Source organism: Faecalibacterium gallinarum (assembly GCF_022180365.1).
In the GTDB taxonomy this organism is placed as follows: domain Bacteria; phylum Bacillota; class Clostridia; order Oscillospirales; family Ruminococcaceae; genus Faecalibacterium; species Faecalibacterium gallinarum.
This window is the reverse complement of record NZ_BQKV01000011.1, coordinates 1-47,170: the sequence shown is the minus strand read 5'-3', so window position 1 is coordinate 47,170 and position 47,170 is coordinate 1. Positions and strand designations below refer to the sequence as shown.

General features: G+C 60.5%; 42 protein-coding genes, 2 tRNA genes and 1 pseudogene. 22 read left to right on the top strand and 23 right to left on the bottom strand.

Annotation, left to right across the window (positions count from 1 at the left end):
- Positions 1–562: pseudogene (locus JCM17207_RS01160) on the top strand (hypothetical protein); the annotation flags it as partial.
- Positions 563–658: 96 nt separating this feature from the next.
- Entirely contained in the window at positions 659–1,225 is a 567-nt protein-coding gene (locus JCM17207_RS01155) for a hypothetical protein (protein ID WP_238315618.1), read from the top strand.
- Between the two features lie 66 nt (positions 1,226–1,291).
- Here the strand turns inward: JCM17207_RS01155 and gluQRS are convergent, their stop codons facing one another.
- Positions 1,292–2,254, bottom strand: coding sequence for a tRNA glutamyl-Q(34) synthetase GluQRS (gene gluQRS, locus JCM17207_RS01150; RefSeq protein ID WP_238315617.1), 963 nt, complete (start codon positions 2,252–2,254; stop codon positions 1,292–1,294).
- The gene (locus JCM17207_RS01145) at positions 2,236–3,555 is read right to left on the bottom strand and encodes a M18 family aminopeptidase (RefSeq protein ID WP_238315616.1); all 1,320 of its coding nucleotides are present in this window, start codon (positions 3,553–3,555) and stop codon (positions 2,236–2,238) included. Before JCM17207_RS01145 ends, gluQRS begins: the two co-directional genes overlap by 19 nt.
- 249 nt (positions 3,556–3,804) lie before the next feature.
- Here JCM17207_RS01145 and JCM17207_RS01140 point away from each other — a divergent pair, with 249 nt between their 5' ends.
- A complete protein-coding gene (locus JCM17207_RS01140) occupies positions 3,805–4,404 on the top strand; it encodes a hypothetical protein (protein WP_238315615.1) in 600 nt (199 codons plus the stop codon).
- Between the two features lie 97 nt (positions 4,405–4,501).
- Here the strand turns inward: JCM17207_RS01140 and JCM17207_RS01135 are convergent, their stop codons facing one another.
- Positions 4,502–5,626, bottom strand: a complete 1,125-nt coding sequence (locus JCM17207_RS01135) for a DUF362 domain-containing protein (RefSeq protein WP_238315614.1) — start codon at positions 5,624–5,626, stop codon at positions 4,502–4,504.
- Between the two features lie 164 nt (positions 5,627–5,790).
- Complete coding sequence (locus tag JCM17207_RS01130) at positions 5,791–6,621, bottom strand: undecaprenyl-diphosphate phosphatase (RefSeq protein ID WP_238315613.1); 831 nt, start codon at positions 6,619–6,621, stop codon at positions 5,791–5,793.
- 281 nt (positions 6,622–6,902) lie between these two features.
- On the opposite strand from JCM17207_RS01130, the gene JCM17207_RS01125 reads away from it, so the two are divergent.
- The 5 genes from JCM17207_RS01125 to JCM17207_RS01105 are packed head-to-tail and all read left to right on the top strand — an operon-like array spanning position 6,903 to position 10,533.
- Positions 6,903–7,316 carry a potassium channel family protein gene (locus tag JCM17207_RS01125; RefSeq protein ID WP_238315612.1) on the top strand — a complete coding sequence of 138 codons (414 nt, stop codon included), beginning with the start codon at positions 6,903–6,905 and terminating at the stop codon, positions 7,314–7,316.
- A gap of 40 nt (positions 7,317–7,356) precedes the next feature.
- Positions 7,357–8,022 (top strand): potassium channel family protein, encoded by a 666-nt coding sequence (locus JCM17207_RS01120; protein WP_238315611.1) that lies wholly within the window; start codon positions 7,357–7,359, stop codon positions 8,020–8,022.
- Positions 8,019–8,471 carry a YdbT family protein gene (locus JCM17207_RS01115; protein WP_238315610.1) on the top strand — a complete coding sequence of 151 codons (453 nt, stop codon included), beginning with the start codon at positions 8,019–8,021 and terminating at the stop codon, positions 8,469–8,471. The genes JCM17207_RS01120 and JCM17207_RS01115 overlap by 4 nt, the downstream gene beginning before the upstream one ends.
- Positions 8,468–9,844 (top strand): YdbT family protein, encoded by a 1,377-nt coding sequence (locus JCM17207_RS01110; RefSeq protein WP_238315609.1) that lies wholly within the window; start codon positions 8,468–8,470, stop codon positions 9,842–9,844. The genes JCM17207_RS01115 and JCM17207_RS01110 overlap by 4 nt, the downstream gene beginning before the upstream one ends.
- A gap of 26 nt (positions 9,845–9,870) precedes the next feature.
- Positions 9,871–10,533 (top strand): HAD family hydrolase, encoded by a 663-nt coding sequence (locus JCM17207_RS01105; RefSeq protein WP_238315608.1) that lies wholly within the window; start codon positions 9,871–9,873, stop codon positions 10,531–10,533.
- An 86-nt stretch (positions 10,534–10,619) separates the two neighbouring features.
- Here JCM17207_RS01105 and JCM17207_RS01100 read toward each other — a convergent pair whose 3' ends face one another.
- The 15 genes from JCM17207_RS01100 to rpmH form a co-directional block, all read right to left on the bottom strand.
- Positions 10,620–11,078, bottom strand: a complete 459-nt coding sequence (locus JCM17207_RS01100) for a GNAT family N-acetyltransferase (protein ID WP_238315607.1) — start codon at positions 11,076–11,078, stop codon at positions 10,620–10,622.
- 98 nt (positions 11,079–11,176) lie between these two features.
- Positions 11,177–11,251, bottom strand: a tRNA-Glu gene (locus JCM17207_RS01095).
- A 91-nt stretch (positions 11,252–11,342) separates the two neighbouring features.
- A tRNA-Met gene (locus JCM17207_RS01090) sits at positions 11,343–11,419 on the bottom strand.
- Positions 11,420–11,853: 434 nt separating this feature from the next.
- Entirely contained in the window at positions 11,854–13,182 is a 1,329-nt protein-coding gene (serS, locus tag JCM17207_RS01085; protein WP_238315606.1) for a serine--tRNA ligase, read from the bottom strand.
- A gap of 121 nt (positions 13,183–13,303) precedes the next feature.
- On the bottom strand, positions 13,304–14,191 hold the full coding sequence (locus JCM17207_RS01080; protein WP_238315605.1) for a ParB/RepB/Spo0J family partition protein: 888 nt from the start codon (positions 14,189–14,191) through the stop codon (positions 13,304–13,306).
- A 36-nt stretch (positions 14,192–14,227) separates the two neighbouring features.
- Positions 14,228–15,037, bottom strand: a complete 810-nt coding sequence (locus tag JCM17207_RS01075; RefSeq protein WP_238315604.1) for a ParA family protein — start codon at positions 15,035–15,037, stop codon at positions 14,228–14,230.
- Positions 15,038–15,377: 340 nt separating this feature from the next.
- Complete coding sequence (locus tag JCM17207_RS01070; RefSeq protein ID WP_238315603.1) at positions 15,378–16,187, bottom strand: ParB/RepB/Spo0J family partition protein; 810 nt, start codon at positions 16,185–16,187, stop codon at positions 15,378–15,380.
- A 182-nt stretch (positions 16,188–16,369) separates the two neighbouring features.
- Positions 16,370–17,077: a 16S rRNA (guanine(527)-N(7))-methyltransferase RsmG gene (rsmG, locus tag JCM17207_RS01065; RefSeq protein WP_238315602.1), complete on the bottom strand. Its 708-nt coding sequence runs from the start codon at positions 17,075–17,077 to the stop codon at positions 16,370–16,372.
- Positions 17,070–18,974, bottom strand: coding sequence for a tRNA uridine-5-carboxymethylaminomethyl(34) synthesis enzyme MnmG (mnmG, locus tag JCM17207_RS01060; RefSeq protein WP_238315601.1), 1,905 nt, complete (start codon positions 18,972–18,974; stop codon positions 17,070–17,072). The genes rsmG and mnmG overlap by 8 nt, the downstream gene beginning before the upstream one ends.
- 221 nt (positions 18,975–19,195) lie before the next feature.
- Positions 19,196–20,566, bottom strand: coding sequence for a tRNA uridine-5-carboxymethylaminomethyl(34) synthesis GTPase MnmE (gene mnmE, locus JCM17207_RS01055; protein ID WP_238315600.1), 1,371 nt, complete (start codon positions 20,564–20,566; stop codon positions 19,196–19,198).
- Between the two features lie 289 nt (positions 20,567–20,855).
- A complete protein-coding gene (jag, locus tag JCM17207_RS01050; protein WP_238315599.1) occupies positions 20,856–22,001 on the bottom strand; it encodes an RNA-binding cell elongation regulator Jag/EloR in 1,146 nt (381 codons plus the stop codon).
- A 4-nt stretch (positions 22,002–22,005) separates the two neighbouring features.
- Positions 22,006–23,079: a YidC/Oxa1 family membrane protein insertase gene (locus tag JCM17207_RS01045; protein WP_238315598.1), complete on the bottom strand. Its 1,074-nt coding sequence runs from the start codon at positions 23,077–23,079 to the stop codon at positions 22,006–22,008.
- Between the two features lie 111 nt (positions 23,080–23,190).
- A complete protein-coding gene (yidD, locus tag JCM17207_RS01040) occupies positions 23,191–23,502 on the bottom strand; it encodes a membrane protein insertion efficiency factor YidD (protein ID WP_238315597.1) in 312 nt (103 codons plus the stop codon).
- Positions 23,499–23,897 carry a ribonuclease P protein component gene (gene rnpA / locus JCM17207_RS01035; RefSeq protein WP_238315596.1) on the bottom strand — a complete coding sequence of 133 codons (399 nt, stop codon included), beginning with the start codon at positions 23,895–23,897 and terminating at the stop codon, positions 23,499–23,501. The genes yidD and rnpA overlap by 4 nt, the downstream gene beginning before the upstream one ends.
- 193 nt (positions 23,898–24,090) lie before the next feature.
- Entirely contained in the window at positions 24,091–24,225 is a 135-nt protein-coding gene (gene rpmH / locus JCM17207_RS01030; RefSeq protein ID WP_238315595.1) for a 50S ribosomal protein L34, read from the bottom strand.
- Positions 24,226–24,592: 367 nt separating this feature from the next.
- Here rpmH and dnaA point away from each other — a divergent pair, with 367 nt between their 5' ends.
- The 7 genes from dnaA to gyrA all read left to right on the top strand — a co-directional run bounded on the left by dnaA (position 24,593) and on the right by gyrA (position 34,283).
- Positions 24,593–25,915, top strand: coding sequence for a chromosomal replication initiator protein DnaA (dnaA, locus tag JCM17207_RS01025; protein ID WP_238315594.1), 1,323 nt, complete (start codon positions 24,593–24,595; stop codon positions 25,913–25,915).
- A gap of 669 nt (positions 25,916–26,584) precedes the next feature.
- Complete coding sequence (gene dnaN / locus JCM17207_RS01020) at positions 26,585–27,691, top strand: DNA polymerase III subunit beta (protein WP_238315593.1); 1,107 nt, start codon at positions 26,585–26,587, stop codon at positions 27,689–27,691.
- A 14-nt stretch (positions 27,692–27,705) separates the two neighbouring features.
- Positions 27,706–27,921 (top strand): RNA-binding S4 domain-containing protein, encoded by a 216-nt coding sequence (locus JCM17207_RS01015; RefSeq protein WP_238315592.1) that lies wholly within the window; start codon positions 27,706–27,708, stop codon positions 27,919–27,921.
- 1 nt (position 27,922) lies between these two features.
- Entirely contained in the window at positions 27,923–29,026 is a 1,104-nt protein-coding gene (recF, locus tag JCM17207_RS01010) for a DNA replication/repair protein RecF (RefSeq protein WP_238315591.1), read from the top strand.
- A gap of 13 nt (positions 29,027–29,039) precedes the next feature.
- Positions 29,040–29,384 (top strand): extracellular matrix regulator RemB, encoded by a 345-nt coding sequence (gene remB, locus JCM17207_RS01005; RefSeq protein ID WP_238315590.1) that lies wholly within the window; start codon positions 29,040–29,042, stop codon positions 29,382–29,384.
- Positions 29,385–29,510: 126 nt separating this feature from the next.
- Positions 29,511–31,505 (top strand): DNA topoisomerase (ATP-hydrolyzing) subunit B, encoded by a 1,995-nt coding sequence (gene gyrB / locus JCM17207_RS01000; RefSeq protein ID WP_238315589.1) that lies wholly within the window; start codon positions 29,511–29,513, stop codon positions 31,503–31,505.
- 189 nt (positions 31,506–31,694) lie between these two features.
- Positions 31,695–34,283 carry a DNA gyrase subunit A gene (gyrA, locus tag JCM17207_RS00995; protein ID WP_238315588.1) on the top strand — a complete coding sequence of 863 codons (2,589 nt, stop codon included), beginning with the start codon at positions 31,695–31,697 and terminating at the stop codon, positions 34,281–34,283.
- Positions 34,284–34,369: 86 nt separating this feature from the next.
- On the opposite strand, the gene JCM17207_RS00990 is transcribed toward gyrA, so the two are convergent.
- Together JCM17207_RS00990 and JCM17207_RS00985 are read right to left on the bottom strand one after the other, a co-directional pair.
- Positions 34,370–34,948 carry a manganese efflux pump MntP gene (locus tag JCM17207_RS00990; protein ID WP_238315587.1) on the bottom strand — a complete coding sequence of 193 codons (579 nt, stop codon included), beginning with the start codon at positions 34,946–34,948 and terminating at the stop codon, positions 34,370–34,372.
- A 305-nt stretch (positions 34,949–35,253) separates the two neighbouring features.
- A complete protein-coding gene (locus JCM17207_RS00985) occupies positions 35,254–35,970 on the bottom strand; it encodes an RluA family pseudouridine synthase (RefSeq protein WP_238315586.1) in 717 nt (238 codons plus the stop codon).
- Positions 35,971–36,154: 184 nt separating this feature from the next.
- On the opposite strand from JCM17207_RS00985, the gene JCM17207_RS00980 reads away from it, so the two are divergent.
- On the top strand, positions 36,155–37,393 hold the full coding sequence (locus tag JCM17207_RS00980) for a leucine-rich repeat domain-containing protein (RefSeq protein ID WP_238315585.1): 1,239 nt from the start codon (positions 36,155–36,157) through the stop codon (positions 37,391–37,393).
- Between the two features lie 167 nt (positions 37,394–37,560).
- On the opposite strand, the gene JCM17207_RS00975 is transcribed toward JCM17207_RS00980, so the two are convergent.
- Positions 37,561–38,109, bottom strand: a complete 549-nt coding sequence (locus tag JCM17207_RS00975; protein WP_238315584.1) for an NUDIX domain-containing protein — start codon at positions 38,107–38,109, stop codon at positions 37,561–37,563.
- Positions 38,110–38,464: 355 nt separating this feature from the next.
- On the opposite strand from JCM17207_RS00975, the gene nifJ reads away from it, so the two are divergent.
- The 6 genes from nifJ to mgtE all read left to right on the top strand — a co-directional run bounded on the left by nifJ (position 38,465) and on the right by mgtE (position 46,567).
- Positions 38,465–42,010, top strand: a complete 3,546-nt coding sequence (nifJ, locus tag JCM17207_RS00970; RefSeq protein ID WP_238315583.1) for a pyruvate:ferredoxin (flavodoxin) oxidoreductase — start codon at positions 38,465–38,467, stop codon at positions 42,008–42,010.
- 445 nt (positions 42,011–42,455) lie between these two features.
- On the top strand, positions 42,456–43,265 hold the full coding sequence (locus JCM17207_RS00965) for a YhfC family intramembrane metalloprotease (protein WP_238315582.1): 810 nt from the start codon (positions 42,456–42,458) through the stop codon (positions 43,263–43,265).
- A 42-nt stretch (positions 43,266–43,307) separates the two neighbouring features.
- On the top strand, positions 43,308–43,961 hold the full coding sequence (locus JCM17207_RS00960) for a MerR family transcriptional regulator (RefSeq protein ID WP_238315581.1): 654 nt from the start codon (positions 43,308–43,310) through the stop codon (positions 43,959–43,961).
- Positions 43,945–44,199 carry a hypothetical protein gene (locus JCM17207_RS00955; protein ID WP_238315580.1) on the top strand — a complete coding sequence of 85 codons (255 nt, stop codon included), beginning with the start codon at positions 43,945–43,947 and terminating at the stop codon, positions 44,197–44,199. Before JCM17207_RS00960 ends, JCM17207_RS00955 begins: the two co-directional genes overlap by 17 nt.
- 65 nt (positions 44,200–44,264) lie before the next feature.
- The gene (locus JCM17207_RS00950) at positions 44,265–44,576 is read left to right on the top strand and encodes a YbjQ family protein (protein WP_238315579.1); all 312 of its coding nucleotides are present in this window, start codon (positions 44,265–44,267) and stop codon (positions 44,574–44,576) included.
- A 392-nt stretch (positions 44,577–44,968) separates the two neighbouring features.
- Entirely contained in the window at positions 44,969–46,567 is a 1,599-nt protein-coding gene (gene mgtE, locus JCM17207_RS00945) for a magnesium transporter (protein ID WP_238315578.1), read from the top strand.
- A 91-nt stretch (positions 46,568–46,658) separates the two neighbouring features.
- On the opposite strand, the gene JCM17207_RS00940 is transcribed toward mgtE, so the two are convergent.
- Entirely contained in the window at positions 46,659–47,162 is a 504-nt protein-coding gene (locus JCM17207_RS00940) for an IS3 family transposase (RefSeq protein ID WP_282449827.1), read from the bottom strand.
- Between the last annotated feature and the right edge of the window lie 8 nt (positions 47,163–47,170).

Genomic DNA, 47,170 nt, shown 5'->3' with positions numbered 1-47,170 from the left:
AAAAATGAAACGACTCGTTGCAGTCCTTCTGGCCGGTGTGATGGCGCTGACCATGCTGACTGCCTGCGGCGGCGGGAGTGGAAGCGGAGGCGGCAATGATTTTATTGACCGCAGCTCTAGCATTGAAGAAGCCCTGAATGCTCGGATGGCATCAAGCGGCACGCCTTTTAACAATGGCGATGTCAATGCGATTATTGAAGCCATTTCACAAAAAATTTCCGAGAAGCCCGGCGAGTACTACGAGTCGGCTTTAGCTTATAAGGATAACGAGTCTGCTCCCGCTGCTACATTGTTTATTAATTTGGTGGACGAGCTGGGCAAAAACTGTGAAACCGCTCTTAACAAATCCCTGGAAGAAAACCTGGGGGTCGTGCTATCTTTCATGGACGGTTCTATGACCGAGGAGCAGATAATTAGCTCTCTTAACAGCAGTAACACGACTTTCGGTGCTCCTTCCTCCACTCCTTATTATTGCGTCCGTGTTTATCACATCGCTAATCCGGCCAACGCCGATGATAATCTGTGGGCTATCTTTGGAGTCATTTACTACGAACTATCTTAATTCGTATTTTTCTCTGTAAAAAAGCCGCCGCAGCTTGTTTGCACCTGCGGCGGCAATTTTAAATCTTCTCTGCATCCATAAGACGGAGGAAATTTTATGAAAAAAATGAAACGACTGGTTGCCACTTTCCTGGCCGGCATGATGATGTTGGCTATGCTCACCGCCTGCGGCGGCGGGGGAGGCAGTGATAGCGGCCCCCTTCCTTATGAAAAGAACGAGGCTATCGCTTCTAGTGTCATCGAAATTTTAAACGATAACAATTTTACCCAAAGCCCGGATTTTGACTCTTTAAGCAAGATTGCGGAGAAATACGCTCAGAAGATTGCACTTTCTCCCACCTCTTATGATGACCTTAACAAACAAGCTCTTCAGTCCTTACAAACTGACTGGATAGACGACTGCAAAGGAGTTTTTTCTACAAGACGTCAAGGAAACAATTGGGGCATCTCGCCTCTTTCTGGCACCAATTCTGAAGAGTACGCAATTGAGTACTATACAGACCAAATCAACCGCGCCATCGATCGCTTTAATGATTACATTGAAAAAAACCAATTTACTGGAACCCCTCATTATTTTATTTATCCGATGTACATTACCAACCCCTCTGATCCTACGGAAAGCGTCTGGTCTTTCTTCATGATCTTGTATCTCATTCCCGACTAAATTAACAGCGCCGCCGCAGGCCAAACGGCCTGCGGCGGCGCACTTTTTTGTCTTTCTGAATCGTTTTTAGAATAGCCCCTCGGGGATGCAGATATCCGCTTTGGGCACCTTGGCCCAGTCGAACTCTGCCAGCAGGCTCTCGGGGGTGCGGGGGGCGGGCTCGGGCTGGATGCCATAGAGCCAGGCCAGTTTGCCCACGATCTCGGGGGCGGTGTATTTTCCCCGCAGGTTCTCAAGGCTCTGGTCCCCGTCCCGCTTGGAGAGCCGCCGCCCGTCCGCCGCCAAAAGCAGCGGGCAATGGGCAAAGGCCGGAGCTTTCAGCCCCAGCAGCCGGTAAAGATAGAGCTGCCGGGCGGTGGAGGAGAGCAGGTCTGCCCCCCGCACTACTTCCGTGACCCCCATCCGGGCGTCGTCCACGACCACCGCCAGCTGATAGGCGAACACCCCGTCCGCCCGCCGGAGGTAAAAGTCCCCGCAGTCGGTAAGCAAGTTCTCGGCGTGGGGGCCCATGCAGCCATCCTCGAAAGAGATCACCTCGTCCGGAACCTTGAGCCTCCAGGCCGGGGCTTTTACCTGGGCCTTGGCCGCTACCTCGGCGGGGGTTAAATCCCGGCAGGTGCCTGGGTAAACCACATTCCCATCCGAAGTGTGGGGGGCGCTGGCGGCGTGGAGCTGGGCCCGGGAGCAAAAGCACGGGTATACCAGATGCATTTTTTCCAGTTTTTTATAACTTTGAGTATAGATCTCGGAACATTCGCTCTGGTAGTATGGGCCGTGGGTGCCGCCCTGGGAGCCCCCTTCGTCCCAGACAAGGCCCAGCCAGGCCAGGTCTTCTTCCAGCTGGTCGGCGTAGACCCGGGGGCAGCGGGCCGCGTCCAGGTCCTCGATCCGCAGAACGATCTTCCCGCCCCGGCTCTTGGCCGAGAGCCAGGCCAGCAGGCTGCACCCCAGGTTCCCCAGGTGAAGCCGCCCGCTGGGGCTGGGGGCGAACCGCCCGACCGGCCCGCCGCTCACTGGCCCAGCTGCCATACCCCGTCTGCCGGCTGGAAGATGGGGGTGTTGTAGAATTCAGCGCAGACCCGGGCCATGTACTCGGCGTCGGCGCAGCTGGCGGTCTCCACGGCGGAGTGCATGGCCAACTGGCCCAGACCGGTATCCACCATGGGGATGGCGATCTGGTGGCCCAGCAGGTTGCCCAGGGTACGGCCGCCCGGCACATCCGCCCGGTTAGCGAAAGCCTGCACCGGCACATCCGCCCGGCGGCAGATCTCCTTGAAGGCCGCCGCGGTGAAGCCGCTGGTGGTGTAGTTCTGGTTGGCGTTGTACTTGAGCAGGACGCCGCCGCCCATCTGCACCGGGTTGCGGGGGTCGCTCTTCTCGGGGTGGTTGGGGTGGTTGGCGTGGCCGTTGTCGGCGCTCAGCAGCAGGCTGTTCGACCGGGCCCGGATGCTGGCCTCCCGGCTAACGGACAGAGCATCCTCAATCCGGGCCATGACGTCGGCCATCAGGGTGCCCTGGGCGCCCTGGCGGCTGGAGCTGCCCACTTCCTCGTTGTCGAACATGCACCAGACGTCGCAGCGGCCCGGCTCCTCGCCCCGGCCCTGGAGGAAGCCCCAGAGGGTGGTGTAGGCACACTCCAGATCGTCGATCCGGCCGGACATGAAGTACTCGCCCGAAAGGCCCACCCGCTCAGCCTTCTGGCGGACGCAGAGGAGCAGGTCGTGGGCCACAATGTCCTCCACGGCTACACCGGCCTCCTCGGCCAGGGTCTTGAGCAGGCTGCCGCCTGCTGCACCGCAGATGGGCTGGAGATCCACCTGGGGGTTATAAACATAGCCCTTGTTGGCCTCCCGGTTGAAGTGGATGCAGAGATTGGGGATGCAGACCAGGGCCCGGTTGGGGGCCACCAGCCGGGTCTCGATCCCCTTCTCGGTCCGGACCAGGAGGCGGCCCGCCACGCTCAGGGGACGATCCATCCAGGTGGGCATAATCATTCCGCCGTAGCCCTCGGTCTCGGCCTTGGCGTACATCTTGTCCTCCACATCGGGATTCTTGATCTGCCAGGAGGGAGAATCGCTGTGGCTGGCGGTGACGTGCCAGCCGGTCAGGCCGCCGGCAGCGGGCATCCGCCAGGCCAGCACCGCCGAGCCGTTGCGGGTGGTATAGTACTTGCCGCCGGGGGTCAGAGCCCAGGGCGCGCTCTCGGGGCAGTGCTGGAAACCCGCCTGTTCCAGAATCTCAGCGGCCGCTGCTGCTGCGTGGTAGGGGCTGACGCTCTTATCGAGGAAATCGAACAGACCGTCCAGGGAAAAAACTTCTTTTGTATTCATCTTCTAACGCCTCCGCGATGGGGGCGGCCCGGCGGGCCGCTCTCCCCTGTTTCTGTTGCCGTTGTCCGGTACTAAGTTTCATTATAGCGGTTTGGGCGGGCCGGGTCAACCGCCCCCCAAAAGCCCAGAATTGACAACCCCACCCCGGGACAGTATACTTGTGTCAGAAGCCAGACGCCCCAGCGGCGTTTTCCCATCCTGGATACATCACCACTCATCCGCGCCCTCGGGCGCAAAGGAGGTTTCTCAATGAAAAATATCCGTTTTGTTCCGCTCCTCGCCCTCTGCCTCTGCGGGGCTCTGCTCCTGGCGGGCTGCAAGAAGGACTCCTCTGCCTCCTCGGCCAGCGAGCCCTCCGCCCCCGCCTCTTCCAGCGTGGCGGCTATGGACCCCACCCTGCCCGATGACTCGGAGATCCCGGCCCCTTCGGTGGACGGGGATGAAAATAACATGCTGGGCGCTATCACCAGCCCCTCGGGTGCTCTGGGCTCCTGCCTGGGCTGGGGCCCCGGCACCGCGGGCAGCTCGCTGAAATCGGTTCAGGCGGCCGTGGAGCTGCTGAACTGGTCGGAGGAAAATTCCCTGGCCCGCCGGGACGGCGCCGCTGTGGTTTCCAGCTTCACCGATTGGTATGAAGCCCTGAGCACCGAAGAGCAGGAGAACTTCTCCGCCGTCTGGCCCATCGTCCGGGCCCAGGCCGACGCCATCCTCTCGGGCGAGGGGGACATGGAGCCCCTGCTGTCCGACGCCGGCATCGACACCAATTCCCTGCCCGACTACACCACCGCCGACTGGGAGACTCTGCGGGATGTAGTGGACGCCCGGGTGCCTCTGGGCGGCGAGGCCTAAGCTCCCCATAGTTACATCCAAACCAAACCAAAAGCGGCCTGCGCCTCCTTTGTGGGGAGTGCAGGCCGCTTTTTTATTTCGCGGGATATGAAAAATCTCAGATCTTCTTCAGGACATACTTGCGGGTGCCCAGGCCGATCTTCTCGGCCTGCTCCAGAGTAGCCTTCCACTCGATGTTGGGGTTGGAGTCCTTGAAGTTGTCGTGGTGGCAGTTCCAGCCGGGGCGGGCCAGGTTGTCGCTCAGCTGGCTATTGGGCAGCGGGGTGGCGGACAGGCAGGCGTCGGCGCAGGCCTGGTCCAGGGCCACCGGGTCAAAGGAAGCGAACATACCCACATCCGGCAGGATAGGCGCGTCGTTTTCCCCGTGGCAGTCGCAGTTGGGGCTGATATCCTGCACCAGGTTGATGTGGAAGCAGGGGCGCCCGTTGCAGACCGCAGCGGCGTACTCGGCCATCTTCCGGTCCAGCTCCTCGTTGGCGCTGCTGTTGGGGTTATAGATGGCGTCGTAGTTGCAGGCGCCGATGCAGCGGCCGCAGCCCTTGCACTTGTCCTCATCGATGAATGCCTTGTGGTCGGCGCCGTAGGTAATGGCGTCGGAACCGCATTCCTTGGCGCAGTGACGGCAGCCGCGGCAGAGTTCCTGCTGCACCACCGGCTTGCCGGAGGCGTGCTGCTCCATCTTGCCGGCCCGGCTGCCGCAGCCCATGCCGATGTTCTTGATGGCGCCGCCGAAACCGGTGGCCTCGTGGCCCTTGAAGTGGTTCAGGCTGATGAAGATATCGGCGTCCATGATGGCCCGGCCAATCTTGGCGGTCTTGCAGTACTCGCCATTGGGAACGGGGACCTCCACCTCATCGGTGCCCCGCAGGCCGTCGGCGATCAGCACCTGGCAGCCGGTGGTCATGGGCCAGAAGCCGTTGAGCTGGGCGCAGGTCAGGTGCTCCAGGGCGTTTTTCCGGCTGCCGGGATACAGGGTGTTGCAGTCGGTCAGGAAGGGCAGGCCCCCCTGCTCCTTGCACAGGTCGGCCACCACCTTGGCGTAGTTGGGCCGCAGGAAAGCCAGGTTGCCCAGCTCGCCGAAGTGCATCTTGATGGCGACGAACTTGCCGTCCATCTCAATGTTCTTGATACCGGCCACCAGGCAGAGCCGGCGGAGCTTCTCGGTAAGGCTGGTGCCCACCGGGCAGCGGAAGTCGGTAAAATAAACAGTCGATGCGTCCATTGTGTTTCCTCCCTTTTTGGGCAGTGTTCGGGCCGCCAAATCCCGCGGCCCCTACTCTCTTTGGGCCCATTATAGCACAAACCCGGCCCAACGCCAAACCTGTTTTGCACAGAGAAAGCCGCCCCCGGCCGGGAGCGGCTTTCTCTGAATTTTAAAAAAGTTTCTTAGCCCAGGGCCGTGGCCGCCGCCACTCCCAGGACCACCAGGCCCAGCACAATCCGGTAGATGCCGAAGAACCGGAAATCGTGGCGCTTGACGTAACCCATCAAAAAGCGGATCGCCGCCATACTGACGCCGAAGGCCACCAGGCACCCCACCGCCAGAATGGCGATCTCGGTGCCAGTCATCCCCACGCCGGAGAGGGCGAATTTGGCCACCTTAAGGGCCGAGGCCCCTGCCATCACCGGGATGGCCAGGTAGAAGGTGAACTCCGCCACGCAGGCCCGGGAGAGCCCCAGCAGAAGCCCACCTACAATGGTGGCGCCGCTGCGGGAGGTACCGGGGATGATGGCCAGGGTCTGCCACAGGCCGATGATAAAGGCTTCCCGCAGGGTGATCTGTTCCAGCCGGCTCACCCGGGTGCTGGCCCCCCGAGCCTCCACCAGGATAAACAGAACGCCGTAGAGGATCAGCATAGCCGCCACGGTGATGTAATTGTAGAATTTTTCTTCCATCCAGTCGTCCAGAGGGCTGATGATCAGCACCGGCAGGGTGGCCACCACCACCTTGATCCAGAGGGACCAGACTGCCGGTTTGGAGGTCAGCCGCCCGTGCCGTACCCCAAAGGGCCACAGCTTATCCCAGAACAGCACCACCACCGCCAGGATCGCCCCCAGCTGAATCACCACCCGGAACATGGAGATAAACTCCTCGCTGGCGTCGAACTGGACCAGCTGCTCCAGCAGAATCATATGCCCGGTGGAGGAGATGGGCAGCCATTCGGTGATGCCTTCCACTATCCCCATCAGGATCGCTTTGAGAATTTCCAGAACCATTTTGTCCCTCCCATATTCCGCCGCCCCTCCGGGGACCGGCCAATGTACCTTGTAGTATACCATACTATGCGCCCCAGCGCACGGAAAAAATCAAAATTCCGCCCCGGGGGCGGGAATTTTCCCCCCGCCGGGCGGTGAAAAATCTAAGAGGAATCCCCCGCCTGCCGGATTTGACGCTGCCCCGCTGATGGGCTATAATAAGCCTTGAAGCGGGGCGATAAGGCCCTGCCGGTTCCTTTGATTTTGAACGCGAGTTTACTTAGACCAACGAGGTGAATCGAATGAATATTCTGGTGATCGGCTGCGACCAGGTGGGCGCCTCCCTGGTGCGGGATCTGGAACGGATCGGCCACGATCTGTCCCTGATCGAAAAAGACGGCGAACAGCTCAAACGGCTGGAAACCTTCGACGATTATTCCTTTGCGGGCACCGCCCTGGTGGGAGACCCCACCGACCCCGAAACCCTCCGCCGGGGAGGCATCGAGAGCTGCGACGCAGTGGCCGCCGTCACCGAGGACGACTCGGTGAATCTGATGGCCGCCCAGATCGCCAAGAAGATGTTCCACAAGGACAAGGTGATCTGTCGGGTCTCCGACTCCCATTTGCAGCTGCTCTACCACCGGATCTATGGGCTGGAAACCATCTGCCCCACCATCTTGACCGAGCAAGCCGTCTTCCGCGCGCTGGCAAAATAACCCGCCCGCACATCAACTATCTGTATAAAGAGGTATTGTTATGAAAGTTTGTATTGCGGGCGGCGGCAAAGTCGGGATGTACCTGGCCAAAAGCCTGCTGGCCCACCACCACAAAGTCACCCTGATCGAGCCGGTGGAGGCCATCTGCCGCCAGCTGGCCGACCAGCTGGATATCCCGGTGATCTGCGGCGACTCCATCAACTTTGACACCCTGCGCACCGCCGAGGTGGAGCAGTGCGACGCCTTTGTGGCGGTGACCGGCAACGACGAGGACAACCTCATCGCCTGCCAGATCGCCAAACAGGAGTTTGGGGTGAGCCGGACGGTGGCCCGGACCTCCAACCCCAAGAACCGGGAGCTTCTGCACATTTTGGGCGTCGATACGGTGGTCTGCGGCACCGACAACCTGAGCCATATCCTGGAGCGGGAGATCGAGACCAACACCATCCGGCAGCTGCTTTCTTTGGGCGGCGGCACCGCCAGCCTGAACGAGATTCTGCTGCCCGAGAACTTCAAGTACGCGGGCCAGCCCATCAAAGATGTGCCCATGCCCGGGGACTCGATTCTGGTGAGCATCACCCGGGACACCGAGTTCATCATCCCCCACGGCAACACTGTGCTGCTGCCCTGGGACCGGATTCTCTGCCTGACCCAGGACGACACCCTCCACCTTTTGACCGAAGAATGGGGCCTGAATAACCTGTGAACAACTCTGCCGAACCGCATCCCCTCCGGGTCACCTTGACCCCCCGGGCCCGGGCGGTGCTCTGCCTTTGGGCGGCGCTGCCCGGTGTGTTTGCTGCGCCCTTTGTCTTTTGGCAGGGGCTGATCTGGGGAGCAGCCTTCTGCGCCGGATGGGCCCTTCTGGTCTTTCTGCTGGGGCTGCGGGCGGCCAGTTTCACGGCGGAGCTGGGGCCCCGGGCCCTGACCATCCGGCTGGGGGTGGTGTTCCCGGTGCGGCGGGTTCTGCCCCGCCGAGGGATCACCTCGGCTCTGGTCTTCCGCACCCCTTTGCTCCGGTTGGCGGGAGCCAGTGTGCTGGTCCTCTTTTCCCCGGGGATGTGGGCGGCCCTGCCGGGCATCCCGGCCCGTCAGGCAGATCTGCTCTGCAGGGCCCTGCTGGCTGCTCCTCCCCCAGAGGAGGCCCCGTCATGACCGGGCTCCGGCGGTACCACCCGCTCCATGCGGTGGGGTTTCTTCGCAAAACCCTTTTGCTCTATCTGCTGCCCCTGGTACAAGTTTTGTTTGAGCGGGATTGGGACGCTCTGCGCACCGCCCTGGAACAGGATCTGGCCCTCTTTGCATTTCTGACCGCAGTCAGCGGGGTAATCCTCCACGCCAGCCGCTGGGAGCTGGATCAAGAGGGCGCGCTCCATCTACGGTGGAATCTCATCGTAGAGCGCCGGCGGCTGATCCGCAGCCGGGAGCTGGCGGTGGTTCAGATCGAGCGGCCCCTGCTGGCCCGGCTGACGGGAGCAAACCTTGTGACCCTCTACCCCGCCGCCCGGGGCCAGGGCAAAACCGCCCGGCTCTATCTGACCCGGCGGGACGCAGCGTTGCTGGCGGACACCCTCATGCCCGCGCCCCCGGAGCAGGAATATCACCCCCGGGGCGGCGAGCGTCTGGCCCTGGTGCTGCTGGGTACCAACAGCCTTTCCACCCTTTTGCTGGTTTTTCTCTCTCTGCGGGAGGGACGGGTTTATACCCCTTCGGCGGAGCTGCTGGCCCTGACCCAGCTGAGCCAGACGGCGGCCTGGGTAGCCCGGTGGCTGCCCGCGGGCCTGGCCTGGCTGCTGACCGGCTTGACCGTCCTCTTTGGGCTGAGCCTGGCCCGAAGTTTCGGTCACACAGTCCACTATCGGGTCTGGCGGGGCGGCGGGGTTCTGGCCAGCCGGGGCGGGCTTTTCCGCCGGGTGGAGCGGCGGTTCCGGCTGGATCGGGTGAGCTGCGCCGATGTGCGGCTCTCGCCGGTGGCCCGGCTGCTGCGGCGATACCCGGTCTACCTCTCGGCGGGCTGCTATAAGGGCACAGAGACACCTCTCTTCGTCTACCGGGCCGGGCAGGAAAAACTCCTGGAAGAGCTGCTGCCCGGGCTGCGGATGCCTCCCGCCCGACGGGTCCCCATCGGGGGGCGAAGCCTGGCCTTTTTCCTGCCGGCGGGGATCCCCTGCGCCCTGTTTGCGCTGCTGGCCCTGGTCTCCCGGCAGGTGATGCCGGAATTGACTGTCCTGCTGGCCCTGCCGGCCCTGGTCTTTTTCGCAGGGGTATTGGCGGCGGTAGAGGGCTTTTTCCGGGAGGGAGCCTGGCCCAGCGACGGGCGGCTGACCTTCCGTCGGCAGAAAGGGCTGCGGATGCACTGCGGGTGTGTCTTTTCCCCCGCCCCCGGCCTGGTGATGAGCCAGAACCCCTGGGCGGTGGTCAAGCGCCGGGCAGACCTGACCCTGGTACTGCCGGGCGGCACCCGCTGGAATGTGCGGAGCATCCCCCTGGACGACGGAGAACGCTGCGCCCAATTTCTGGAAGAATAAACCATAACACAAAGGAGACTTTTCCTGTGATTCATACCATCTTATTTGATCTGGACGGAACATTGCTGAACACCATCGACGACCTAGCCGACGCGGCCAACTGGGTCTGTGCCCAGAACGGCTGGCCCCAGCACACGGTGGCCGAGTACAAATATATGGTGGGCAACGGCATCCCCAAACTAGTGGAGCGGTTCTCCCCCGCCGAGGCCCGGACCCCCGACCGGCTGGCCGAAACCCTGGCCCAGTTCACGGCCCGGTACGACGCCCACAAGGAGGACAAAACTGCGCCTTATCCCGGCATCCCCGAGCTTTTGAAGGAACTGAAAGCCGCGGGCATCCAGACGGCGGTTTTTTCCAACAAAGCAGACGCCCTTTGTGGAAAAATCATCGAGCATTACTTTGGGCCGGGGGCCTTTTCGGCGGTGCGGGGCAGCCGCCCCGGGGTGCCCACCAAACCGGACCCCACCGGCCTATGGGATTTGATGCGGCAGCTGAACGCTGACCCCGCCACCACCCTTTTTGTGGGGGACAGCGACGTGGATATCCTCACCGGCCACAACGCGGGGCTGCCCGCCATGGGGGCAGTCTGGGGCTTCCGGGGAGCTGGGGAGCTGACCGCCGCCGGGGCCGAGGCTCTGGCTTTTCGGCCCGGGGATATCCTGGACTACATAAACCAGCAAAAGGGGTAATCTCCCCAACCCGTCCAATGACAAAAGGGAGCAGAAACCGGTTTGGTTTCTGCTCCCTTTTTCTTGTCTTCTTCTGCCGGGCGGGGCTACTCTTTACAGATTTTTTCCATCACAAAATTCGTCAGCAGCTCTCCCCGCCGTTCCACCTGCTGTTGTTTCTGGACACAGTAGCCCCGCTTTTCAAAGAAGGGCCGGGCGGTGATGGAAGCGTGGGTATACACCCGTCCTTCTGCGGCGGCTTCCAGCCGGTCACAGAGGGCCGAAGCCACACCCTGACGCTGGTAGTCCTTGTGGACATAGAGCCGGTCCAAATAGCCGCTGGCGGCATCCAGATCCCCGAAGCCGATGATCCGGCCATTCTCCTCTGCCACGAGGGAAAGATGGGCCCGGAGAGAGCCGTCCCAGGCATCGAGATCCACCTGCCCGGTGGCCCAGGCGTCCAGCTGGCGGGGGGTATAATCTGCCGCATTGACGGTGTGGACGGTATCATAAAAGAGGGCGGCCATCTCCGCCAGGTCGGCGGGGCGGTAGGGACGGATCTGCATGGGATTCCTCCTTTTTCTTGGGTTGATGTAATGCGGGCCGGAATCTGACCGGGATATGAAAAAAGAAAAAGCCCTGCATCTTGCAGAGCTTTTCGTTTTGGTGACCCGTACGGGAATCGAACCCATGTTACAGCCGTGAAAGGGCCGTGTCTTAACCGCTTGACCAACGGGCCTTATAAATACAGAGCTTCGCTAAAACCTCCGACTTCCATCACCCACTATTGCGGGCGACCGTCCCCCATATCTTAGCGAAACTCTGTAAAATGGTAGCGGTAACTGGATTTGAACCGGTGACACTTCGGGTATGAACCGAATGCTCTAGCCAACTGAGCTATACCGCCATATTTGATTCGCACCGCACGGTGCTTTATTATTATATGCAATTCGATGGATTTTGTCAATAACTTTTTTAAAAAAATTTTTCTTTCTTTTCACCCCCTTCTCAATGGGTTTTTATAGGCTTAGGAATGAGGTAATTACCAATTGCAATTCCGCTGGGCTGCGGGGGGTTCCCTTTTGCCCGCTGGGGCGTCAGTATCGTCCTTCGTTGCCGGAAACCGCCAGGCTCTGCGCGGTTGATTTATACTCCCGCCCGCCCTTTTCAGGAGCCCGGGGGCTAACACTCCCGGACCCGTTTAGGCTCCCTCCCCTTTCGGCGCGATCAAACCTGCGGCTGCCGCGACTGATACGTTTTAGCCCCCACCCAACCTACGGCGCGAATGCAAAAACGGCAGAGCCCCCAGGGCTCTGCCGTTTTTGCAATGGGTATTTTGAATTACTTCTTGTTGGTGGGCACCATGACCTCCAGGCCGCCCATATAGGGCTGGAGCACCTTGGGGATGGTAACGGAACCGTCGGCCTGGAGGTGGTTCTCCAGGAAGGCGATCAGCATGCGGGGAGGCGCCACGCAGGTGTTGTTCAGGGTGTGGGCCAGATAGCTCTTGCCGTCGGCGCCCTTCACACGGATGTGGAGGCGGCGGGCCTGGGCGTCGCCCAGGTTGGAGCAGCTGCACACCTCAAAGTACTTCTGCTGGCGGGGGCTCCAGGCCTCGATATCGCAGCTCTTGACCTTCAGGTCGGCCAGATCGCCGGAGCAGCAGTTCAGCTGGCGGACGGGGATCTCCATGCTGCGGAACAGCTCGACGGAATACTGCCAGAGCTTCTCGTACCAGTCGGCGCTCTCCTCAGGGCGGCAGACCACGATCATCTCCTGCTTCTCGAATTGGTGGATGCGGTAGATGCCCCGCTCCTCAATGCCGTGGGCGCCCTTCTCCTTGCGGAAGCAGGGGCTGTAAGAGGTCAGGGTCAGGGGCAGCTTTGCCTCGTCCAGGGTCTGGTTGATGAACCGGCCGATCATGGTGTGCTCAGAGGTACCGATCAGGTACAGGTCCTCGCCCTCGATCTTGTACATCATGGCGTCCATCTCAGGGAAGGACATGACCCCTTTGACCACGTCGCCGTGCATCATGAAGGGCGGGATCACATAGGTGAAGCCCTTGCTGATCATGAAGTCCCGGGCGTAGGCCAGCACCGCCTCATGCAGGCGGGCGATGTTGCCCAGCAGGTAATAGAAACCGTTGCCGGCCACGCGGCCTGCGGCGTCCATATCGATGCCGTCAAAGCTCTCCATGATCTCGGTGTGGTACGGGATGGGGTAATCGGGCACCACCGGCTCGCCGAACCGCTGGGCCTCCACATTGTAGCTGTCGTCCGGGCCGATGGGCACGCTGGGGTCGATCATGTTGGGGATGGTGTACATGATCTCCTGGATGCGGGCGGCCATCTTCTCCTGCTCGGCCTCCAGGGCGGCCATCTTGTCGGCGTCCGCCTTGACAGCTTCGTTGTTGGCGTTGATCTGGGCCTGGATCTCGGCCTTCTGGGCCTCGTCGGTGCACTTCTTCAGCTGGGCGAACAGAGGGCCATTGGCCTTGCTGAGCTTGTTCCGGGCCGCCTTGAGGTTCTCCACCTCTTTCAGGCAGTCACGGTACTTGCCGTCCAGTTCGACGACCTCGTCCACCAGGGGGAGCTTGGCGTCCTGGAACTTCTTCTTGATGTTTTCCTTCACGGCCTCCGGGTTGTCCCGGACAAATTTGATATCGAGCATGATACTAACTCTCCTTATCCTCGATTTCTTCCCCCCGGGGGCGGCCCTCCGGGGCGTTCAAAGGCGGGCGGCGGAGGTTCCTCTTTTCTCCCCCGGCCCGGCCTTGGATCGACTGATTCAATTAAAATTCGGGCCCCTCGGCTCCGGTCTTGTCGTACCGGCCCAGCAGGTTGGCAAAGGCCTTGAGCTGGTCGTCCGAATAAAACCGGACGGTCAAACTGCCTTTGCCGTTGCGGTAGTTCACCGACACCTCGTTGCCCAGAACCTCTTTCAGGCTCAGCTCCACCTCAGCGGGCAGGCTGCTCTGGAACTCGGGCGGGGGCGGCTCCTTGGGAGCCTTGGCCAGCTTTTTGCAGAGGGCCTCGGCCTGGCGGACGTTGAGCTGGTTGTCCGCAATGATTTGAGCCGCCTGGTTCTGGAGCTCCGGCGTGGGCAGGCCCAGAATCACCTTGGCGTGGCCCGCAGTGAGAAACCCGCTCCGGAGCAGCTCCAACGCATCCGGCGGCAGGTTGAGCAGCCGCAGGCTGTTGGCCAGAGCGCTCCGGCTTTTGCCCAGACGCTGGGCGGCCTGTTCTTGCGTAAGGCCGCACCGGGCGATCAGTTCCCGGATACCGCAGGCCTCTTCCACAGGGTCCAGATCCTCCCGCTGGAGGTTCTCCACCAGGGCCAGCTCCATGGCCTCCTGATCGGAGACATCTTTGATAATCACCGGCACTTCGGCCAGGCCCGCCATCCGGCAGGCCCGCCAGCGGCGCTCCCCGGCGACGATGGTGTATCCCCCCGCTACCCGGGGCCGCACCGCGATGGGCTGGAGCAGCCCGTGTTCGGCGATGCTGGCGGCCAGCTCGGCGAGGCTGGACTCGTCGAAGGTTTTACGGGGTTGGTTGGGGTCCGGCTCGATCTCCCGCAAGGGCAGCGTCTGAACGCTGCCGTCGGTCTCGAAGCTGGGCGCGGCATCCTCAAACAGGCTCTCCAGCCCGCGGCCCAGGCCCCCTCTTCCTTTTGCCATTGACACTTCTCCCCTCCTCTATGGTTTCGGCCCGGATCACTGCGCGGCGGCTTTGGCTTTTTTGCGCCGGGGCGCGGCGTCGTGGGGCCGGTTGCTCTTGACGAACTCGATGGCCAGATCCATATACGCCTCGCTGCCCTTGCCCTTGGGCTCATAGAAGTTGATGGGCTGGCCGTAGCTGGGGGCCTCCGAGATGCGGATGCTCCGGGGAATGGTAGTCTTGTAGACCTTGGGGCCGAAGTATTTGCAGACCTGTTCCACCACCTGCAAAGTCAGGTTGTACCGCCCGGAGTACATGGTAAAGACGACGCCCTCGATGTCCAGGTAGCTGTTGTACTTCTTGCGGATGGTTTTCAAGGTGCTGATGAGCTCGGACAAGCCTTCCAGGGCGTAATACTCGCACTGAATGGGGATCAGGACGCTGTCACAGGCACACAGGCCGTTCAGGGTGAGCAGGTCCAGGCTGGGCGGGCAGTCGATGAAGATGAAGTCATAGTCCTGCTGCACCTGGGCCAGGGCCTTCCGCAGCCGGCTTTCGCGGCCGGGCAGATCCACCATTTCAAGAGAAGCCCCGGCCAGCCGGGTATTGGAGGGGATGACGTCGGTACGGAACTCGGTTTTGCGGATGGCCTGGCGGGTCTCGGCGTCCTGCACCAGCAGTTCATAGGTGCCCACCTCCACGCTCCGCTTGGCGATGCCGTAACCGGTGGTGGTGTTGCCCTGGGGGTCCAGGTCCACAATCAGAACCTTTTTGCCCAGGGCCGCCACACAGGACGACAGATTGACGGCGGTGGTCGTCTTGCCCACGCCGCCCTTCTGGTTTGCGATAGCCACAATTTTACCCACTGATATATGTTCCTCCCCTATGTAGTTGTTCCACGTGGAACAACCGTGGATTCATTTTCTCTCGATACAGGTCTATTATAATCCATCCTACTGGGCGCGTCAAACCTTATCTGCGGTTTTTTGGCCCCAAAATCCCCCAAAAATAACAAAACAGGGCTGCTCCGGGAGAAGAAAGCAGCCCTGGGGGACGCAATTCAGTTTTTTGGCCGGGCGGGGAGTGTTCCACATGGAACAAAATCGAAACACAGGCTCTCTCTGCCGCAGCCGCCCGTAGATTCAAACAACCCTACGGTTTTTTGTTTAAAAAGTTTTTGCGCCGCTTTTTTCAAAAAGCGGCCCCTCACCCTTTGGTCCCCGCTCCGGTGGGAATCCGGACCGTGTACTCAATGTATCCGTCCTTCTCTTCCCGGCGGGCGGTGGCGGGCACCCCGTGGTCGGTCATGAGGCGGATGGCGTGGTCAATGGTGTTCATGAAAATCCGAACGTCCTTCACCATGGGCAGGCGGCGCACCTTGGCTTTGGCCGTCTCCTTCTGATTCAGCATCTGGTCGATGTACTGGTCGGTGGCCCGGGCATTGAGATGATACCGACAGATGTGGATCAGAGCCTCCGACCGTCTCCCCTCCTCCAGCCGGAGCACCGCCCGGGCGTGGCGCTCGGTCAGGTGATTGTCCAGCACAAACTGCTGCTGATCCGGGGTCAGCTGCAACAGCCGCAGCTTGTTGGCCAAAGTAGGCTGGGCCATCCCCAACCGCCGGGCTGCCTCCGCCTGGGTGCAGCCCCAGAGGGCAATCACATCCCGCAGCCCCTGGGCCTGCTCGAAGGGGTTCAAATCCATCCGCTGCAAATTTTCCAGAAGCCCGAGGGCTGCCGTCTGGGAATCCTCGTACTCCCGGACAATGGCGGGAATGGTCTCCATCCCCGCCAGTCGGCAGGCCCGCAGCCGCCGCTCCCCTGCGATCAGCTCATACCGGTCCCCCTCCAGCCGCCGCACTGTCACCGGCTGCAAGAGGCCGTTTTCCTGGATGCTCCGGGCCAAGCCCGCCAGCTCCGACTCGTCAAAGATCCGCCGCGCCTGATAGGGCGACGGGTCAATCTTGTCGATGGGCAAAGCATACACTTTTCCCTCGGTCTTTCTGCGCTCAAACACCTGCGTTCCCTGCCCCCTTCGGCCCGCCGGGCGGGCTTTTCCTGTTTTTTGAGTGAATTTTTCCACAAAGAACGGGTGTTCCGGTGGAAAACTCGCCTGTTACAGAGAGCTTACCACAGAAACACCCGTTCTGCCAGAAAAATCGTTCGACCGGATTCGCGTCCGTGTTTTACGTTCTATCGTTATTTCAGGGGCGATTTCGCAATTTTGCCGCCGTTTCTGGGATAAACGGTCGAAGTCTGCGAAATCTTTTTGCATAAAATCAGGGTCCGGGCATCTCCCCCCGGCAGATGGAAGGTCCGGGTCTCGGCGTACTCGCCCCCCAGCTTCCGGATGGCGGGCCGGGCGGCGGCCAGTTCCTCGGCGCCGCTGGCCCCCTTCATGGCCAGGAAGCAGCCCCCTACCTTCACCAGGGGCAGGCAGTACTCCGCCAGCACCGGCAGAGCCGCCACCGCCCGGGCGCTGGCCAGGTCAAACTGCTCCCGCCAGATCTTTCGGGCGGCTTCCTCGGCTCGCTCCTTGGCGAACTCCACCCCGGTCAGGCCCAGCTCGGCGCAGACGTATTTCAGAAAATCCACCCGTTTGCCGGTGGGCTCCATGAGGGTCAATTCAATCTCGGGTTTATAGATCTTGGTCACCACACCGGGGAACCCGGCGCCGGTGCCCACATCCACCATCCGGCCCTCCACTTCGGGCTGGCTGGCAAAGAGCAGGCTATCCAGGAAATGCTTGTCCTCGATCCCCTCGGGGTCGGTGATGGCGGTGAGGTTGACCTTCTGGTTGTACTCCACCAGAATCTGGGCGTACCGATCCAGCTGATCCAGCTGTTCGGGGGTGAGGTTGATGTTCCATGTGGAACACTTTTCCGCGAGGCGTGCTTTCTCAATCACGGGGGGATTCCTCCTTTTTTGCTTGTTGGGCCCGGGCGGCGGCCAGGGCGATGCTCAACTGGGCAATATCCGAGGGCGATACCCCGGGCACCCGCCCCGCCTGGCCCAGGTTTCGGGGTCGGATTTGGGCCAGCTTCTCCCGGGCTTCGAGGGTCAGGCCGGTGAGGCCCTGATAGTCGAAGTCGGCGGGGATCAGAGTTTTCTCCTGCCGGGCCACCTCGTGAATCATCCGGTCCTGCCGGGCAATGTAGCCCGCGTATTTGATCTCGGTTTCCAGCCGCTCAGCCAGCAGCGGGGTGATCCCCTCGCCCCAGCCGATGATCCCCGCCACCAGGGGGTAGCTGATCTCGGGGCGGCGGAGCAGCTCGGCGGCCACACCGCCCTGCTGGGCCGGGGTCAATCCCGCGGCCACCATCGCCTCCCGCAAGGGCTCGGTTTTCAGGTGGCTCTCCTGCAGCCGGCGGCGCTCGGCCTCCAACAGAGCCTGGGTGTGCTGGTATTTTTCCCACCGGTCCTCCCCTACCAGGCCGTATTCCCGGCCGATGGGGGTGAGCCGCTGGTCGGCGTTGTCCTGCCGGAGGGTCAGCCGGTATTCACTCCGGCTGGTCATCATCCGGTAGGGGTCCATGACCCCCTTGGTCACCAGGTCGTCCACCAGGGTACCCAGATAGCTGGACTGCCGGGGCAGCACCAGCTGGGAGAGACCCAGGGCGTTCCGGGCGGCGTTCAGACCCGCCAGCAGACCCTGGGCAGCAGCCTCCTCATAGCCGGAGGTGCCGTTGAACTGCCCGGCGCCGTAGAGCCCCCGGACGATCTTGCTCTCCAGGGTGGGCTCCAGGCTGGTGGGGTCTACGCAGTCGTATTCGATGGCGTAGGCCGGGCGCATGATTTCCAGATGTTCAAAGCCCCGGATGCTGTGGTAGAAAGCATTCTGGACATCCTCGGGCAGGCTGCTGGAAGCTCCCTGCAAATACATCTCCTCGGTGTCCTCGCCGCAGGGCTCTACAAACAGGGGGTGACGGTCCTTCCCGGCAAAGCGGACCACCTTATCCTCAATGGAGGGGCAGTACCGGGGCCCCACCCCCTCGATCATGCCGCCGTACAGAGGGCTGCGGTGGATGTTGTCCAGGATGATTTTGTGGGTCTCGGGGTTGGTATAAGCCACCCAGCATTCCACCCGGTTGTGCATGGGGGCGTCGGTCATAAAGCTGAAGGGCTGGAGCTGGTCGTCGGGGTCCCCGGGCTGGCGCTCCAGTTTGTCGAAGTCAATGCTCCGGCGGTGGACCCGGGCGGGGGTGCCGGTCTTGAACCGGCGGAGGGGCAGCCCGGCGGCTTTCAGGCTCTCGGTAAGGGCGGTGGAGGCGTGCATTCCGTCGGGGCCGGAGGCGTACCAGGCATCCCCCACAAAGATCTTGCCCCCCAGGTTGGTGCCGGTGGCGATCACCACACACTTGGCCTTGTAAACGCCATGAAGCTGGGTCACCACACCGGCGACTCTCCCCTGCTCCACCAGGATGTCGGTGATCTCGGCCTGGTGGATGGCCAGGCCTGGGGTCCGCTCCAGGGCGTGCTTCATATACATATGGTACCGCTTGCGGTCGGTCTGAACCCGCAGAGCATGGACGGCGGGACCTTTGCCCCGGTTGAGCATCCGGCTCTGGAGATAGGTAGCGTCGGCGGCCAGACCCATCAGGCCGCCCAGGGCGTCCACCTCCCGCACCAGGGTCCCCTTGGCGGTGCCGCCGATGCTGGGGTTGCAGGGCATATTGCCCACGGCGTCCAGGCTCATGGTAAAGACCGCCGTTTTTGCGCCCAGCACCGCCGCGGCGTGGGCGGCCTCGATGCCAGCGTGGCCTGCACCAATGACGATGACATCATACTCGCCAAGTTGAATCATAAATGGTGTTGTTCCTCTCTGTTGTTTCTCTGAGATAGATTTTGATATTCTTCTTTGTATCGTTGTTTTTTATCGAATTGTGATGTTTTATTTGTGGAGTTGTTTGCCGGCTGGCACCTCCTGCGATGCAGCAGCCGCTTTCGGTTTATTCCCCCAGAGGGGGAACGCCGCGCAGCGGCAAGGGGGCACCTCTAAAGGGCGGGGTGGGTGGGTTCAAATCATTATTTCCCCACGCAGAACCGCTCGAACACTTCGTTGATGACCGCCTCGCTGGCGTTCTCGCCGGTCAGGTCGCAGAGGGCGGCCAGGGCATCGTCCATGCAGACCGAAATCGCATCCAGCCCGAAACCCATCTCGATGGCGGAGAGGGCTTCCCGCAGGGCGTCCCGGGCCCGGACCGCTGCCGCCAGCTGCCGCTGGCCCGAAAGGCTGGCAGCGTGGGGGTCTACCCGGTTGGTGCCCAGCAGCTCGCTCACCCCCTGCTCAATGAGGGGGCGGGAACTTTCCTCCTTGCAGGAGACCGAAATCACCTTCTGGAAACAGGGGGCAATCTCAGCCGGGTCCAGCCGGGGGGGCTTGTCCTCCTTGTTGATGAGGGCCAGGGCCGGACGGCCGGCGCACCGGCGGGCCAGCTCCCGATCCTCGTCGGAGAGGTCCTCTGCCCCGTCGAAGACGGCCAGGATCAGCCCGGCCTCTTCCAGCTTTCGCCAGCTGCGGCGGATTCCCTCGGCCTCGATGGGATCCTCGGTCTGGCGGAGGCCCGCCGTATCAAAGAGGTTCAGACGGATCTCTCCCAGCTGGACGCTCTGTTCCACCACGTCCCGGGTGGTGCCCGCCACCGGGGTGACGATGGCACGGTCGAACCCGGCCAGCAAGTTTAACAGGGTGGACTTGCCCGCATTGGGACGGCCCACAATGGCGCAGTCCACCCCTTCCCGCAGGACGGCCCCAGCGCCATATCCGGCGATCAACCCGTCCAATTCCTCGGCGGCAGCGGTGAGTTCTTCTTTCAGGTGATCCTGTTCCAGGGCGGGAACATCCTCTTCGGGAAAATCCACCCAGGCCGTCAAATGGGCCTGAAGGGCGGTGAGAGCCTGGCGGCGGGCTTCGATCTTCCGGGCCAGAGCCCCCGAGAGAGCCGCATTGGCCAGGGCTGCCCCCTGCCGCCCACCCGCCGAGATCAGGTCCATGACCGCCTCGGCCTGGGTCAAGCTGAGTTTGCCGTTGAGGAGGGCCCGGCGGGTGTATTCCCCCGGCCCAGCGGGGGCCGCCCCGGCCTGGATGCAGGCTTCCACCAGACGGCGGGCGACGGCATCGCCCCCGTGGCAGGACAGTTCCACCACATCTTCGCCGGTATAGCTGTGGGGTGCCCGGAAAAAGAGGGCCACCCCCTCGTCAAAGCACTCCCCCGCCTGACAGAACCGGCCGAAGAGGGCCGTATACCCCTTGGCCCCGGCCACCGTCTTTTTGGGGTTGGCGGGGGTAAATACCCGCTCGGCCACAAGGTAGCTTTCCGGGCCGGAGAGGCGGACCACCGCAATCCCCCCTTGACCCGGGGCAGTCGCGATGGCGGCGATGGTGGAATGTTGCATGGTTGGCCCTCCTTTTGCCGAAAACAGTTCGAATTTATTGTACCACGATTGGGGGAAAAAGAAAACACGCGGGTTTTCCACAAACTTTTGAAATCCAGTGGAAAACAATGTCCAAACAGAATTGCTCCAAATCGGAACTTTCAGAGGGTATTTTAAAACCCCATCCATCCGCAGCCGTTGGCCGCCGCGGCGCCCCGCTTTATGGTCCCACGAAAGGTATCTCGCGGCCAAAAAAAGCCTCCCGGCCAAAACCGGGAGGCTGGGAAGATGCTTTTCGTTCGGCGGGCTCTTACAGCTCGATCTTGCCGAAGCTCAGATCGGCGAAATCATCCACCCGCTCGGTCCGCTTGGGCGCCACCGGGGCGGCGTCCTCGGCATCCCGGGTGACGTAGCTGCGCTCGGGCACGCTGGAAGGCCGGGGCCCGCGACGGGAACCCCGATCCCCACCCCGGCCGCCACGGCCATTGCCGGACCGGCCAGCCGGGCGCTCCCCACTGCGGGGTGCGCCGCCGCGGCGGGACCCACGGCCCCGGCGCTCGGTGGTGGTGTTCTGGGCATCGGGGGCGGTGGAGTAGATCACTACACGGCGGTCCTTGCCCTCGCCCTTGCTCTCGCTGCGCAGACCCTCCATCTGGCTGATGGCCGAGTGGATGATCCGGCGCTCGTAGGGGTTCATGGGCTCCATGGCAAAGCTGCGGCCGGTCTTGCGCACCTTGGCACCAATCCGCTGAGCCAAAGTCGTCAGGTCGCTCTCCCGCTTGCCGCGGTAGCCCGCCACATCCAGGCCCAGTTTGATGTAGTCGCCCTCCAGCCGGTTGGCCACCAGGCTGGCCAGGTAGGACAGGCTCTCCATGGTCTCGCCCCGGCGCCCGATCAGGACGCCCAGCTTCTCGCCGTCCAGACGGATGATGGTAGCCTCACCCTTCTGCAGGGCGCTGAACTGGACATCCTGCACCCCCATCAGGGCAATGATCTCTTTCAGGTACTCCACGGCCGCCTTGACCTTGGGGTTCGACTCGATGTCTAGGGGGATTTCCTCATCTTCAGCGGCGGGGGCGGCAGCTTCTTCCACTGCCTCTGCCTCCGGCTGCTGGGCCGGGGCCTCGGTCTCCTGCTGGGGCTCAGCCTCGGGAGCAGAGACCTCCTCTGCCTGGGGGACTGCCTCTTCCACCGGGGCCTTCTCCACCGGCGCGGAGGCGGGGGCCGGCTGCTCTGCGGGGGCAGCCTTGGGTGCGGGGACCGGAGCGTCCGGCTCCTCAACGGTGACCCGCACCAGAGCGGGGGTCAGCTTCAGGCCCAGAAAACCGCTCTTCTGGGGCATACGCAGCACTTCATAGCGGACGTTCAGGTCGTCCGCCGAGACACCCAGCAGCGCGCAGGCAGCAGCGCGGGCCTCTTCAACCGTTTTACCGGTGGCTTCCTTGGTACGAATCATACCGTCAATCCTCCTTTTTGTTCTCCAGCTCGGACAGCGGCACCGTCCGCTCGTCCTTATACCGCTCGGCGTCCAGCTGACGGGCGTACTCCAGGCGGCGCTTGTTCATCTCGCTGGCCGACAGGTTCTTCTCCACCGTCTTGCCGGTCTTTTCGTCCACCACTTTGATGGTGGTGTTCTTGACGCCGCGGCGCTGTTCTTTCCGCTTGGCTTCAATCTCGGCGGCCACTTCGGCCTTGACCTTCTCGGGGTCGTAGAGCTTCTTGACCAGAACGCTCTGGACAGCCATCAGCACGTTGCCGACCACATAGTATAGGGAGAACGCGGTGGGCACGGTAAAGCAGAAGAAGACGTACATCAGGGGCATGAGGTACATGGTCAGCTTCATGCTGCCCTGGAGCTGCTGGCCGGAGGACTTCATGCTCAGGTGGGTGGACAGGAACATGGTCACAATGGCCAGAATGGGGAAGATCAGCAGAGGCAGGTTATCGGCGGCCAGGCTGTACTGGGGCACTCTGGTCAGGTCGATGCCAAAGAAATCCATGTGCCGGCTGAACTCGGTGATGGTCTCCACCTGCTCGGCGGTGAAGGCGCTGAGGACGCTGGACTCCCCTGCCACCACCTGGGCGATGATGTTGGTGTCCCGGGTGACGGTGGTGAAGCTGATGCCCAGGGCAGTCAGAGCCTCGCCGGCGGCGGTCAGAGCCGCCTCGCTGATGTGGAAGATTCGCTGCAGGGGCCGGTACACGACCTCGATGACGCCGAACATCACAAAGAAGTTCAGCAGCATGGGGAAACAGCCGCTGGTGGGGTTATAGCCGAAATCCTGCTGCAGGCGGCTGAGCTCCTCCTGCTGCTTTTCGGGCTTGTCCTTGTACTTTTTCTGGATCTCCATGATCATCGGCTGGAATGCCGACATCCGGGTCATGTTCTTCTGCTGGTTGATGGTCAGGGGGATACTCAGCAGCCGGATCAGGACGGTGAAGATAATGATGTCCCAGCCGTAGTTCGGGATCAGGTTGTAGATCCACTGCATGACATAGCCCAGAGGCCAGCCAAGGATGTAGAGAAAATTCATACGCGCTTCCATTCCGCCCTGCCTGTGAGCGCAGGACTAAATTATTTTTAGGGTGGGACATCCCGCTCACAGCAACCGGAACGTCACAAGAAGCAAAATCAGATTCCCCGGTCATCCGGGGCGGCGGGGCCTCCGTTTGGCAAAAGCCTGGGCCGGGTGGAGCACCCGTTTGTCACTTCGCCAGCGGCCGGGCTCGGGCACGGGGTCGAACCCCCATCGCCCGAACGGCTGGCACCGGGCCAGCCGCCAGGCCGTCAAAATCAGGCCCTTGATGCAGCCGTGGGTCATGATGGCCCCCATGGCGTACTCGCTGCAGGTGGGGGTGAAACGGCAGTTAAGCCCCAGCCCGGGGCTGATGAATCGCTTATAGCCCCGGATGGGCAGACAGAGCAACCCCCGGCAGACCGCCTGAAGGCGGTTCACTTGCCCTCGGCCCAGCCCTCAGGCGGGCGGGTGGCGGGGGGCGGCGCATCGGGTGCCAGGGCCTTGTCCGGCAGCCCCGCTTTGTGGAAGAGCCGGGCCACCGCCCGGCTGACCTGCCAGCTCTTGAGCCGGGGGGTTTGGGCCCGGGCCACAAAGACCAGATCATATCCGCCGATGTTGTAGTCCAGATGCTCGTCGATGGCGGCTTTCATGACCCGGCGGGCACGGTTGCGCTGGACGGCGTGGCCGATCTTTTTGGTGGCGGTCAGGCCTACCCGGGTCCGTTTGGAACGGGTTTTCAGAACATAAAGCACCAGGGCCGGGTCCACATAGGATTTGCCTTTGGCGTACACCCGCCCGAACTCATTGTTGTGGTGCAGCGGACGATATCGCACGGCCCTTCGCCTCCCCTTCCAAAACGTCTACTCTGCCAGTATAGCAAAAAACCGGCGGCTTTGAAAGGCCGCCGCCCGAATTTTCCGTACAAAAATGAAAATTTCCTGAAAAAAGAAGGCCACCAATTTCCATCAGTGGCCTTTTTTGCGCATTGTTCAGTTCTAGCGCCGCCCTTTGATCTCAAAAATCAGATCAGACGGTCAGGCTCTTGCGGCCCTTAGCGCGGCGGGCGTTGATGACCTTGCGGCCATTCTTGGTGCTCATACGAGCCAGGAAGCCGTGGACTTCCTTGCGATGACGCTTCTTCGGCTGAAAAGTTCTTTTCATGCTCGGTATCCTCCATAAAAACTCGCCCCCGGGTAATGGGGTTGTGCGTGATTGCGCCCCTCAAAAACGGGGACAGGCTTGCAATTCAACAGTATATCGCAGGGAATCGGGTCTTGTCAAGCTTTTTTTCTTCTTTTGCTGAAAGTTTTTGGTTTAAAAGTTTTCCACTTTTTCACCCAAAGGCGGTGGAAAACATTTTAAACCCCAGATCTGGTGGCCGGGCGGCACGCAGTATACAAGGCCCCCAGGCGGGGTATATTTATGTATTATAAAATACATTATAGAAATGTGGACGTTTGGGCGAAAATGTGGTATACTACGATGGTATCGTTATCCTTGTTGAAAACTTCAATGGAGTAGATGTTATATGGATTCTTTCAAGGACGTTTTAGAGGCGGCGCAGAGCTATTGCAAGGCGCAGATGGCCGAGCCGACCTACAACCTCTACATCGACGGGCTGGAGCCGGTGAGCTTTGAGGACTCGAGCCACATCACCCTGTCGGTGCGGAACGACTTCATCCGCAAGATCGTCTCGGACCGGTACCTTGCGCTTTTGAAAGAGGCGTTCAAGGCGGTTTTGGGCTTTGACGTGGACATCAACCTGGTGGTGCCCAGCACCCCGCCCCACGAGGTGGTGCTGGCCCAGCAGTACGAGGCCAACCCCGCCAGCCCCCAGGGCAACTATGAGTTCACCTTCGAGAACTTCATCAAGGGCGCTTCCAACCAGTTCGCCTTTGCGGCGGCCCAGGCGGTGGCGGCCAACCCCTCGGGAGCCTATAACCCCCTGTTCATCTATGGCGGGTCGGGCCTGGGCAAAACCCACCTGCTCACCGCCATTCAGATCGAGATCAAGCGGACCCACCCGGATTTCGTCATCATGTATGTGACCTGCGAGCAGTTCACCAACGAGCTGATCGCCGCCATCCGTGCCGGCAGCACCGAGGATTTCCGGATGAAGTACCGGGCAGCGGATCTGCTGCTGGTGGACGATATCCAGTTCATCGCGGGCAAAGAGTCCACCCAGGAAGAGTTCTTCCACACCTTCAACGCCCTGCATGATATTCACAAGCAGATCGTCATCGCCTCGGACCGCCCGGCCAAGGAGATCAAGAGCCTGGAAGAGCGGCTGCGTACCCGGTTCGAGTGGGGCCTGACCGCCGACGTCCAGCCGCCCGATTTTGAGACCCGGGTGGCCATCGTGAAGCGGAAAGCCGAGCTGCTCCACCTGGATCTGCCCGAAGATGTGGCGGAGTTCATCGCCAATCACCTGAAAAACAACATCCGCCAGCTGGAAGGCGCCGTCAAGAAGCTGAACGCCTATTACATGCTGGAGGGCATCCAGCCGGTGATCAGCGTGGCCCAGAACGCCATCAAGGACATCCTGAACGAGACCCAGCCGGTGCCGGTGACCATTGAGAAGATCATCGGCGAGGTGTCCCGGACCTTCAACGTGGCGCCCTCGGACATCCGGGGCACCAAGCGGAACGCCAACGTGGCCAGCGCCCGCCGTGTGGCCATCTACATCCTGCGGGAGGTCACCGGCATGAGCATGGAAGAGATCGGCCGGGAGTTCTCGGGCCGGGATCACTCCACCATCGTCTATTCCCTCAAGACCATCGAGCGGGACATGAAGAACGACAAGCATCTCCAGGAGACGGTGGACGACATCATCAAGAACGTCCGGGCGTAAGACGGGGACGCAATGCCGCTTTTTTCAAAAAGCGGCGCAAAAACGGTTCAACCGCGAGATACCTTTTGCGGGTCCATACAGTGGGGCGCCGCGGCGGCTGGCGGCTGCCGGCGAATGAAGCAAGGAGCGGGGCCTGCCGGGCAAATCCGAGCGGCGGCCCTTTTACAGACACTTTCCGCTAAGAGCCCCCACGAGGGCGGGCCGCAGACCCGGGGGAACCTCTAATGGGTGGGAGGGCGGGTTATAAAAAAACAGGCGACTTTTCCCCCACAGGGCCCTCCTCCGGTGCAAAACTCACCCCAAAAATCCCTCTTTCCCCGCAAAATATAGACATTTTCCCCGGCAAAAGTTGGTTTTTAGCCCATATCTTGTGGGAGAAATCGGTAGTTATCCACTTTTTCCACGTAGTTTTCAACATTCAACACCGGATTTAAACAGCGGAAGTGGAAAAGAAAAAGGAAAGCCCCTTTCCACAAACTATCCACAGATCATTCACGAGAGGGTGGAAATTAAAAACCCTTGGAAGGATCCGGAAAAAATGAGTTTTCCACATCTTCCCCACTCCCTACTACGACTCCTACAACAAGTTTATTATATCAAAAGGAAAAACTGCCCTGCTTATCGAAAAAGTGCCCGATCGAACAGGATGATAAAGGAGAGAAGATAAAAGTGAAGATCCTCTGCGACAAAACACTCCTCAGCGCAGCCATCGACGGCGTATCCAAAGCCGTTACCCCTCGCTCTGCTACCCCCGTGCTGGAGGGTATCCTCCTGAAAGCCGAGGGATTCCAGCTTACCCTCACCGGGTATGATATGGAAATGAGCATTGTCACCACCATCGAAGCCAACGTCACCGAGCCCGGCGAATTGGTCCTAAACGCCAAGCTCCTCAGCGATATGGTCCGCCGGATGCCCTCCGGTCAGGTGGAAATTTCTGCCGGTGAGACGGGAAAAACCTCCATCCGCAGCGGCGTGGCCCAGTTTGAGATCCAGAGCATGCCCGCCTCCGACTTCCCCGAGCTGCCCAACGCCGGCGCCGAACAGACTTTGACGATTAAAACCGGTGTTTTGCGGGAGATGATCGACCGCACCCTCTACGCCGTCAGCCAGGACGAGAAAAAACCCGCCCACACCGGCGAGCTGTTTGAGATTACCCCCGACAAACTGACGGTGGTGGCTTTGGACGGCTACCGTCTGGCGGTAGTGGAGCGCCCCGTCCAGGCGGCCAAGGAAATTCGGATCATTGTCCCCAGCAAGACCATGACCGAGGTCAGCCACCTTTTACCCAACGATGAGGAGGAGGACGTACACATCTGCGCCAACCGGCGGTATGTGGTCTTTATTACAGCGGGTTATACCATTATGAGCCGCCTCATCGAGGGCGAGTTCTTGAACTACCGCAATGTGATCCCCGATGGCAGCCGGACTCAGGTGGTTATTGATACCAAAGACTTTATTAGCACGATCGAACGTGCTTCGCTAATTATTACAGAGCGTTTAAAGAACCCTCTGCGGATCGCTTTCACCGGCGAGAAGGTGGTGGTCCGCTGCCAGACCAGCCTGGGCCGTGTGGTGGACGAGTTCGCCGCCCAGTGCCAGGGCGAGGAAGTGGAAGTGGGCTTCAACAACCGCTATCTGCTGGACGCCCTGCGGAACGCCCGCACCGAACAGGTAAAAATCGAGATGAGCGGCCCCCTGAGCCCCGTGAAGGTCCTGCCCGTGGAGGGCAACGACTTCCTTTACCTGGTGCTCCCCGTCCGCTTCAAGAACGATTAAAGGAGGGCCAGAGGATGGAACGGATCGTCATTCATACCGAATTCATCAAGCTGGACGCCCTGCTGAAATATGCGGGCCTCTGCGAGACCGGCGGCGAGGCCAAGGAGCTGATCCAGGCCGGGCAGGTCCTCTACAACGGCGAGGTCTGCACCATGCGGGGCAAGAAATGCCGCCCCGGCGACCGGGTCGAGCTGGAGGGCCGGGCGGTCGAGGTGGCCGGGGGCCAGTAAAATGCGGCTGATTTCGCTGGAAGTAACCGATTACCGGAACATCGCCGCCGCCAGCCTCACCCCCGGGCGGGAGTTGACCGTCCTCTCGGGCAACAACGGCCAGGGCAAGACCAATTTATTGGAAGCCATTTGGCTGCTCACCGGGGGCAAGAGCTTCCGGGGCGGCAAGGACGCCGAACTGATCCGGCGGGGGCAGCCCTTTGCGGTGCTGTCCGCCGTCACAGAACAGGACGACGGCCGCCAGAACACCGTCCGGCTGACGGTGGGCGCCCCCGGCAGCCCGCGCCCCGGCCGGTATGCCGCCTGGAACGGCGCCCCCCCAAAGCGGGCGGCGGCGTTGGCGGGCAGTTTCCCGGCGGTGGCCTTTGACCCCGGGCATTTGAGCCTGGTCAAGGGCGCCCCCGAGCTGCGGCGGCGGTTTTTGGACGCCGCCCTCTGCCAGCTCTACCCCGGGTATCTGGCGGTTTACCGGCGGTATGTCCGGGCCTTGCAGCAAAAAAACGCGCTGCTGCGGCATACATGCGCCCGGCCCGAGCTGCCCTATGACCAGAAGATCCAGCAGCTGGAAGTCTGGAACGCCGAGCTTTCCCGACAGGGCGAAGCCCTCCAGGCCCGGCGGCGGGAGTATTTAAAGCTGTTGGGGCCCCTGGCCACGGCCAACTACGCCGAGATATCCCACGGGGCCGAACAGCTGGAAGTCCTCTATCAGCCCCGGTTTGAGCCAGGGGGCCTGGCCGATGCCCTGGCGGAGTGCCGGGCCGAGGAGATCCGGGCCGGGCAGAGTCTCTGCGGCCCCCACCGGGAAGATCTGGAGCTTTTATTGGACGGTCAGCCTGCCCGAGTGTACGCCAGCCAGGGACAGCAGCGGAGCATTGTTCTCAGCCTCAAGATGGCCGAGGCAGCCGCTGCGGCCCAGATCACCGGCGAACACCCGGTGATGCTGCTGGACGATGTCCTCAGCGAGCTGGACGAAAGCCGGAAGGCCTATCTCTTGACCCGGATGCAGGGCCGCCAGACCTTTGTCACCAGCTGCGATGACACGGATTTTCTGAAAACCGACGGCGAAGTCTACCGGATGGAAGCCGGGGTCCTGACCCGGCTGTAAAGGGGGAAAGACCATGTATCTGCATCTGGGCCGGGATTATGTCCTGAACACCCGGGCGATTCTGGGGATTTTTAATCTGGAAACCACCACCGTCTCCCCCCGGGGACGGGAGTTTCTGGACTATGCCCAGAAAAACGGTGCGGTGGTCAGCCTGTCGGACGAGCTGCCCCAGAGTTTTGTCCTGGCGGATGCGCCGGTGGATACGGTCTATCTGTCCGAGCTCTCCTCCGCGGCGCTGAAGCGGCGCGCCGAGCGGGAGCTGCCCGAGGAGGCGCTGCTCCCCGGCCGGGGTGAATCGCCCGAAAAACCGAGGGTAAAAGGACATACTCCTCCCCCGCCCTTCGGGGATTTACACTGAGAGGGAAAAAAGAACATACAGATCACTTCCGGTTCGCCTGTTTTTAAAACAAGCGGAACCGTTTGAATACAACCAAACCGCCCCTGCATCCGGCAGGGGCCACTACAAGAAAAGGGAGAAACAGGAATGGCAGAGGAAATCATTACCAGCACCAACGCCGAAACCGTCACCGACCACGAGTACAACGCCAGTGAGATCCAGGTCCTGAAAGGCCTGGAAGCGGTGCGCAAGCGCCCCGGCATGTATATCGGCTCCACCGGTGAGCGGGGTTTGCACCATCTGGTCTATGAGATCGTGGACAACGCCATCGACGAGGCTCTGGCCGGCTACTGCGACCAGATCAACGTCACCATCAAAAAGGGCGACATCATCGAGGTCACCGACAACGGCCGCGGCATCCCCGTAGACACCCAGGCCGACACCGGCCTGCCCGCTGTCACGGTGGTTTACACCGTCCTTCACGCCGGCGGCAAGTTCGGCGGAGAAAATTCCGGCTATAAGGTCGCGGGCGGCCTCCACGGCGTGGGCGCCTCGGTGGTCAACGCCTGTTCCGAGTGGCTGACCGTCAACGTCCGGCGGGGCGGCTATGAGTACGAGCAGACCTTCCGCCGCGGCGAACCCGACGGGGATCTGAAATGCCTGGGCCCCGTTCCCGAGGGGAGCACCGGCACAAAGGTTACCTTCAAGCCCGACCCCGAGATGTTCCGGGATACCACGGTCTACGACTTTGAGACTCTGGAAAAGCGGCTGCGGGAGGAGAGTTTCCTCAATGCAGGCGTGAAGATCACCCTCACCGACGAGCGGGAGCTCTATACCCCGGTGCTGGAGGACGGCCAGGAGGGCGAGCCCTGCTACCGCCAGGAGGTCATGTGCTATGAGGGCGGCATCCGCAGCTTTGTCAGCTACCTGAACGAGAAGCGGAAGCTGGAAGTCCTCCACCCCAACGTGATCTACCTCAAGGGCCAGACCGAGCGGGGAGTGGCCGAAATCGCCCTGCAGTACAATTCCAGCTACAACGAGCTGCTGCTCAGTTTCGCCAACAACGTTCACACCCCCGACGGCGGCACCCACGAAGAGGGGTTCAAAGCCAGCCTGACCCGTGTGTTTAACGATTACGGCCGGTCTCATGGCCTTTTGAAAGACAAGGACGAAAACCTCTCGGGATCCGACGTCCGGGAGGGCCTGATCTGCGTCATCTCGGTGAAATTGCAGGAGGCTGAGTTCGAGGGCCAGACCAAGGCGAAGCTGGGCAATACCGAGATCCGGTCCCTGGTGGCCAGCATGGTCTATTCCAAGCTGATGGAGTTCTTTGAGGAGAACCCCGCCGTGGCCAAAGCCATCTTTGAAAAGGCTACCCAGGCGGCCCGTGCCCGTGCTGCCGCTAAGAAGGCCCGGGAGCTGGTCCGCCGCAAGAGCGCCCTGGAATCCAGCCGGATGCCGGGCAAGCTGGCCGACTGCCGCGAGAACGACCCCACCCGCACCGAACTGTTCATCGTCGAGGGCGACTCGGCTGGCGGCTCGGCCAAGATGGGCCGTGACTCGGCCTTCCAGGCCATCCTCCCCCTGTGGGGCAAGATGCTGAACGTAGAGAAAGCCCGGGCGGATAAGATCTACGGCAACGACAAGCTGATGCCGGTGGTGCTGGCTCTGGGCTGCGGCATCGGCGAGGAGTTCGATCTCTCCAAACTGCGGTACGACAAAGTATTCATCATGGCCGATGCCGACGTGGACGGCTCCCACATCTGCACCCTGATGCTGACTTTCTTCTTCCGGTATATGCGGCCCCTCATTGAGCAGGGCCACGTCTACGTCGCCCAGCCGCCCCTCTTCCGGGTGCAGAAGGGCAACGTCATCAAGTATGCCTATAATGACCGCGAAATGGCGATCCTCTCCCAGGAAATGCCGGGGGCCAAGGTCAACCGGTACAAGGGCCTCGGCGAAATGAATCCCGAGCAGCTCTGGGAGACCACCATGAACCCCGACAACCGGGTCATCGTCCAGATCACCATCGAGGACGCCGAAAAGGCCGACGAGGCGTTCACCATCCTGATGGGCGACCAGGTGGAGCCCCGCCGCCGGTTCATCGAGACCAACGCCCAGTACGCGAATCTGGACGTGTAAGAAAAAACGGTTTGCCGCGGGGAATTGCCGCTTTTTTGAAAAAAGCGGCGCAAAAACTTTTCAAACCCAAACTACATTCTGTGGTTTTGAGAAGGTTTTGGAGATAAAAAACCCCTATCCTCCCCGTTTGGTCCTTACTTTTTCAAATACAACGCGTAAAATAAACCTTCTCGTATACTTGGAGGAACTATGGAAGAAGATTATGTCATGATCCCCGGCACGGGTACAAAGAAAATCATCCGTGATGTGAAAAAGGAGATCGAGACGGCCTTCCTCGATTATTCGATGTCGGTCATCGTCTCCCGCGCCCTGCCGGACGTCCGGGACGGCTTGAAGCCCGTCCACCGCCGCATTCTCTACACCATGCACGAGCGCGGCAACGACCCCAGCCACGCCTACCGCAAATCCGCCGACACCGTCGGTGCGGTGCTGGGCTCTTACCACCCCCACGGCGACGCTTCAGTCTACGACGCCATGGTTCGCCTGGCTCAGGATTTCTCCCTCCGCTACCCGCTGGTGGATGGCCAGGGTAACTTCGGTTCTGTGGACGGCGACCCCGCCGCTGCTTACCGGTACACCGAGGCCCGTATGAGCAAGATGGCGGTGGAAATGCTCACCGACATCGACAAGGATACCGTCAACTGGGACCCCAACTTTGACGAGACCAAGAAGGAACCCAGCGTCCTGCCCAGCCGGTTCCCGAACCTCCTGGTCAACGGCAGCCAGGGCATTGCCGTCGGTATGGCCACCAATATTCCGCCCCATAACCTGGGCGAGGTCATCGACGGCTGCGTGGCCTATATCGAAAACCCCGACATCGACCTGGCGGGCCTGATGGAGCACATCAAGGGACCCGACTTCCCCACCGCCGGCATCATCATGGGCCGCAGCGGCATCCGGGCCGCCTATGCCACCGGCCGGGGCAAGATTACCCTCCGGGGCCGGGCCACCATCGAGGAAAAGAAGAACGGCCGGTACCAGATCGTGGTTACCGAGATCCCCTATATGGTCAACAAGGCCCGGCTGATTGAGAGCATCGCCGAGCTGGTCAAGAACAAGCGGATCGAGGGCATCACCGACCTGAACGACGAGACCAACCGCAAGGGGATGCGGATCGTCATTGACGTCCGCAAAGAGGCCAACCCCCAGGTGGTGCTGAACCAGCTGTATCAGTACACCCAGCTTCAGGACACCGTAGGCGTCATCATGATCGCCATTGACCACAAGGTCCCCCGGGTGCTGACCCTCAAGCAGATGATCCAGAAGTATGTGGAGTTCCAGGACGAGGTCATCCGCCGCCGCACCCAGTACGACCTGCGAAAGGCCGAGGAGCGGGCCCATATTCTGGAGGGCCTCAAGAAAGCCACCGATATCGTGGATGAGCTGATCGCCACCATCCGCTCCTGCAAGGGCGGCATGGCCGAGGCCAAGGCGGCTATTATGGAAAAGTTCGGCTTCGACGATCCCCAGGCCGACGCCATCGTGAAGCTGCAGCTGGGCCGTCTGGCTGGTCTGGAAATCCTCAAGATCGAGGAAGAGTTGTCCACCCTGCGGGCCAAGATCGAGGACTGGAAGGACATTTTGGCCCATGACAGCCGGGTTCTGGCCATCGTTAAGGACGAGCTTTTGGACATCAAGCGCCGCTTTGCCGACGACCGCCGCACCGAGATCCAGTCGGTCTCCGGCGAGGTGGACATCGAGGACCTGATCCCCGAGGAACAGTGCGTCTACACCCTCACCGAGGCGGGCTATATCAAGCGCCAGCCCAAGGCTACCTACCAGGCCCAGCACCGGGGCGGCCGGGGCATTGCCGGCATGACCCGGAAGGAAGAGGACATTGTCAAGGAGCTGTTCGTGGGCTCCACCCATGACCACATTCTCTTTGTCACCAACCGGGGCCGTGTTTTCCGGCTGAAGGGCTACACCATCGCCGAGGGCAGCCGCACCAGCAAGGGCACCAACATCATCAACCTGCTGCCCCTGGCCGAGGGCGAAAAGGTCACCAATATGCTCCGCCAGAACACCGAAGAGGCGGGCGAGGGCGGCTTTGTCACCATGGTGACCAAACAGGGCCTGATCAAGCGGACCCCCCTGGCCCAGTACGCCAACATCCGCAAAAACGGCCTGATCGGCATTGCCCTGAACGAGGGCGACGCCCTGGCCTGGACCCGTCTGACCACCGGCAGCGATATGCTGATCGTGGCCACCCGGAACGGCCAGGCCATCCGGTTCGCCGAGAGCGACGCCCGGCCCATGGGCCGCGGCGGCCACGGCGTCCGAGCCATCCGTCTGGCCGAGGGGGACGAAGTCGTGGGTGTCTGCATCTGCCGTCCCAGCGGCACCGTCCTCACCGTCACCGAACAGGGCAAGGGCCGCCGCTCCGAGATCGAGAGCTACCGTGTCACCGCCCGGGGCGGCAAGGGCATCCGCAACTACGACTCCGCCAAGGACAAGGTGGCCGGCGTTAAGATTGTGGATGAGACCGACGACGTGCTGCTGAGCAGCCAGGAGGGCATCATCATCCGGATGCACGCGGCGGACATCACCGTTCAGAGCCGGTACGGCAGCGGCGTCCGGGTTATGCGCCTGGGCGAAACCGACAAGGTCATGGTTGTGGCCCGCACCGACCACGACGATGAGGCCGAGACGGTCAAGCCGGAGGTAGAGGCCGGAGATGACGCTGAGCCCACCGCCGAGCAGCTGGCCGCCCTGGAGGCCGCCGACGCAGCCGCCGCTGCCGAGGCCCCCGCCCAGGACGACCCCACCGACGAGGAATAATCCCTCAGCTGAAATAAAATAAATGAAAAACAGGAGCTTTCCCAGCCGTTGCGGGGAGGCTCCTGTTTTATTTTGTAGATGAATTTTTACAGCGAGGTGAGGAAAATCTCGATCCCGATGCCAATCAGGATCACGCCCCCCAGCACCGAAGCCTTGCCGGCAAGTTTGGTGCCGAAGGTCTTGCCCAGCTGGAGGCCGGCCATACAGATTACAAAGGTCACCGCCGCAATGATGGCCGCACAAACCAGGGCCATCACCAGACCGTATTCCGAGATGGTGAAACCCACCGACAGCGCGTCAATGGAGGTGGCCACCCCCTGCACCAGCAGGGCTTTCATCCCCAGGGCCGGGGGCTCGGCCTCCTCCCCGCCCCGGATTCCCTCCAGCAGCATTTTGCCGCCGATGTACCCCAGCAAAAGCAGGGCGATCCAGGGGATAAACTGTTCAAAGGCGCTGAACCACTCCAGAACCGTTCGGACGCAGAGCCAGCCCAAAAGGGGCATGGCTGCCTGAAACCCCGCGAACACCCCAGCGATCCGGGCCATCCTGCCCTGTTTCATCCTGGGTTCGTGGAGGCCGTTGGCCAGGGACACTGAGAAAGCGTCCATGGCCAGCCCCACCCCCAAAAGGGTGCTGTTGACAAAAAAGACTAAGCTCCATTCCATTTTTGTTTCCTCCGATGTACGTTCCAAAGCAGATTTCTGGGCAGAACAAAACCCGGATGCAGCGGGGCATCCGGGTTTAGAGATTCCATTTTTGGACAGACTCCATGTACCCTGCCGCGCACGCGCTGAACATCGTACATGAGTCTCGCAATTTAAAGCAAAGCCAGGCCGGACCAGGGCCAGTATGTTGACTTGCTGCGCCTTTCAAAAGGCGTTTGCTACTCCCTCACGGGTTTTGATTGTTCTGCCATTATACCATATGCAGCGGGACCTGTCCAGAGAAGTTTTCCCTGGGAAAGAGCGAATTAAAACAACTCCCAGGGCAGTCCGGCGGGGGCGGGCAGGGTGAAAACCATCTCTTTCCCGCTCACCGGGTGGCGAAACGCCAGCCCCGCGCTCTGAAGGGCCAGGGAGCCTTTCTGGCGGCTGCCGTATTTTCCATCCCCCCAGAGAGGGTGTTTCCGGCTGGCAAACTGGACCCGGATCTGGTGGGTGCGGCCGGTGTGGAGGGTGATTTCTGCCAGGCTGAACCGGGTGTTCTCCTCCGGGCCGGGGGCTGTGGCGGCGATCCGGTATTCCAGCACCGCCTCCCGCACCCCCTTGCGGGGGCGAGACACCGGGTAAACCCGGCCCTTGCGGCTGTCCTTAAAGAGGTAATCCCGTAGAACGCCCTCTTTGGCCAGGGCCTCGTCCGGCCCGCCGGCAATCACCGCCCGATACCGCTTGACAAACTGGGGATTTTCTCCGGCTGATTCACCCCCGTCACGCTGGGTGTAGGCTTGCTGGCTCTGGGTGATCTGACGGCCCAGGGCTGCTGCGGCGGCTGGAGTTTTGGCGTAGACCATCAGCCCCGACACCCCAGTGTCCAGCCGGTGGACCACCCCCACATAGGCTTCCGGTTTCCCCCAGAGGGTCCGGAGCAGGGCGGGAACCCCCTCCTCGCTGGTGAGGCCCGCGGGTTTGTTCAGGACGATCAGCGCCTCGTCCTCGTAGAGGAGGGGGAGTTCTTTGGGGTCAAACATGGCGAAATATCCTTTCTGAAAGAAGTGGCTAAATTTCTAAAAAATCGTCTATACGTACAAAATAAAGGCGCGTTTTCTGCATTGCAGGAGAAAAAAGAGAATGTTATATTATTATCAAAGACGCCGCCGATCAAGGCAGCGGTCTATACACAAGGATGTCAAAGAAAAAAAAGGAGAATGAATCATGAAAAAATGGAAAGATCTCTTGCAAGCAGTTGCGGTGATGCTGGTGGTGCTTGGCCTCGTTTTTACGATGACGGGATGCGGCAGCTCGGGCGGCAGCTCATCCGGTGATTCGGATCAAAATACGCCGGGCAGCAGCGATACAGATTCTCCAGGCGAAGACAATGAAGGCAGCGATGCCGACGCCCCCGATGCCAGTGACCCATCTACCTGGATTGACGGCAACACAATCAAAGTGCCAGGTGAAGTTCAGGAAATAACGGCAGAGATTGTGGATCAGATGGGAAATACCATCCCAAAAGTGGACATGAGCGAATGCTTGAATTTGACCATTGAAGGAAACGCATTTAAGGACGTGCTCTCTCTGCAAGAAGTTTATTTGCCCGCAAATGTCACGATTCAGGACGGAAGCGGGAGTAATTTGGGGAGAAGCACCGTGGTAGAAGGCACATTTTCTGGCTGCTATAACCTGGACAAGGTCATTTTTGTCGGTACTGGTACAACCAACATTGGTAAAAATGCATTTTATAATTGCCAAAACCTGGACACGGTGATTTTGGCCGATACCACCAACGTGGGGGAAAGTGCATTTCAGTACTGCACATCGCTGAAAACAATCCAGGGTACCGAAAATATTTCCAGCATTGGCGAATATGCGTTTTATAATTGCTCCAGTCTGGCGGAAATGGATCTGAATGGTCTGCAAAACGATTTGCCTCAATTTGCTTTTGGCGTTTGTTCGGAGCTGACAAGCGTTGTGCTGCCCGACCGCTCTATGAACATCCTGGAGGATGCCTTTTATAATTGCCCCAAACTGAAAGACATCAATCTGGAAAAGGTGGCTTCCATCGGAGAAAGGGCGTTTCATCAGTGCGCCAGCCTTCAAATTGCCGACTTGCAGAGCATCGTTCATCTTGGCCTTGGCGCATTTAAACAAAGCGGTTTGACTTATATCCGGTTTTCTGATTCGGTAAAGACCGTTGCATCGGATGCCCTGGCGACCGCAGCGGACAAAGTATATGTGTACTACGGCACAGGCGTCGAGACAGAAGCGCAGTTGATCGAGAGGCTCAACCGAGTGGAAAATTGGGAATACTGCGGACTGTTCTATAATGATAACGATGTGGAGCACACAAAAATTGATGGTGTGCTGAGCTTTAATCAATGGGAAAGCGATATGGCAGTCATTAAAGACCTGATGAAAGCGAATCAATCCCTTGCAGGCTGGTTTACATTCTAAAGAAAAATAGAGTTCAGCACGGCAGCGTAATGGCTGCCGTGCTGTTTTATCCAGCGGTGGTTTAAGATAGTGTGAGGAATTTTAAAAAACGAGGAAGGATTTCTGTCTGAAACGCTTTTTGCGCCGCTTTTTCTCGAAAAAGCGGCATCGCATCCCCACTCCCCGCCTCAGATCTTCCCCTCGGCGATGAGGGCTTTCAGTTTGAGGATGCCTGCCACGGTTTTGGCGTCGCAGATCTCCCCCGCCAGCACCATCTGATAGGCTTTTTCCAGGGGGACCCGCTCGGGGGTCAAAAATTCGTCGCCGTCCAGGTGCATCTGGGCCGAGTGGAGGCCCCGGGCGATCCAGGTATAGATCACCTCGGTGTCGTAGCCCACTGTGGGGTAGAGCTCGCCCAGGGAGATGTACTCATCCGCCGTCAGGCCGCACTCCTCGTTCAGCTCCCGTTTGGCCGCCTCGAAGGGGTTCTCGTCTTTTTCCAGTTTTCCGGCGGGCAGCTCCCAGAGCTCTTTCTGCATGGCGTAGCGGAACTGCCGCACCATGCAGATGGTGCCGTCCTCAAAATAAGGCAGGATGCAGGCCCCGCCGTGGTGGTGCACCACGTCCCGCTGAGAAGTGCTGCCATCTTCCAAAAGGGCCTGATCCCTGGTAATTGTGAACACCTTGCCCACATAGATCTCCTCGCTGGAAAGGGTTTTCTCAAAATGTACGTCCATAGCCCCAGATCCTTTCTAAAAATAAAACCATTTTATACATGCCCTGCGGCATAAATTCTCTGCCCCCAGTTTACGGCATGGGGGCGGCCCTGTCAACGCAAAACCGCCCCCCGGGCCGGAAAAATCCCTCCCCCGCCCCCCGGGACAGCAGGGCTTGCGTGGGAGAAAAGCGAAAAAAATAACAAATTTTTATCCGAATTCTTGGTGTGTTTTACCAGAGGGTATGCGTTTACTTTGGGAGTTGAATTTGCTATTATAATATATAAGCAATCGTGCCTTTTTGGGGGTAATATGCCCTGCCGGGGCATATTGCCCCGGGCAAAGGTGCCTAAATCAACAACATGGAGGAAGAAAAATGCCTAGAGCAAAGCAAACCATGGATGGCAATACCGCTGCCGCTCATGTAGCATATGCCTACACGGACGTAGCCGCCATCTATCCTATTACCCCGTCTTCTCCGATGGCTGACTCGGTCGACCAGTGGTCGGCTGCAGGCCAGAAGAACATCTTCGGCAACCAGGTCAAGGTCGTCGAGATGGAGTCTGAGGCCGGCGCTGCTGGCGCTGTCCACGGCTCTCTGGGTGCAGGTGCCGTCACCACCACCTTCACCGCTTCTCAGGGCCTGCTCCTGATGATCCCCAACATGTACAAGATCGCTGCCGAGCAGCTGCCCTGCGTGTTCGATGTTTCCGCACGTACCGTGGCTACCCAGTCGCTGAACATCTTCGGCGACCACAGCGACGTTATGGCCTGCCGCCAGACCGGTTTCGCTATGCTGGTCGAGAGCTCCGTCCAGGAGGTCATGGACCTGTCCCCCGTCGCTCACCTGTGCGCCATTGAGGGCAAGGTTCCCTTCCTGAACTTCTTCGACGGCTTCCGTACTTCTCACGAGTACCAGAAGATCGAGAAGTGGGACTACGAGGACCTGAAGGAAATGTGCAACATGGAGGCTGTCGAGGAGTTCCGCAAGAAGGCGCTGAACCCCGAGAACCCCAAGATGCGCGGCTCCCACGAGAACGGCGACGTGTTCTTCCAGCACCGTGAGGCCTGCAACCCCGTCTACGAGGCTCTGCCCGCCGTGGTCGAGAAGTACATGGCCAAGATCAACGCCAAGATCGGCACCAACTACGATCTGTTCAACTACTACGGCGCACCCGACGCTGACCGCGTCATCGTCGCTATGGGTTCTGTCTGCGATGTCGCCGACGAGGTCATCGACTACCTGAACGCCAAGGGCGAGAAGGTCGGTATCGTCAAGGTTCGCCTGTACCGTCCCTGGGTCTCCGCTTCCCTGCTGAAGGTTCTGCCCGAGACCGTCAAGAAGATCGCTGTTCTGGACCGCACCAAGGAGCCCGGCGCTCTGGGCGAGCCCCTGTACCTGGATGTGGCTGCTACCCTGCGTGAGGCTGGCAAGAACGACATCGTCCTGACCGGCGGCCGCTACGGCCTGGGCAGCAAGGACACCCCGCCGTCCTCCATCTTCGCCGTCTTCACCGAGCTGGCCAAGGACGAGCCCAAGGCCCGCTTCACCATCGGCATCGTGGACGACGTCACCAACCTGTCCCTGCCCGAGGTTAAGCCCGCTCCCATCACCGCAGCTCTGGGCACCAAGGAGTGCAAGTTCTGGGGTCTGGGCGGCGACGGCACCGTCGGCGCAAACAAGAACTCCGTCAAGATCATCGGCGACCATACCGACAAGTACGTTCAGGCTTACTTCCAGTATGACTCCAAGAAGACCGGCGGCGTGACCATCAGCCACCTGCGTTTCGGCGACAAGCCCATCCGCAGCCCCTACTACATCAACCAGGCTGACTTCGTCGCCTGCCACACCCCCGCTTACGTCAACATGGGCATGAAGATGGTCCAGGACGTCAAGCCCGGCGGCGTGTTCATGATCAACTGCCAGTGGACCGATGAGGAGCTGGGCCACCACCTGAACGCCGAGGCCAAGAAGTACATCGCGGACAACAACATCCAGCTGTACACCATCAACGCCATCGACAAGGCCATCGAGATCGGCATGGGCAAGCGCACCAACACCATCCTGCAGTCCGCTTTCTTCAAGCTGGCTGACGTTATGCCCATCGACGACGCCATCACCTTCATGAAGCAGGCTGCTCAGAAGTCCTACGGCAAGAAGGGTCAGGACGTTGTCGAGATGAACTGGAAGGCCATCGACGCCGGTGTCGACGCCATCCACAAGGTCGAGGTCCCCGCTTCCTGGTCCAACCCCGAGGCTGATCCCGCTCCCAAGGAGCTGACCGGCCGCGCCGATCTGGTCAAGCAGATCCGCGACGTCATGGAGCCCATCTCTCGTATGGACGGCGACAGCCTGCCCGTCTCCGCCTTTGCTCACAACGCCAACGGCGAGTGGGAGCAGGGTGCTTCCGCTTACGAGAAGCGCGGCACTGCCGTCAACGTCCCCGAGTGGGATGCTTCCAAGTGCGTCGGCTGCAACCAGTGTGCATTCGTCTGCTCTCACGCTACCATCCGTCCCTTCCAGCTGACCGCTGAGGAGCTGGCTGCTGCTCCCGCTCAGACCAAGAGCCGCGACAACAAGCCCGCCAACGAGTACAAGTTCGTTATGGCTGTTTCTCCGCTGGACTGCATGGGCTGCGGCGAGTGCGTCACCGTCTGCCCCACCAAGGCCATCCAGATGGTCCCGCAGGAGAGCCAGGCTGCCGAGCAGGAGGTCTTCGACTACTGCGTCGCCAACATCTCCAAGAAGCCCAGCAAGTTTGCTGACGACACCGTCATCGGTTCTCAGTTCAATCAGCCCCTGCTGGAGTTCTCCGGCTCCTGCGCAGGCTGTGCCGAGACCGCTTACGCTCGTCTGATCACCCAGCTGTTCGGCGAGAAGATGTATATCTCCAACGCCACCGGCTGCTCTTCCATCTGGGGCGGCACCGCTTCTGTCTCTCCCTACACCGTCAATAAGGACAGCGGCCACGGCCCCGCATGGTGCAACTCCCTGTTCGAGGACAACGCCGAGCACGGCCTGGGCCTGTATCTGGGCCAGAAGACCGTCCGCGACAACCTGATCAAGCGGATCGACGAGGTCGCAAACTCCGAGAAGGCTTCCGACGAGCTGAAGGCTGCTTACGCCAAGTTCATCGAGACCAAGAACAACACCAAGGCCAACGACGCTCCCGCCAAGGCCCTGATCGCTGAGCTGGAGAAGGCTGCTGCTGCCGGCTGCGAGAAGTCTGCTGAGATCTTGAAGAGCAAGCAGTTCATCGCCAAGAAGTCCATCTGGATCTTCGGCGGCGACGGCTGGGCATACGACATCGGCTTCGGCGGCCTGGATCACGTCCTGGCTTCCGGCGAGGATGTCAATGTCATGGTCTTCGACACCGAGATGTACTCCAACACCGGCGGACAGGCTTCCAAGGCTTCCAACATCGGCGAGGTCTGCCAGTTCGCAGCTGCCGGTAAGGAGATCAGCAAGAAGAGCCTGGCCGAGATCGCTATGACCTACGGCTACATCTACGTCGCTCAGATTGCTCTGGGCGCCAATATGAACCAGGCTGTCAAGGCCATCGCCGAGGCTGAGGCTTACCCCGGCCCCTCCCTGATCATCGGCTACGCTCCCTGCGAGCTGCACGGCATCAAGGGCGGCATGACCAACTGCCAGGTCGAGATGAAGAAGGCTGTCGAGTCCGGCTACTGGAACCTGTTCACCTTCAACCCGGCTCTGAAGGCCCAGGGCAAGAACCCCTTCACCCTGACCTCCAAGGCCGTCGACGGCGAGAAGTACCAGAACCTGCTGGCTACCGAGACCCGTTACAGCCGTCTGACCCGTGCCTTCCCCGATCGTGCAAAGAAGCTGTTCGAGGAGAACCAGAAGGCTGCCGAGGCTCGTTACGAGCACCTGACCCGTCTGGTCGAGCTGTACAAGTAATTGTACAAAATCTGATTTTGAGCCGCCTTGCGGCTTGAGATACCAGAGCGCCCGCGAGGGCCCTTGAGAGCACGCCCGGCGCGTGCCGGGAGCATAAGGTCCGGCCCCGGATACCTTGCTCCACCTGCTGCATAAGACCCGCCCCGCGGGGATCTTGCACCAGGAAAAACTGAAAAGTTTTAGCGCCCCACTCACTGGCAACGGTGAGCGGGGCGCGTTTTTATGCCGCTTTTGCCGCTTTTTGAAAAAAGCGGCGCAAAAACTTTTCAATCCAAAATCGCAGAATGCGATTTTGAAAAGATTGGATGGGTTGCAAGGGCTATCCCGGGTGATTTTTCAAAAAATTGAAAAATCTCTTGACTTTCCCCCTGGTGGAAGTGGTACAGTTAGGGCAATCAATGGCCCGCCGGGGACGGCAGGCAAAGAAGGGAGTTGTATTTGGTTTATGAGTGAACTCGGAACGATGCCCATGGCCAGCATGGTTTGTATGGCGATCTCGATGGCGATCTGCTTTCTGCTGCCCCTGGGGCTGGCGATCTTCTTCCGCCGCCAGGGCGGCCGGTGGCGGGATTTTTTCCTGGGGGCGGCGGTGTTCTTCCTCTTTGTCCTGGTGCTGGAACAGGGGGTTCATGCCCTGGTGCTGGGCAGTCCGCTGGGTCAGACCATCAGCGGAAACCTGATTCTCTATGCCCTCTATGGCGGGGTGATGGCGGGCCTTTTTGAAGAGGTGGGCCGTCTGGTGGCCTTCCGGTTCCTCCGCCCTGCCCCGGGCCAGACCGCCCGGGCCCTCATGTATGGCGCGGGCCACGGCGGCATGGAGGCCGTGATGGTGGTGGGCCTGACCTATATCAGCAACCTGCTGGTCTCCAGCTGGATCAACGCCGGGACCCTGGAACAGAACGTGGGCGCCCTGGATGAAGCTACCCTCCAGACCGTCGCCCAGATGGTGGCGGCCCCTGCGACCACCTATCTCTGGGGCGGCGTGGAACGGATCATCGCCATCGGGATTCACCTGGCTCTCTCGGTGCTGGTGTATCTGGCCTATTGCCGGGGCCGTCAGGGGGTGACCCTCTTTGTGGGGGCGATCCTCCTTCACGCCGCAGTGGATGCCTGCACCATCCTGGCATCGGCGTTCCTGCCGGTGGCAGGGATCGAGCTGGTGGCTCTGGCCTGCGCTCTGGGCCTGGGTCTGGTGGCCTGGAAGGTCTATCAGCAGGAATCCAAAAACTGGTGCGGCATCGCCCAAAAATCCTGAGTTCCCCCTGGTGGAAGGTTGGCGATAAAGGGGGATAATGCATTGAAAATCAACGAGGTGGAGGCCCAGGTGGGCATCACCAAAAAGAACATCCGGTTTTATGAGGAACAGGGACTCCTGGCGCCCCGGCGAAACAGCGAAAATGGATACCGGGAGTATGGCCCCCACGAGGTGGAGCAGCTGCGGCAGATCAAACTGATGCGGAAACTCGGTGTTTCCCTGGAGGAGATCCGCAAGATGCAGGCCGGGGCCTGGACGGTGGGAGACGGGATGCGCCGCCATCTGGTCAGCCTGGAGCGGGAAAAGAAAAATCTGGAACAGTCCATCCAGCTCTGCCGCTCCCTCAGCAGCCGGGAAGAGAGGCTGGATGCCCTGGACGCCGCTGCCCTGCTGGAACAGATGGATCGGATGGAACGGGAGGGCACAACCTTTTTGGACAAACAGGTGGAGGATACCAAACGCCGGCGGTACGTTGCCCCGGTGGTAGCCGCCGCCCTTACGGTGGGGCTGATGGCGGGGCTGATGATTTTAATGATCTGGGCTTTTACGGTGGATGCCGAGGAGGCGCCTCCCCTGCCTTTGGCGGTGATTCTGGTGGCCATCCCCGGGGTGGTGATCCCGGGGGTGCTGCTGGCCCTGCTCCAGCGGGTGCGGGAGATCGAGAAAGGAGAGGCTGAGGATGCAAAGAAATACTAAACCTTCCGGCTGGGGCGCTGTAGTGGCGGCCGGGGTGGGCGCCGCCTTAGTGACGGTCCTGTTTTTCGGCTCTCTGCTCTGGCTCATGCTGGAGGAAGGTCCCCTCCCGGCGGTGGCGGGGATGGCGCTGGTTTATGGCCTGTTGGCGGCGGCCGTGGTGGTCGGGGTGCTTTGGGCCATGGCTCAACGGCTGAAGGAGCTCCGCCGGGGCGAGGAAGAAGAAGCCAAAAAGTATTGAATTGTAGTCCGGTCCGCCGGAGGTTCCGGTGGGTCGGAACCACTTTGGAAAAAGGAGAATAAATTATGCTGCTGGTAAACATTGATTATATCCCGGGGAAAGAGTTCGAGGCGCTGGGCGTCGTCAAGGGGACGGTGGTTCAGTCCAAAAACTTTGGCAAAGATTTTATGGCCAGTATGAAAACCCTGGTGGGCGGCGAAATCGTCAGCTACACGGAGATGCTCAACGAGGCCCGCCAGATTGCCGTCAAACGGATGGTGGACGAGGCCGAGGCCCTGGGGGCCGATGCAGTGGTCAACCTCCGTTACAGCTCCTCCTCGGTGATGCAGGGAGCGGCGGAGATCATCGCCTACGGCACCGCCGTTCGGTATCTCTGAGGGGGCGGAAGCCGGCTCCGCCCTTGCCTCTCCGGTGAGGAAAATTCGGCGGCAAATCTTTGTAAAAAATGAACTTCGGGGTTGACCCTCCCCCATTTGGGCGCTATAATTCAGTTGGAATAAAGTACTTTGGGAGGTGAACGCAGAACAATGGACCCGGATCACAGTCGACCAGCCGGTGCGGCGCATCGGACAACAAAAGATTCTGCGTTCGCCTTTTTGGCTGTCCGCGCGTTGCGGGGTTAATGCCCCCTTTTGCCGGACGGATTGGAAAGGCGCGGCTTGCTGTGCGGAGAATTGCCCTTCTCCCTGCCCAGCAGGCGGCGCGTTTTTTGTTTCCCGATGGGCTGCACCCTCCTGACCCATACTGTACATTAAGGAGGTAACACCCAATGGATAAGGAAGAAAAGAAGCTCCCCGCTGGCGAGGAGCTGGAAAACTTTGAGATGATGCCCGCCCAGGAGCTGCCCGCCGATATCCCCGCCGAGGTGCGGCGCCAGCTGGAGCAGGACCTGAACGAGGAGGCCACCGAGGACCTGAAACAAGACGTCCGGGAGGCCGAAGAAGAGGAAGCCCGGGAGGCTGCCCGTGAGACCGAAAAGGCCCCCGACCCCGACCGGCTGACCAAGAGCCGCCTGCTCAAGCTGCTGGTGAAAAAGCAGTACGTCAAACTCCGGGAGGTCACCGAGGACGAACAGCCCGCCGACCTGGCCGAGCTGCTGGAAGAGCTGGACGAGAACAACCGCCTGGTGGTGTTCCGCCTCTTGAAAAAAGAGGTGGCCGCCGAGGCCTTTACCTATATGTCCGAGGACGCCCAGGCCGACCTGGTGGAAGCCTTCTCGGATGTGGAGCTCATCGCCGCCATCGAGGAGATGAGCCTGGACGACGCCGCCGACCTGTTGGAGGATATGCCCGCCAGCGTGGTCAAGCGGATTCTGGAAAAATCCTCCCGCCAGACCCGTGAGAGCCTGAACAAGCTCTTGAACTACCCCGAGAGCTCGGCCGGCAGCCTGATGACCCCCGAGTACGTCCGTCTGCGGAAGGATATGACCGTCAGCCAGGCCTTTGAGGCCATCCGTCAGCAGGGCGAGAACGCCGAGACCATCTACACCTGCTATGTGGTGGAGCACAACCGCCTGCTGGGCGTTGTTTCGGCCCGCAGCCTGATGCTGGCCAAGATGGACACCCCCATCACCGAGATCATGGAGGACAACGTGGTCACCGTGAAGGTCACCGATGACCAGGAGTTTGTCTCCCGTGAGATGCAGCGTTACGACTTCACCGCCATGCCCGTCGTGGACAACGAGGGAATGTTCGTCGGTATCATCACCATCGACGACGCCATCGACGTCCTGACCGACGAGTCCACCGAAGATATGCAGAAGATGGCGGCCATTCTTCCCGACGAGGACGCCACCACCTATTTCGGCACCAGCGTCTGGACCCACGCCAAGCAGCGGATTCCCTGGCTGCTGATCCTGATGCTGTCGGCCACCTTTACCGGCATGGTTACCACCCGGTACGAGGCCGCCTTTGTCAGCCTGCCCCTGCTGGTCTCCTTCATGCCCATGCTGATGGACACCGCCGGCAACTGCGGCAACCAGATCAGCACCCTGATGGTCCGCGGCCTTGCCCTGGGCGAGGTCTCCCCCTCCGACTTTTTGAAGGTGGTGGGCAAAGAGCTGCGGATTTCGGCCATTGTGGGCGCCATCCTGGGCCTGGTGAATGGTCTGCGCATCTATATCATGTACAGCGTGATCTATGCGGGCCAGTATGAGAATGTTCTGGGCTACGCCATCGTGGTCAGCGTTTCCCTCTTCTTCAGCGTAGTGCTGGCCAAACTGGTGGGCGGCATGCTGCCCCTGGCCGCCAAGAAAGTGGGCCTGGACCCCGCCATCATGGCCACCCCCTTCATCACCACCATCGTGGACGCATGCAGCTTGATCCTCTACTTCAAGATTGCCATGCTGGTCTTTGCCGAATCGATGTAAAATTTAGTATAAAAATGGCCCCGCCGCTGTGAACCGCCCCATATTGTGCGGACAGTACAAAAAGAGGCCTGCAAGGGGTAGAACAAGCGAATCAAAGACTGGCCTGGCGAAGCGAGAGCGGAGCCAGGCCAGTCTTTGTCTGGAGCCGCTCGTGGTTATAGAAGTGGATGTACTCGTCGATCAGATCGTTGGCCTGCTGAAATGTCTTGAGCTTTTGGCGGTAGATACATTCGGTTTTTAGAATGCCAAAGAAATTTTCTGCCATTGCATTGTCATAGCAATTTCCCCGTCTTGACATAGACGGCGTAATGCCGTAAGATTGAGTCAGCTTAAAATATCCGTGTGAGGTATATTGAAAGCCCTGGTCGCTGTGGAGGTGCAACTCCCCAGCGACTTTCTCTTTCTTCATGGCAAGGCGAATGGTGTCCAGCACCAGATTCACCGTTTGCTGGGTTGCAGTCTTGTAGGCCACAATGCTGTTGTCGTATAAATCCCGGATCATGGACAGGTACAGGACACCTTGTTCCGTATGGATATAAGAGATATCTGTGACCCATTTGCTGTTAGGTCTTTCTGTGTGGAAATCCCTATTCAGCAGATTTT

Coding starts and splice junctions, on each gene's coding strand:
- recF (WP_238315591.1), top strand. CDS start 27,923: ATGCGGCTGATTTCGCTGGAAGTAACCGATTACCGGAACATCGCCGCC.
- JCM17207_RS01110 (WP_238315609.1), top strand. CDS start 8,468: ATGACCGGGCTCCGGCGGTACCACCCGCTCCATGCGGTGGGGTTTCTT.
- JCM17207_RS01140 (WP_238315615.1), top strand. CDS start 3,805: ATGAAAAATATCCGTTTTGTTCCGCTCCTCGCCCTCTGCCTCTGCGGG.
- serS (WP_238315606.1), bottom strand. CDS start 13,182: ATGCTCGATATCAAATTTGTCCGGGACAACCCGGAGGCCGTGAAGGAA.
- JCM17207_RS00950 (WP_238315579.1), top strand. CDS start 44,265: ATGCTGCTGGTAAACATTGATTATATCCCGGGGAAAGAGTTCGAGGCG.
- JCM17207_RS01015 (WP_238315592.1), top strand. CDS start 27,706: ATGGAACGGATCGTCATTCATACCGAATTCATCAAGCTGGACGCCCTG.
- jag (WP_238315599.1), bottom strand. CDS start 22,001: ATGATTCGTACCAAGGAAGCCACCGGTAAAACGGTTGAAGAGGCCCGC.
- JCM17207_RS01100 (WP_238315607.1), bottom strand. CDS start 11,078: ATGCAGATCCGTCCCTACCGCCCCGCCGACCTGGCGGAGATGGCCGCC.
- mnmG (WP_238315601.1), bottom strand. CDS start 18,974: ATGATTCAACTTGGCGAGTATGATGTCATCGTCATTGGTGCAGGCCAC.
- JCM17207_RS00975 (WP_238315584.1), bottom strand. CDS start 38,109: ATGGACGTACATTTTGAGAAAACCCTTTCCAGCGAGGAGATCTATGTG.
- rpmH (WP_238315595.1), bottom strand. CDS start 24,225: ATGAAAAGAACTTTTCAGCCGAAGAAGCGTCATCGCAAGGAAGTCCAC.
- JCM17207_RS01080 (WP_238315605.1), bottom strand. CDS start 14,191: ATGGCAAAAGGAAGAGGGGGCCTGGGCCGCGGGCTGGAGAGCCTGTTT.
- JCM17207_RS00985 (WP_238315586.1), bottom strand. CDS start 35,970: ATGTTTGACCCCAAAGAACTCCCCCTCCTCTACGAGGACGAGGCGCTG.
- JCM17207_RS00990 (WP_238315587.1), bottom strand. CDS start 34,948: ATGGAATGGAGCTTAGTCTTTTTTGTCAACAGCACCCTTTTGGGGGTG.
- mnmE (WP_238315600.1), bottom strand. CDS start 20,566: ATGCAACATTCCACCATCGCCGCCATCGCGACTGCCCCGGGTCAAGGG.
- JCM17207_RS00965 (WP_238315582.1), top strand. CDS start 42,456: ATGAGTGAACTCGGAACGATGCCCATGGCCAGCATGGTTTGTATGGCG.
- mgtE (WP_238315578.1), top strand. CDS start 44,969: ATGGATAAGGAAGAAAAGAAGCTCCCCGCTGGCGAGGAGCTGGAAAAC.
- gyrB (WP_238315589.1), top strand. CDS start 29,511: ATGGCAGAGGAAATCATTACCAGCACCAACGCCGAAACCGTCACCGAC.
- JCM17207_RS01135 (WP_238315614.1), bottom strand. CDS start 5,626: ATGGACGCATCGACTGTTTATTTTACCGACTTCCGCTGCCCGGTGGGC.
- gyrA (WP_238315588.1), top strand. CDS start 31,695: ATGGAAGAAGATTATGTCATGATCCCCGGCACGGGTACAAAGAAAATC.
- nifJ (WP_238315583.1), top strand. CDS start 38,465: ATGCCTAGAGCAAAGCAAACCATGGATGGCAATACCGCTGCCGCTCAT.
- JCM17207_RS01130 (WP_238315613.1), bottom strand. CDS start 6,621: ATGGTTCTGGAAATTCTCAAAGCGATCCTGATGGGGATAGTGGAAGGC.
- JCM17207_RS01120 (WP_238315611.1), top strand. CDS start 7,357: ATGAAAGTTTGTATTGCGGGCGGCGGCAAAGTCGGGATGTACCTGGCC.
- JCM17207_RS01045 (WP_238315598.1), bottom strand. CDS start 23,079: ATGAATTTTCTCTACATCCTTGGCTGGCCTCTGGGCTATGTCATGCAG.
- JCM17207_RS01155 (WP_238315618.1), top strand. CDS start 659: ATGAAAAAAATGAAACGACTGGTTGCCACTTTCCTGGCCGGCATGATG.
- dnaA (WP_238315594.1), top strand. CDS start 24,593: ATGGATTCTTTCAAGGACGTTTTAGAGGCGGCGCAGAGCTATTGCAAG.
- gluQRS (WP_238315617.1), bottom strand. CDS start 2,254: ATGGCAGCTGGGCCAGTGAGCGGCGGGCCGGTCGGGCGGTTCGCCCCC.
- JCM17207_RS01145 (WP_238315616.1), bottom strand. CDS start 3,555: ATGAATACAAAAGAAGTTTTTTCCCTGGACGGTCTGTTCGATTTCCTC.
- JCM17207_RS00980 (WP_238315585.1), top strand. CDS start 36,155: ATGAAAAAATGGAAAGATCTCTTGCAAGCAGTTGCGGTGATGCTGGTG.
- JCM17207_RS01125 (WP_238315612.1), top strand. CDS start 6,903: ATGAATATTCTGGTGATCGGCTGCGACCAGGTGGGCGCCTCCCTGGTG.
- remB (WP_238315590.1), top strand. CDS start 29,040: ATGTATCTGCATCTGGGCCGGGATTATGTCCTGAACACCCGGGCGATT.
- JCM17207_RS00955 (WP_238315580.1), top strand. CDS start 43,945: ATGCAAAGAAATACTAAACCTTCCGGCTGGGGCGCTGTAGTGGCGGCC.